This is a genomic window from Paraburkholderia sp. PREW-6R (genome assembly GCF_039621805.1).
GTDB lineage: Bacteria > Pseudomonadota > Gammaproteobacteria > Burkholderiales > Burkholderiaceae > Paraburkholderia.
On record NZ_CP155073.1, the window covers coordinates 3388359 to 3446029 of the forward strand.

The 57671-nt window shown below is 62.0% G+C and carries 47 protein-coding genes (2 of these 47 cut by a window edge); 16 read left to right on the forward strand and 31 right to left on the reverse strand.

Annotated features, from left to right (window positions below; all coding sequences use genetic code 11):
- The 12 genes from AAGS40_RS15020 to AAGS40_RS15075 form a co-directional block, all read left to right on the forward strand.
- A protein-coding gene (locus tag AAGS40_RS15020; RefSeq protein ID WP_345812300.1) for a DsbA family protein crosses the window boundary here: on the forward strand, positions 1 to 27 show its 3' end. The gene continues 675 nt to the left of window position 1, outside the view; only the last 27 of its 702 coding nucleotides appear in the window; its start codon lies beyond the left edge, outside the window; its stop codon occupies positions 25 to 27.
- 15 nt (positions 28 to 42) lie between these two features.
- Positions 43 to 402, forward strand: a complete 360-nt coding sequence (locus AAGS40_RS15025) for a hypothetical protein (protein ID WP_345812301.1) — start codon at positions 43 to 45, stop codon at positions 400 to 402.
- A gap of 20 nt (positions 403 to 422) precedes the next feature.
- Complete coding sequence (locus AAGS40_RS15030) at positions 423 to 947, forward strand: hypothetical protein (RefSeq protein ID WP_345812302.1); 525 nt, start codon at positions 423 to 425, stop codon at positions 945 to 947.
- Positions 944 to 1372 carry a hypothetical protein gene (locus AAGS40_RS15035; RefSeq protein ID WP_345812303.1) on the forward strand — a complete coding sequence of 143 codons (429 nt, stop codon included), beginning with the start codon at positions 944 to 946 and terminating at the stop codon, positions 1370 to 1372. The genes AAGS40_RS15030 and AAGS40_RS15035 overlap by 4 nt, the downstream gene beginning before the upstream one ends.
- A gap of 8 nt (positions 1373 to 1380) precedes the next feature.
- Positions 1381 to 2253 (forward strand): beta-hydroxyacyl-ACP dehydratase, encoded by an 873-nt coding sequence (locus AAGS40_RS15040; protein ID WP_345812304.1) that lies wholly within the window; start codon positions 1381 to 1383, stop codon positions 2251 to 2253.
- Between the two features lie 54 nt (positions 2254 to 2307).
- Positions 2308 to 3351, forward strand: a complete 1044-nt coding sequence (locus AAGS40_RS15045; protein ID WP_345812305.1) for a 3-oxoacyl-[acyl-carrier-protein] synthase III C-terminal domain-containing protein — start codon at positions 2308 to 2310, stop codon at positions 3349 to 3351.
- Positions 3352 to 3359: 8 nt separating this feature from the next.
- Positions 3360 to 3854 (forward strand): hypothetical protein, encoded by a 495-nt coding sequence (locus AAGS40_RS15050; RefSeq protein WP_345812307.1) that lies wholly within the window; start codon positions 3360 to 3362, stop codon positions 3852 to 3854.
- 6 nt (positions 3855 to 3860) lie between these two features.
- Positions 3861 to 4796 carry an ACP S-malonyltransferase gene (gene fabD / locus AAGS40_RS15055; RefSeq protein WP_345812309.1) on the forward strand — a complete coding sequence of 312 codons (936 nt, stop codon included), beginning with the start codon at positions 3861 to 3863 and terminating at the stop codon, positions 4794 to 4796.
- On the forward strand, positions 4793 to 5965 hold the full coding sequence (locus AAGS40_RS15060) for an efflux RND transporter periplasmic adaptor subunit (protein ID WP_345812310.1): 1173 nt from the start codon (positions 4793 to 4795) through the stop codon (positions 5963 to 5965). Before fabD ends, AAGS40_RS15060 begins: the two co-directional genes overlap by 4 nt.
- Positions 5962 to 9096 carry an efflux RND transporter permease subunit gene (locus AAGS40_RS15065; protein ID WP_345812311.1) on the forward strand — a complete coding sequence of 1045 codons (3135 nt, stop codon included), beginning with the start codon at positions 5962 to 5964 and terminating at the stop codon, positions 9094 to 9096. The genes AAGS40_RS15060 and AAGS40_RS15065 overlap by 4 nt, the downstream gene beginning before the upstream one ends.
- A gap of 11 nt (positions 9097 to 9107) precedes the next feature.
- Entirely contained in the window at positions 9108 to 10598 is a 1491-nt protein-coding gene (locus tag AAGS40_RS15070; protein WP_345814428.1) for an efflux transporter outer membrane subunit, read from the forward strand.
- Positions 10599 to 10708: 110 nt separating this feature from the next.
- Entirely contained in the window at positions 10709 to 12532 is a 1824-nt protein-coding gene (locus tag AAGS40_RS15075) for an NAD(P)/FAD-dependent oxidoreductase (protein ID WP_345812312.1), read from the forward strand.
- A gap of 138 nt (positions 12533 to 12670) precedes the next feature.
- Here AAGS40_RS15075 and AAGS40_RS15080 read toward each other — a convergent pair whose 3' ends face one another.
- From AAGS40_RS15080 to hemE, 4 genes are all read right to left on the reverse strand, one after another.
- Complete coding sequence (locus tag AAGS40_RS15080; protein ID WP_345812313.1) at positions 12671 to 13819, reverse strand: branched-chain amino acid ABC transporter substrate-binding protein; 1149 nt, start codon at positions 13817 to 13819, stop codon at positions 12671 to 12673.
- An 88-nt stretch (positions 13820 to 13907) separates the two neighbouring features.
- Positions 13908 to 17837, reverse strand: a complete 3930-nt coding sequence (gene putA, locus AAGS40_RS15085; protein WP_345812314.1) for a trifunctional transcriptional regulator/proline dehydrogenase/L-glutamate gamma-semialdehyde dehydrogenase — start codon at positions 17835 to 17837, stop codon at positions 13908 to 13910.
- A gap of 598 nt (positions 17838 to 18435) precedes the next feature.
- Positions 18436 to 20682 (reverse strand): primosomal protein N', encoded by a 2247-nt coding sequence (locus AAGS40_RS15090; RefSeq protein ID WP_345812315.1) that lies wholly within the window; start codon positions 20680 to 20682, stop codon positions 18436 to 18438.
- Positions 20683 to 21146: 464 nt separating this feature from the next.
- Positions 21147 to 22247: a uroporphyrinogen decarboxylase gene (gene hemE / locus AAGS40_RS15095; protein WP_345812316.1), complete on the reverse strand. Its 1101-nt coding sequence runs from the start codon at positions 22245 to 22247 to the stop codon at positions 21147 to 21149.
- A 228-nt stretch (positions 22248 to 22475) separates the two neighbouring features.
- Between hemE and AAGS40_RS15100 the strand changes: the two genes are divergently transcribed.
- Positions 22476 to 23273 carry a transporter substrate-binding domain-containing protein gene (locus tag AAGS40_RS15100; protein WP_345812317.1) on the forward strand — a complete coding sequence of 266 codons (798 nt, stop codon included), beginning with the start codon at positions 22476 to 22478 and terminating at the stop codon, positions 23271 to 23273.
- Positions 23274 to 24144: 871 nt separating this feature from the next.
- On the opposite strand, the gene AAGS40_RS15105 is transcribed toward AAGS40_RS15100, so the two are convergent.
- From AAGS40_RS15105 to AAGS40_RS15230, 26 genes are all read right to left on the reverse strand, one after another.
- Positions 24145 to 25875, reverse strand: a complete 1731-nt coding sequence (locus tag AAGS40_RS15105) for an AMP-binding protein (protein WP_345812318.1) — start codon at positions 25873 to 25875, stop codon at positions 24145 to 24147.
- 239 nt (positions 25876 to 26114) lie between these two features.
- Positions 26115 to 26540 (reverse strand): F0F1 ATP synthase subunit epsilon, encoded by a 426-nt coding sequence (locus AAGS40_RS15110; protein WP_345812320.1) that lies wholly within the window; start codon positions 26538 to 26540, stop codon positions 26115 to 26117.
- Between the two features lie 204 nt (positions 26541 to 26744).
- On the reverse strand, positions 26745 to 28139 hold the full coding sequence (gene atpD, locus AAGS40_RS15115) for a F0F1 ATP synthase subunit beta (RefSeq protein WP_345812321.1): 1395 nt from the start codon (positions 28137 to 28139) through the stop codon (positions 26745 to 26747).
- A 116-nt stretch (positions 28140 to 28255) separates the two neighbouring features.
- The gene (atpG, locus tag AAGS40_RS15120; RefSeq protein ID WP_345812323.1) at positions 28256 to 29140 is read right to left on the reverse strand and encodes a F0F1 ATP synthase subunit gamma; all 885 of its coding nucleotides are present in this window, start codon (positions 29138 to 29140) and stop codon (positions 28256 to 28258) included.
- Between the two features lie 138 nt (positions 29141 to 29278).
- The gene (gene atpA, locus AAGS40_RS15125; RefSeq protein WP_345812325.1) at positions 29279 to 30820 is read right to left on the reverse strand and encodes a F0F1 ATP synthase subunit alpha; all 1542 of its coding nucleotides are present in this window, start codon (positions 30818 to 30820) and stop codon (positions 29279 to 29281) included.
- Between the two features lie 58 nt (positions 30821 to 30878).
- Positions 30879 to 31418: a F0F1 ATP synthase subunit delta gene (locus AAGS40_RS15130; protein ID WP_345812326.1), complete on the reverse strand. Its 540-nt coding sequence runs from the start codon at positions 31416 to 31418 to the stop codon at positions 30879 to 30881.
- Positions 31419 to 31420: 2 nt separating this feature from the next.
- Positions 31421 to 31891: a F0F1 ATP synthase subunit B gene (locus AAGS40_RS15135; protein ID WP_345812327.1), complete on the reverse strand. Its 471-nt coding sequence runs from the start codon at positions 31889 to 31891 to the stop codon at positions 31421 to 31423.
- Between the two features lie 135 nt (positions 31892 to 32026).
- Positions 32027 to 32296, reverse strand: coding sequence for a F0F1 ATP synthase subunit C (atpE, locus tag AAGS40_RS15140; RefSeq protein ID WP_007180033.1), 270 nt, complete (start codon positions 32294 to 32296; stop codon positions 32027 to 32029).
- A gap of 81 nt (positions 32297 to 32377) precedes the next feature.
- Entirely contained in the window at positions 32378 to 33229 is an 852-nt protein-coding gene (atpB, locus tag AAGS40_RS15145; RefSeq protein ID WP_091797855.1) for a F0F1 ATP synthase subunit A, read from the reverse strand.
- A 165-nt stretch (positions 33230 to 33394) separates the two neighbouring features.
- Positions 33395 to 33937, reverse strand: coding sequence for an ATP synthase subunit I (locus tag AAGS40_RS15150; RefSeq protein WP_345812337.1), 543 nt, complete (start codon positions 33935 to 33937; stop codon positions 33395 to 33397).
- Positions 33938 to 34506: 569 nt separating this feature from the next.
- Positions 34507 to 35394, reverse strand: coding sequence for a ParB/RepB/Spo0J family partition protein (locus AAGS40_RS15155; RefSeq protein WP_345812338.1), 888 nt, complete (start codon positions 35392 to 35394; stop codon positions 34507 to 34509).
- Between the two features lie 18 nt (positions 35395 to 35412).
- Positions 35413 to 36204, reverse strand: coding sequence for a ParA family protein (locus tag AAGS40_RS15160; RefSeq protein ID WP_345812339.1), 792 nt, complete (start codon positions 36202 to 36204; stop codon positions 35413 to 35415).
- Between the two features lie 90 nt (positions 36205 to 36294).
- The gene (rsmG, locus tag AAGS40_RS15165) at positions 36295 to 36978 is read right to left on the reverse strand and encodes a 16S rRNA (guanine(527)-N(7))-methyltransferase RsmG (RefSeq protein WP_345812340.1); all 684 of its coding nucleotides are present in this window, start codon (positions 36976 to 36978) and stop codon (positions 36295 to 36297) included.
- Complete coding sequence (gene mnmG / locus AAGS40_RS15170; protein WP_345812341.1) at positions 36975 to 38939, reverse strand: tRNA uridine-5-carboxymethylaminomethyl(34) synthesis enzyme MnmG; 1965 nt, start codon at positions 38937 to 38939, stop codon at positions 36975 to 36977. The genes rsmG and mnmG overlap by 4 nt, the downstream gene beginning before the upstream one ends.
- Before the next feature lie 175 nt (positions 38940 to 39114).
- Positions 39115 to 39879: an ABC transporter ATP-binding protein gene (locus AAGS40_RS15175; RefSeq protein ID WP_345812342.1), complete on the reverse strand. Its 765-nt coding sequence runs from the start codon at positions 39877 to 39879 to the stop codon at positions 39115 to 39117.
- Positions 39879 to 41663 carry a branched-chain amino acid ABC transporter ATP-binding protein/permease gene (locus AAGS40_RS15180; RefSeq protein WP_345812344.1) on the reverse strand — a complete coding sequence of 595 codons (1785 nt, stop codon included), beginning with the start codon at positions 41661 to 41663 and terminating at the stop codon, positions 39879 to 39881. The genes AAGS40_RS15175 and AAGS40_RS15180 overlap by 1 nt, the downstream gene beginning before the upstream one ends.
- A 4-nt stretch (positions 41664 to 41667) precedes the next feature.
- Entirely contained in the window at positions 41668 to 42723 is a 1056-nt protein-coding gene (locus AAGS40_RS15185; protein WP_345812345.1) for a branched-chain amino acid ABC transporter permease, read from the reverse strand.
- Positions 42724 to 42921: 198 nt separating this feature from the next.
- A complete protein-coding gene (locus tag AAGS40_RS15190) occupies positions 42922 to 44082 on the reverse strand; it encodes an ABC transporter substrate-binding protein (protein ID WP_345812347.1) in 1161 nt (386 codons plus the stop codon).
- 422 nt (positions 44083 to 44504) lie between these two features.
- Positions 44505 to 45671: an ABC transporter substrate-binding protein gene (locus tag AAGS40_RS15195; RefSeq protein WP_345812348.1), complete on the reverse strand. Its 1167-nt coding sequence runs from the start codon at positions 45669 to 45671 to the stop codon at positions 44505 to 44507.
- A gap of 541 nt (positions 45672 to 46212) precedes the next feature.
- The gene (locus AAGS40_RS15200; RefSeq protein WP_345814430.1) at positions 46213 to 47184 is read right to left on the reverse strand and encodes a branched-chain amino acid ABC transporter permease; all 972 of its coding nucleotides are present in this window, start codon (positions 47182 to 47184) and stop codon (positions 46213 to 46215) included.
- Positions 47184 to 48068 (reverse strand): branched-chain amino acid ABC transporter permease, encoded by an 885-nt coding sequence (locus AAGS40_RS15205; protein WP_345812350.1) that lies wholly within the window; start codon positions 48066 to 48068, stop codon positions 47184 to 47186. Before AAGS40_RS15205 ends, AAGS40_RS15200 begins: the two co-directional genes overlap by 1 nt.
- Before the next feature lie 242 nt (positions 48069 to 48310).
- A complete protein-coding gene (locus AAGS40_RS15210; protein ID WP_345812351.1) occupies positions 48311 to 49525 on the reverse strand; it encodes an ABC transporter substrate-binding protein in 1215 nt (404 codons plus the stop codon).
- A 75-nt stretch (positions 49526 to 49600) separates the two neighbouring features.
- The gene (locus tag AAGS40_RS15215) at positions 49601 to 50359 is read right to left on the reverse strand and encodes an ABC transporter ATP-binding protein (protein ID WP_345812353.1); all 759 of its coding nucleotides are present in this window, start codon (positions 50357 to 50359) and stop codon (positions 49601 to 49603) included.
- Positions 50359 to 51135, reverse strand: coding sequence for an ABC transporter ATP-binding protein (locus AAGS40_RS15220; protein ID WP_345812355.1), 777 nt, complete (start codon positions 51133 to 51135; stop codon positions 50359 to 50361). The genes AAGS40_RS15215 and AAGS40_RS15220 overlap by 1 nt, the downstream gene beginning before the upstream one ends.
- A gap of 258 nt (positions 51136 to 51393) precedes the next feature.
- Positions 51394 to 53109, reverse strand: a complete 1716-nt coding sequence (locus AAGS40_RS15225; protein ID WP_345812357.1) for a GMC family oxidoreductase N-terminal domain-containing protein — start codon at positions 53107 to 53109, stop codon at positions 51394 to 51396.
- A 159-nt stretch (positions 53110 to 53268) separates the two neighbouring features.
- Positions 53269 to 54807 carry a CoA-acylating methylmalonate-semialdehyde dehydrogenase gene (locus tag AAGS40_RS15230; protein WP_345814432.1) on the reverse strand — a complete coding sequence of 513 codons (1539 nt, stop codon included), beginning with the start codon at positions 54805 to 54807 and terminating at the stop codon, positions 53269 to 53271.
- A 132-nt stretch (positions 54808 to 54939) separates the two neighbouring features.
- Here AAGS40_RS15230 and AAGS40_RS15235 point away from each other — a divergent pair, with 132 nt between their 5' ends.
- Both AAGS40_RS15235 and AAGS40_RS15240 read left to right on the forward strand, forming a co-directional pair.
- Positions 54940 to 55839 (forward strand): LysR family transcriptional regulator, encoded by a 900-nt coding sequence (locus tag AAGS40_RS15235; protein ID WP_345812359.1) that lies wholly within the window; start codon positions 54940 to 54942, stop codon positions 55837 to 55839.
- Positions 55840 to 56091: 252 nt separating this feature from the next.
- On the forward strand, positions 56092 to 56628 hold the full coding sequence (locus AAGS40_RS15240) for a class IV adenylate cyclase (protein WP_345812361.1): 537 nt from the start codon (positions 56092 to 56094) through the stop codon (positions 56626 to 56628).
- A gap of 44 nt (positions 56629 to 56672) precedes the next feature.
- Here the strand turns inward: AAGS40_RS15240 and AAGS40_RS15245 are convergent, their stop codons facing one another.
- Positions 56673 to 57164, reverse strand: a complete 492-nt coding sequence (locus tag AAGS40_RS15245; protein ID WP_345812362.1) for an Lrp/AsnC family transcriptional regulator — start codon at positions 57162 to 57164, stop codon at positions 56673 to 56675.
- Between the two features lie 146 nt (positions 57165 to 57310).
- Between AAGS40_RS15245 and phhA the strand changes: the two genes are divergently transcribed.
- Positions 57311 to 57671, forward strand: partial view of a phenylalanine 4-monooxygenase gene (phhA, locus tag AAGS40_RS15250; RefSeq protein WP_345812363.1) — the beginning only. The gene runs 539 nt beyond the window's last position; only the first 361 of its 900 coding nucleotides appear in the window; its start codon is at positions 57311 to 57313; its stop codon lies beyond the right edge, outside the window.

Here is a 57671-nt window from a genome sequence, read left to right on the forward strand (position 1 = left end):
TTCGATCACGCGGGCGGTTGCGGCTAACTGGAGCAAAGACGCATGACAAACCTAGCACTCTGTCGTCCTCCCACCGTATTGCTGGTGGAGACGCATTCGCCATCGGACTCGCTCGACAGCGACGACTTCCTCGACGTTGCCCGCACCCTGCTTCGTCGCGGCACCGCCGTCCACCTGCATCTGATGCAGAACGGCGTGCTCTGGATGCAGCGTCGCACGACCAGCCTCACCCGAATCAAGGCCATGTACGCATCGCAGTTCGACATTACTTGCGACGATGTTTCGCTGGACCTGCGCGGCATACCGCGTTCGGCTGCGGCGTCGCACGTCAGCACGATCGGTGTGGACGGGTTGATCGAGCTGATGGTCGATCCGTCCGTCAAGACGATCTGGCATTCGTAAATCACAAGGTCACGTCAAGAATGAATGTTCCGCAGCTTTCCGTCAGTTCGGATAACGAATCACTGGCTCAGTCGGGGCAGCGCGTCGCCGCGCCGAACACGCCGACCCCACCGACCACGAAGCCAAGCCTTTTCTTCGGCATGATGGGCACCCCGTTTCAGAGCGAGACGGTGACCTCGTTGTTTCGCATGGTCGACTCGGCGCTGTCCCGCGGGCATCGCGTCACCGTCTGGAATTGCGGCTATGCCACCGGGTTGTCGCAAGCATCGCTCGTCCGGCCGCCCGATTCGTTTGCAAGCGCCGACGCCGATACGCACTCGGTCACAGGCGACACCGCCCACCACCCGACCACGGCTGAAATGATTCAGGCATTGATGCGCCGCTATGGTCCGACCGGCCGCTTCGACTGGCTCGTGTGCCGATATTGCATGGAAGAGCGCGGCGCGACACAGCAGATTCCCGAAGCCAAGGTGAAGATTCCATTCACATTCCAGCATTACCTGAGCGAGGCCGACGTCTCGCTCGTGCTCGGAGTGAAATCGTGAACGCGCCGACCTCTGTGCGCACACGCACCACGAAACGCCGTTCGAAAAGCTCGCTCGCAATCGTCGAGCGCGCGTTTCGCGGCAGCCTGGAGGAGCAGTACGGCCACATTGTCTGGCTAAGCCGCGTCATGCACGGCATGGGCGCGGCCACTGCTCTGCTTCTCAAGGGCGACACCGTGGCATTCGCCCGCGCAGGCCAGCCGCGCGTTGCGCTCACCCTCGGCGACTTGCGGATCGACTCTCTCTCCCACTACGAAACCACGATAAACGACCTGCTGCGCGACGGCGTCAGCGTGTACGCGTGGCAAGCCGATTGTCTACGACGGGGTCTCGCGCCGACAGCGTTGATCCCCGGTGTGGAACGCATCGGCGACGACGCGCTGTCCACGCTGATCCAGCAGTTCGATTGCGTGTGGTACTGGTGAAACACTCAATGACAATGACTCAGAACAACAAACGGTTAGCGCTCTTTCGAACGGACCCGCTGGAGCAGGCGCACGCCATTTTCGCGGTCAGCGGCACGGACATCTTCGCGCTTGGCCACTATCCCGGCAATCCGATCTATCCCGGCGTACTGGTCGCCGAACGGCTGGCCGCTCTGGCGCGCGTGCATGCGCAGACGGTGCTGGGGCAATCGGCGACCGCCGTGTCGATCAGGCGAATCCAGTACCTGGATGCGATCGTCGCAGGCGATGTGGTGGAACTGACCGCGTCGGTGAAGAAGCACACGCGTGACGAAGTCGAACTGGCGACCGTCGCCCGCGTGGGCGAAACGGTGACGACCCGCGCCACGGTCGTCTGCCGCGCCGGACCGCTGCCTTCGTGCGACGGTCTCCTGTCGTTGCGTGAGTCGCACCAGCAGGGGCGGAGCATCACGCACCGCGACCTGCCGTCTGTCCTGCCGCATCGCTACCCGTTCCTTCTTCTCGACACGATCGACGATTACGTGGTCGGCAAAACGCTGCGAGCCCGCAAGATCGTCAACCGCGCGTCGCCACTCTTTGCCGGGCAGCAACCCGCCTCCTATCCGCACGGGCTCGTCATCGAGTCGATCGGACAGGCGGGCATTGCTCTCTACTTTCTTTCGCGCGACGACTCGCGGCCGGTCGACATCGTGCTCGGTTCTTTCGGCGACGCGCAGTTTCTCGCCGACGTCCCGTTCGATTCCGTGCTGACTGTCGAAGCGCGAATCGAGCGTCAACTGGAGAACGGCGTAGTGCTGAGCGGATCCGCGCGGGTCGGCGGGCAAACCGTGGTGAGTGTCGGCACCCTCATCGCGATGATCGCGCCGCCGCCAGCAGGCTAGCGCGCGGCATTGGCCGGTTGCGGCCCAATCTTTCTTTCCAACGAGGATCTAGCCATGCGCATTGAAGGCATTTCGTTTATTCCGGCGTCGCGCGAAATGCGCAATCAGGACGTGCTGGAAGAGATTCGCAAACATAGCAGGAGTCGCTTCGATGGCGACCTGCACAAAGCGCTCGAATACATCAATTCGATGATGGAGGGCACGAAGCTCGAGCGGCGCTTCTGGTTCGCCGACGACGAGCGGCCGCTCGACCTGATGGTCGAAGCCTGCCACCGTGCGATGGCCGACGCCGGCTGCGCCGCCTCCGATGTCGATCTGCTGATCTATGCGGGCAACTGCAGAGGCTTCATCGAGCCGGGCGACGCGTACTTCGTGGCGCAGGCCCTGGGCATGGACTCGGTCGATTGCTTCGACGTAGTCGACGCCTGCATGGCCTGGACGCGCAGTTGCGACATCGCGCAAAGCCACTTCGCCGCTGGGCGCTATCGCCGGGTGCTGGTCGTGAACGCGGAGTCGTACTACGTGCCAGGCGGTGTGTCTTACCCAAGCAATTTCCAGTTGAACAGCCTGCGCGATATCGCGTCCTGCTTCTCTGCGTATTGCGGCGGCGACTGTGCGTCGGCGACCGTGCTCGGAGCCGGTGGCGAGCCGTGGGAATTCAACTTCTCCTCGATGAAGAGCGGCGTGGATCTGTGCACCATTCCGCTTGGCGGATACGAGGGACGCTCACCACCCAGCAAGCGTATCGGGCTCAATGGACTCGGCGCCTTCACGTCGTTCGGCTCGCAGGTGTTCAACGCCGCGGCGAGCTATATGGTCGACAGCCTGAAGAAACTGCAACCTCACCGTGACGCGATCAAGCTGGTGTTTCCTCACTCAGGCGGCTCGGTCGACGAGTACCGCAAGTGGGCTGACGAAGCCGGCTTTGGCGATGCCGTGCGGTTCATCTATCCGATGTACGGCAACGTGGGCTCGGCCTCGATTCCCGCGGCGATTGCATTGCATGCGCTCAGCGGCGATATTTCGCGCGGCGATCAGATCGGATTCTGGGTCGGCAGCTCGGGGATGTCGTTCGTCTCCGCCACGCTGCGCTTCTGAGGCCCGACATGCTCACTCCACTGCTGATCTTCGCCGCGCTCATCGACGTGGCGATCGCGCTGCTGCACGTCTACGTCATCGTCAAAGGCCCGTTCGCCTACCGCCGGTTCGGGGCCGGCGAAAAAATCGCGACGATGGCCGAGCAGGGCTCGCCCTTTCCCGCGCTGCTGACCTCCGGAATCACCCTTGCCTTCGTGGTGTTTGCCGCTTATTACCTCGCTGCGGCCGGATGGCTGCCGGTGCCGCCGTATCTTCTCGCCGGCCTCGCGGTCATCGCTCTGGTCTTCGTTACACGCGCCGTCCTGATCGTGCCGGCCGCCCTCGCAGGACGCAAGCTCACCGCGTTCGACCGCCACACAGCGGCGATCGCGATCGCGATTGGACTGATTCACGGCGCGGCGGCACTCCTCTATGCAAGCCACGTCTGCGGCGGAGCGCCCGCGAGCGCGAGCGCCGCCTGTCAGTACATGGCCCGGGCAACACCGCCTGCCACCGCCCCCTGAGACATCATGCAAAAGAAGATTGCCTATCTCTTTCCCGGTCAAGGCTCCCAGGCCGTCGGCATGCTCGACAGCTGGACCGGCGACCATGACGTGCGCTCCACGATCTCCGATGCCTCCCATGTGCTCGATCGCGATTTGTGGACGCTGATGCATAGCGGCCCCGCCTCTGAACTCAACCGTACCGACAATACGCAACCCGTGCTCGTTGCAGCTTCAGTTGCGCTGCTGCGAGCGTGGCAGGCTCGCGGCGGGCCGTCGCCTGCCCTGGCGGCGGGCCACAGCGTCGGCGAATATACGGCGCTGGTCGCATCCGGCGCGCTGTCGATGCACGACGCGCTGCGCGTGGTGTGTGCTCGCGGAAACGCGATGAGTACCGCCGTGCCGCCCGGAACCGGCGGCATGGCGGCCGTGATCGGTCTCGACGACGAAACCGTGAAGCGGCTTTGCGCGTCGTGCGCCGAACACGACGTGCTGGCGCCAGCCAACTTCAATGCGCCAGGCCAGGTTGTCGTCGCCGGTCATGTGGCGGCGTTGGAGCGGCTCGCGCAAAGCGCCCGCGAAGCCGGCGCGAAGATCGTGCTGACCCTCCCTGTGAGCGGACCGTTTCATTCCACGCTGATGCATCCCGCCACCAAGGCGTTAGGCGGCGCACTCGATACAGCGCAAATCCACGAACCGGCGTTCGCGGTAGTGCAGAACAGCGATCTGCAGCAGGCGCACGCCGCCGGCATTCGTGACGCGCTCGTCGCCCAACTCGTCCAACCTGTCAGGTGGACCGACACGATCCGCCTGTTCGAACAGGCGGGTGTCACCCATGTCGTGGAGATGGGCCCGGGAGAAGTCCTCACCAATCTGAGCGCGAGAATCGCCCCTGGCATCCGCTGTCTGCCAACTGCAACGCCCTCGCTGATGGAGGCCGCGATCGAGGCGGTGAGCTCATGATGCGACACGTGGATTGGCTACCGGGTTTCGCGCGGCCAGGCAGCGCCGTCACAAGCCGGCTCGCGGCGGCACTCACGCTGACCGGCCTCGGCCTGAGCCTGCTCGCCGCATGCACCGGCAAGGACCCCGCGACGCCTGCCGTGCAGTCGGTCGTCGCCATTACCGTCCACGCCAGCACGCCGGCTCAGCAGTTCCAGTTTCCCGCCAGCATCGACGCGCGCAATTCCACTGCCTTGTCGTTCCGCATCGGCGGGACGATCGTCGAGCGGCGCGTCGGCCTTGGCGCGCGGGTGCGGCCTGGCGACGTGCTGGCGCGCCTCGACGCGTCCGACCTCGAAACACAAGCGGTGACCGCTCGTGCGCAACTCGTTGCCGCCCGCGCGCACGTCGGCACCATCACGCAACAACTCGAGCGCGACCGCTCGCAGGTGCGCAATCAGCTGATTTCACAGGCTCAGTTCGAACAGACCAGCGACGCCTACTCGGCCGCCTACGCGCAGCTCGAACAGGCCCGGACCCAGCTGACACTGGCCGAACATCAAATCCGTTACGCAACCCTCGTCGCCGACCATGCTGGCGTGATCAGCGCCGAGTTCGCCGGGACCGGCCAGAATGTGACGGCCGGCCAGCCTGTCTACAACCTCGTCTGGGCAGGCGGCATGGACGCCATCTGCGACGTGCCGGAAACGGTTGTCGCCGGATTGCACGCCGGCGACCCTGCCACGATTTCGGTCCTCGCGCTGCCTGACCAGCCGCTGCGTGCGCGCGTGCGTGAGTTCGCGCCGGCGGCCGATCCACAAACGCGCACCTATCGCGTCAAACTCGGCATCGACGACCCACCCGCGGCACTGCTCGCCGGCATGACGGCCAGTGTCGCGCTGGCGTCACCGGATAACGACGCGCCACGCACAACCGCTGCCATCTACCGACTGCCGGCCACCGCCCTGTTCCACGACGGACCGAGCGCCGCACTCTGGATCGTCACCCCTGCCAACCATGTTCTGGAACTGCGGCGCGTGCAGATCGGGCGCTTCGACACCCATACCATCGACGTCACCTCGGGATTGAACGAGGGCGAGACAGTCGTCGTGCAAGGCGTGCACACCGTCACGGAAGGACAACCGGTTCGCATCCTCGCGCCACTGCATGAGGAGCCCGCGCAACCATGACCACGCCAATCCACGAAGGCCGCGCGAACCTGTCGGCGTGGGCCTTGCGACATCGCGCGCTCGTCGTTTTCATCACGGCGCTAACCACCCTCATGGGCATTCTGGCCTACACCCGGCTCGCGCAGTCCGAAGATCCGCCGTTCACGCTGCGGGTCATGGTGATCCAGACGCGCTGGCCCGGCGCAACGGCCCGTCAGATGCAGGAAGAAGTCACTGACCGGATCAGCCGGAAACTTGAGGAACTGCCGTCCACCGATTATCTGAACAGCTATTCCCGTCCCGGCGAATCGACCATCTTCTTTGCGATGAAGGACTCGTTGCCCGCTACGGAGATCCAGCCTACCTGGTATCAGGTGCGCAAAAAAGTCGGCGACCTTTCACCCACGCTGCCCATGGGTGTTCAGGGCCCGTACTTCAACGACGAATTCGGCGACGTCTACACGCACCTGTATGTGCTAAGCGGCGACGGCTTTTCACCGGCCCAGTTGCACGACTATGCGGACACACTGCGCACGGCTTTGCTGCGCGTGCCTGGCGTGGCGAAAGTCGACTACTTCGGCGACCCCGACGAGCATTTTTACATCGATATTCCGAACGCGAAGCTGGCGGCTCTCGGCGTGTCGCCACAACGGATCGCGGACGCTATCCGCGCGCAGAACGCTATTGCGTATGCGGGGATGATCAACACCTCCGGCGACCGCGTGCAGGTGCGCACAAGCGGGCAATTCCGCACGGAGGCGCAGCTCGCCGGCATGCTGTTGCGTATCGACGGCCACACCTTCCGGCTTGGCGACATCGCCACGATCACGCGCGGCGACGACGACCCGCCTCTCACGCAGATGCGTTTCGAAGGACAAGCGGTACTCGGCATCGGTATCACGATGAAGCCCGACGGCGATGTGCTGCGTCTTGGGCACGCGCTCGATGCCGAAACGCGCCGTTTGCAAAGCGGCTTGCCCGCCGGGCTGAAGCTCGTGCAGGTCGCGAACATGTCGCACGCGGTCGCCGATTCGGTCGACGACTTTCTCGAAGCCGTCGCCGAGGCCATCGCGATCGTGCTGGCCGTCAGTCTGTTGTCGCTCGGCGTGCGCGCGGGTCTGATCGTCGCGATCTCGGTGCCGGTGGTCCTCGCCGTCACGGCGACGTGCATGCAACTGTTCGATATCGGCCTGAACAAGGTGTCGCTCGGCACGCTGGTGCTGTCGCTTGGGCTGCTGGTCGACGACGCCATCATCGCCGTCGAGACGATGATCGTGAAGCTCTCGCAGGGCTGGGACCGCGCGCGCGCCGCTGCTTTTGCCTATACGAGCACGGCTTTTCCGATGCTGACCGGCACGCTGGTCACAGTGGCGGGCTTCCTGCCTATCGTGCTCGCGAGGTCGAGCACCGGCGAATACACGCGCGCGATCTTTCAGGTTTCCAGCATCGCGCTGCTGGCATCGTGGCTTGCCGCCGTCGCGCTAATTCCGTTGCTTGGCTACTGGCTGCTGCCGGAGCATCGCCCCGCGGCCACCCATCCATCCCGAGCGACACCCGTGTCCGCGCATGAGCACGCTCTCTACGGCACGTTGTTCTATCGCCGGTTGCAGGGCTGGATCGGCTGGTGCGTCGCGCGGCGCTGGATCGTACTCACCGCCACGGCGCTGCTGTTCATCGTGTCGCTGGCCGGTTTCGCGCTCGTGCCGCAACAATTTTTCCCCAGCTCGGACCGTCCTGAACTTCTGGTGGATGTGCGGCTCCCGGAGAGCGCATCGTTCGAAGCGACGTTGTCCGAAGCGAAGCGTTTCGAGCACGCACTCAACGGGCTTCCCGGAATCGATCATTCGATCAGCTTCGTCGGCACCGGCGCGCCGCGCTTTTATCTGCCGTTGAACCAGCAGTTGCCGCAACCGAATGTTGCGCAGTTCGTCGTCACGGCCAAGTCGGCGCAAGAGCGGGAAAAGCTGGCGACGAAACTGGAGCGCCTTCTGGCCGAACGTTTTCCAGCGCTGCGGACACGGCTCACGCGTCTGGAGAGCGGACCGCCGGTTGGCTACGCAGTGCAATTCCGCGTGATGGGGCCCGACCTTGCCACCGTGCGCAGGATTGCGCGGAAAGTGGACGCCGTCATGCGCGCGTCGCCCGCCACGCGCGACGTCCATCTGAACTCGGACGGTCCGTCGGAACGCTCCGTGAGTGTCGAGATCAACGAGACGAAAGCGCGCGAGCTGGAGATCACCTCCGAGGACGTGTCCAATCTGCTCGCCATGACGCTGTCCGGCTACCCCGTCACCCAGTACCGCGAGCGCGACCGGCTGATCGGCGTCGAACTCCGGGCGCCGCGCAGCGAGCGCAGCAGCCCGGGCGCTCTCGCGTCACTGTCCGTTCCCACGCCGCACGGTGCGGTCACGCTCGGCACGCTCGCGCAGATTCGCTATGGGCTCGAAGACAGCGTGATCTGGGAGCGCAACGGTCAACCGGCCGTGACCGTGCAGTCGGATGTGCGAGGGAAGGCGCAAGGGATCGATGTCGGTCAGGCAATCGACCGGCAACTCGACGCGCTACGCTCGCAATTGCCGGACGGCTATCGCATCGAGATGGGCGGCCCCGCTGAGGAAAGCGCGAGGGCGCAAGCCTCCATTGCCGCACAGATGCCGGTCATGCTGATCGTCGTCCTGACCTTGCTGATGATCCAGCTGCAAAGCTTTTCCCGCGTGATGATGGTCCTGACGACCGCCCCGCTCGGCCTGATCGGCGTGGTCGCGGCGTTGCTGCTGTTCGGCAAGCCGTTCGGCTTCGCCGCGATGCTCGGGGTGATCGCCATGTTCGGCATCATCATGCGCAACTCGGTGATTCTCGTGGACCAGATCGAAAAGGACATTGCCTCGGGACAGCCGCGCGGTGATGCGATCGTCGACGCGACGGTGCGCCGCTTCCGGCCGATCATGCTCACCGCCGCCGCGGCCGTGCTCGCGCTGGTGCCGCTGCTCAGTTCGAACTTCTTCGGCGCGATGGCCACGGCGCTGATGGGCGGCATCACCTGCGCCACGCTGCTCACCGTGGTCTATGTGCCTGCGCTCTATGCGGCTGCGTTTCGCGTGCGCCCGAACGAGTGCGGCGTCGATGCACGGCCTGAAGCGGAGGGCGCATGAAGACCTTCGCTATGTGCCGCGCTTCGCGGACCGTTGTGCGCATCGCCGCGCTGATCGGCCTGTCGGCCTGCTCGTTCGCTCCGTCGGCCGTCCCGCCCGCGGTGCCCGAACCGCCCCGCTACGGCGCCGACATCACGCCTGAGCGAACTGTCGCGGCGCAAGGCGCGGCGCAGCACTTTATCCGGCAAGCGCAGCCCGTGCCCGCGTGGTGGCGGCTGTATCAGAACGGGACGCTCGACGCGTTAATCGACGAAGGTTTGCGCAACAGCCCGACACTGGAAGCCGCCGACCGCAGACTCGCCGCCGCGCGAGACCAGTTGCGCGCGAGTGTCGGCAGCGCGTGGCTGCCTTCGCTCGACATGGTCGGCGCGGCGTCGCGAGCGGCGATACCGGGCATCGTCGAGGGTGGCCCGGACGCTTACCGGTATGACGTCTTTGCCGGCCGTCTGGAAGCCAGCTACAACTTCGATCTGTTCGGCGCGACGCGTTATGCCAATGCCGCACTTGCCGCACGGGTCGATCTGCAAGCGTTCCAGTTCGACGCCGCGCGGCGTGCGCTCGCGGCGAATATCGTGACGACGGTCATCGCAGCGGCGGCTCTGCGCGAACAGATCGGCGCAACTGAACGGCTGGTGGCCCTTGCCGACGAACTTGCGTCCGAAGCGCAGCAACGAGAACAGGCCGGCGCGCTGTCGCTCGCGGACGTGATCACCGCGCGCCAGAACGCCTCCACGCTCGCGGCCAGCCTGCCCGCGCTGCGCCAGCAGCATGCCACCGCGCAGCATGCGCTCGCCGCGTTGCTCGGGCGCACGCCGGACCATGCGCCGCCGGACATCGGCCTGGCAGATTTGCACCTGCCGGAGCAAATTCCGGTGGTCATCCCATCGAGCCTGCTGAAGTCGCGCCCCGACATTCAAGCCGCCGAAGCCGCACTCAAAGCGGCTGCGTCTGACGTTGGGGCCGCGACGGCCCGGTTCTTTCCCGACATCTCGCTGAGTGCAGCGTTCGGACGCGGCGGGTTGAGCGTGCTGCCCGCGCTGTCCGGAGCGGGGGCGATCTGGAGCGCGAGCGCCTGGGTCTCGCAGCCGCTCTTTCACGGCGGAGCGCTGGTGGCGCAGCGCAAAAGCGCACTGCACACGTACGAGGCCGCCGCGGCTGACTATCGCGGCACGGTCCTGTCGGCGTTCGCCGATGTGTCGGACGCGCTTGCCGCACTCGTCCACGACGCGCAGGCGCTCGATGCCGCGCACGCCGCCGCGAGCGATGCCCAAGCGCTGGCGGAACTGACCCACGCACGTTTGAGTGCAGGCGCGGTGCCGGCGTCGGCCGCCCTTCTGGGCGAACAGCGCTGGATGACAGCGAAGCTCGACGAGATCCGCTATGTCAGCGCGCGGTTAACCGATACGGCGGCCCTCTTCCAGGCAATGGGCAGCCCGGCCGACATCGACGCGCCGCCCCTTGCGCCTGCCGCGCAGGCGAGCGTTGTCAATGCGTCACCTTGACGGCGCGCACGCTGCGCGCTAGCCACCTCACCCTCTTTCACATGCGATGCCGGGTGTCGACAAGGCATCGCCCCTTCTGGTCGTCTCACGCAACCCCAATGAATGAAAATATGAGCAGTTCTGCCGACATCGATCTCGACGGTCTTCGAATCAAATATCTTGCTGAACGCGAAAAGCGCCTTCGGCCCGACGGCAATGCGCAATACCGCCTGCTTTCGCCGCGCGATCATGCACTCGCAGACCCGTACCGAAAGGCACTGCGCGAGCGCGGCGCCGTTACCGATCCCACCGAGGTCGCTGTGATTGGCGGCGGTCTGGCCGGCATCCTGATGGCGGTCAAACTTCGTGACGCGGGCTTCGAACACATCCGGATCGTCGAATCAGGCGGCGATTTCGGCGGCACGTGGTACTGGAATCGCTACCCGGGCGCGCAGTGCGACATTGATTCCTATCTCTATCTGCCATTGCTTGAAGAAACCGGCTACATGCCGACCGAGAGGTACGCACGAAGCTCCGAAATCCGCGCCCACCTTCAACGTATTGCCCGGCATTACAACCTGTATCGCGACGTGCTGTTCGAGACGGACGTGAAGTCGCTCGACTGGGACGAGACAAGCGGGCACTGGCACATCACCTCCGCTCAAGGCGACGCTTTCGACGCCCGCTACGTGTTCGTGAGCAACGGCCCATTTTCCAGTCCGAAGCTGCCGGGTGTCGCCGGCCTGGAAAACTTCGGCGGTCACGTCTTCCATACCAGCCGGTGGGACTACGCCTATACCGGCGGCGACGAGGCCGGCAATCTCACCGGCCTGTCGGGCAAGCGCGTTGGCATCATCGGAACGGGCTGTTCGGCGGTTCAATGCATCCCGCACCTCGCCGACAGCGCAGAGCATCTCCATGTATTCCAGCGCACGCCCGCCGCGGTCGACGTGCGGAATAACCAGCCGACGGACAAAGCCTGGTTCGATGCGCTTCCGCATGGCTGGCAACGCGAGCGCATGAGCAATTTCGTGCGGAACGTGCACAGCTTCGACGTGCGAGAAGATCTCGTGAACGACGGCTGGACGCGCTTCGGTCGGGAAGTTGCGCGCCTCGCAGCCGACATGGCTCGGCAGCACCCCGGCGTTGCACCGACGCCGGAAGCCTTCCAGCATCTGATCGACCTCGCCGACGCCATCACGATGGAAGACATCCGCGCACGCGTGGACCGGGAAGTCACCGATCCTGCGATCGCAAAAAAACTCAAGCCGTGGTACGGACACTGGTGCAAGCGCCCGGCTTTCCATGATGAATATCTGAAGACGTTCAACCGGCCGAATGTCACGCTCGTGGATACGGATGGACATGGCGTTGAGCGCGTGACTGCGCAGGGTGTCGTCGCGGGCGGGCAGTTGTACAAGCTGGATTGCCTGATACTGGCGACCGGGTTCGAGACCGGCACGAATTATGTGAAGCGCCTCGGTTTTGAGATCCACGGGACGGGCGGTGACGCACTGAGCGGGAAATGGGGCAACGGCCTGAGGACGTTTCACGGCATGCACGTTCACGGCTATCCGAACCTGTTCTTCACCGGCACGACGCAAACTGCAATTACGTACAACTACACCAACATGCTGCTCGAGCAGACCGCGCATCTCGCCCACATCCTCGCGCATAGCCATGAAACTGGCGCGACGCGTATCGAAGCGGATGCCGAAGCCGAACAGCAATGGTGCGAAGAGATCCGCAGAATGGCGCCCATGCTCACGTCCTATTTCACCTACTGCACGCCGAGCTACTTCTCGAACGAGGGCAACCCCGCCGATGCGGCGGGCATTCTGAGCGGCGCATACGGCGCCGACCCGCAGCTCTTCTGGCAAACATTGCGCGCCTGGCGCGACGAGAAACTTTATCGCGGGCTCACTTTCAGCAAGCCGAACAGGCCAGTGAGATAGCGGAGACCGGTCGCCCGGAGCGACGTTGATGTTATCCCGAGGCAAAAAAATGCCGTTCAGCCCTAGCTGAACGGCATGACCGCAGAGCGGTTTGGATCTACGCGCGAACCGCGCAATCGTCAGGTGAACCGCGCAGGCTTACTTGCCACCCACGCTCTGCAGCGTCGTCCACTTGCCGTCGACGACCTTGTACAACGTGATGCCGCCGTTCTTCAGATCACCCTTGCTGTCATAAGCGAGCGTCGAGGACGTCACCGCGGGCATCGACGTCTTGGCCAGCACCGGCAGGTACTTGGCCGGATCGGTCGAGTTCGCCTTCTTCATTGCTTCGAACATGGCCATGGCGCCGTCGTACGCGTACGGCGAGTACGTCTGCACGTCTTCGTTGAAACGCTTCTTGTACTTCGCGACGTAGTCCTTGCCGCCCGGCATTTCCTCCAGCGGCAGGCCGGCGAGCGATGCCACCGTGCCGTTCGCCGAGTCACCGGCGATCTGGATGAACGTCGGCGTGTGGACCATTTCGCCGCCCATCAGCGGCGCCTTGATGCCCAGCGCCTTCATCTGCTTGACCATCGGCGCCGCTTGCGAATCCGCGCCGCCGTAATAGATCAGGTCCGGGTTGACCGACTTCAGCTTGGTCAGGATCGACTTGAAGTCCACTGCCTTGTCGTTCGTGTATTCGCGATCGACGATCTGGCCGCCCGCTGCCTTCGCCGCCTTCTCGAACTGATCCGCGAGACCCTGGCCGTAAGCCGTGCGGTCGTCGACGATCACAATCTTCTTCACGCCCAGCGTCTTCACCGCGAACGTGCCGGCGACCGAACCTTGCTGCGTGTCGGACGTCATCATGCGGAACGTGGTCTTGAAGCCTTGCTGCGTGTATTCAGGCGCCGTCGCCATTGCGATTTCGGGGATGCCCGCGTTCGCGTAAATGCGCGATGCCGGAATCGTGGTGCCCGAATTGAAGTGGCCGAGCATACCCTTGATACCGTCGTCCACCAGTTTCTGCGCGACGGTCGTGCCCGTGCGCGGGTCGGCCTGGTCGTCGGCGGAATCCAGCACGAAGCGAACCGGCTTGCCGCCGATCACCGGCTTGGTCGCGTTCATGTCTTCCACGGCCAGCGTGATGCCGTTCTGGAAGTCTTTGCCGTAGTGCGCCTGCGCGCCCGTCATCGGACCGGCGAAACCGATCTTCACGTCTTCCGTCGATTGAGCGTTAGCCGTCCCCGCCAGCGACATTGCCGCAACCAGCGCTGCGCCTGCCAGCTTTGTCATCTTGTGTTGCATAGCTTCTCCTTGGTACCAGGTGTGATTGGAGCGGTTTTTTGGGGTCGCCATACCGCTTCCATTTTTTGAAAAGATCAATGAGGTTCGCTCAACCGATCGTCATCAAATTCGCATTGCCGCCCGCTGCTGCCGTATTCACGCTCACCGAGCGTTCGGTCAGCAGACGCTCGAGCGCATAGTCTTCGTCACCGCTTTCCAGCGCACCCGCCGCGACGCCTTGCACCGAGACGATCGGGCCGGCTCGCTTCGCGACTTCCTTCACCAGCGTCAGCAGTTCGTCGCTGTCGCCTTCGAACAGCACCGCGTCGAACGGCGTGTCGGCATTCTTCTTCACGCTCGCATACGACTTGAGCGACGCGGGAAGCTGCGACACCAATTGTTCACCCGCCGCGCCTTCGAACAACGCGCGATTTCCCGTCGCCAGCGCCGCAGCAAACTGCACCCGCGCTCCACTTGCCGTCGACGCGACGCACAACACCGTGCCGCGTGCACCGAGCGTGTAGGTGTTGCGCTCGCCTGTCGGCCCCGACAGCACCGCCGTGGCGCCCGCCGGCATATGCGACAGGTAGCCGTCGCAGCGTGCCGCCAGCACCGGCTGCTGTTCGGCAATCAGCCAGTCGCGATACGCCGTCAACGCAGCGGACGGATTGTCGCTGTTTTCAGCGCCTCGTGGTACCTCGGCGACGAGCGATTGCGCGAGCGACTTCGGCAAGCCAGCCGGCCGCGTGGCCAGCAGACGCTGCAGATACAGCGCGCCGCCCGCTTTCGGGCCCGTGCCCGACAAACCTTCGCCGCCGAACGGCTGCACACCCACCACCGCACCGATCACGTTGCGGTTCACATAAATGTTGCCGACGTGCGCGCGGCTGATCACATGCGCGATGGTTTCATCGATCCGCGTGTGGATGCCGAGCGTCAGGCCGTAGCCGGTCGTGCGGATCTGTTCGAGCAGCTTGTCGAGCTGGCTGCGGCGAAAACGCACCACATGCAGAACCGGGCCGAACACTTCGCGCTTCAGTTCGTCGATGCTGTCCAGCTCGATCAGCGTCGGCGGCACGAAAGTGCCTTGCGCGCAGCTTTCCGGCAGCGGCAGTTGCTCGACCTTGCGGCCTTTCTCACGCATCGCCGCGACGTGCGCGTCGATTCCGCGTTTTGCATCGAGATCGATCACCGGGCCGACGTCGATCGACAGCCGGTCCGGATTGCCGATCGCCAGTTCACGCATTGCGCCGGTCAGCATTTCGAGCGTGCGGTCCGCAACGTCGTCCTGTAGACAAAGAACGCGCAGCGCCGAACACCGTTGACCTGCGGAGTCGAACGACGATTGCAGCACGTCCGCCACCACCTGCTCGGCGAGCGCCGACGAATCGACGATCATCGCGTTCTGGCCGCCCGTTTCGGCGATCAGCGGAATCGGCTTGCCGTCCGGATCGAGGCGTCCCGACAGCGTCTTGTTGATGAGGCGCGCGACTTCGGTCGAGCCGGTGAACATCACCGCACGCGTGCGTGCATCGGCGACGAGCGCCGCCCCGACCGTTTCGCCATTGCCCGGCAGCAGTTGTACCGCGCCGGCCGGCACGCCGGCTTCGCGCAGAATGCGCACGGCTTGCGCGGCGATCAGCGGCGTTTGTTCAGCGGGCTTCGCGAGCACGGTGTTGCCGGCGGCGAGCGCCGCCGCCACCTGCCCCATGAAAATCGCCAGCGGGAAATTCCACGGGCTGATACAGACGACCGGGCCGAGCGGGCGGTGCGTGTCGTTGGAAAACTCTTCGCGGATCTGCGCGGAGTAATAGCGCAGAAAGTCGATCGCCTCGCGGATTTCCGCGACCGCATTCGGCAACGACTTGCCCGCTTCACGCACCACCAGACCCATCAGCGTATGCATCTGCGCTTCGAGCAGGTCGGCGGCGCGCGCGAGACAATCGGCCCGTGCTTCGACCGGCGTGGCCTGCCAGATCGGCGCGGCAGCAACGGCATGCGTAAGCGCGGCGCTGACATGCTCGGGCGTTGCTTCGACCACCGTGCCGACGAGGTCGCGCTGATCGGCGGGATTGCGCACATCGCGCGCGACGCCCACGGCAATTTCGTTGTCCTCGAGCATCGGGGCAGCGCGCCACGGATGGTGCGCGCTCGCCAGCAGTGCCGACGACAGCGACGCCAGGCGATGCTCGTTCGACAGGTCGAGACCCATCGAGTTAAGACGCTCCGCGCCGTACAGATTGCGCGGCAGCGGAATCTTCGCGTGCGGCGCGCCGAGCGGCACGATCTTCGACGCCTCATCGACCGGATCGGCGATCAGGTCCTTGATCGCGACACTTTCATCGGCGATCCGGTTCACGAAGGATGTGTTCGCGCCGTTTTCGAGCAGACGTCGCACGAGATAGGCGAGCAGCGTTTCGTGCGTGCCGACCGGCGCGTACACCCGGCATGGACGGTTCAGCTTGTCGCGGCCCGTGACTTCCTCGTACAGCGGCTCGCCCATGCCGTGCAGACACTGGAACTCGTACTGGCCCGGATAGTAGTTGTTGCCCGCAAGGTGATAGATCGCCGACAGCGTGTGCGCGTTGTGCGTGGCGAATTGCGGATAGACCGCGTCCGGCGCGCCGAGCAGTTTCTTCGCGCAGGCGACGTACGACACATCCGTATAGATCTTGCGCGTATAGACCGGATAGCCTTCCAGACCGTCCACCTGCGCGCGCTTGATTTCGGTATCCCAGTACGCGCCCTTCACGAGGCGGACCATGATGCGGTGACGGCTGCGGCGCGCAAGGTCGATCAGGTAATCGATCACGAACGGGCAGCGCTTCTGGTACGCCTGCACCACGAAGCCGATGCCGTTCCAGCCCTGCAACTGCGGATCGAAGCACAGTGCTTCCAGCAGATCGAGCGAGATTTCGAGACGGTCGGCCTCTTCGGCGTCGATGTTCAGGCCGATGTCATAGCGGCGCGCGAGGATCGCGAGCGAGCGCACGCGCGGCAGCAGCTCGCTCATCGTGCGTTCCTGCTGCGAGCGCGAGTAGCGTGCGTGCAGCGCGGAGAGCTTGATCGAGATGCCCGGCCCTTCGTAGATGCCGCGGCCGCCGGCTGCCTTGCCGATCGCGTGAATCGCCTGTTCGTACGATGCGTAGTAGCGCTGCGCGTCGGCTTCGGTGGTGGCCGCCTCGCCGAGCATGTCGTACGAGTAACGGAAACCGCGTGCTTCGTATTTACGGCTGTTGGCGAGCGCCTCGGAAATGTTCTCCCCGGTGACGAACTGCTCGCCCATCAGGCGCATGGCCATATCCACGCCTTTGCGGATCAGCGGCTCGCCGCCCTTGCCGATCAGGCGCGTCAACGCTGACGAGAGACTCGCTTCGCTGTTGGTCGTTACCAGTTTGCCGGTGATCATCAGGCCCCAGGTGGCGGCGTTGACGAACATCGACGGCGCCTGGCCCATGTGCGATTTCCAGTCGCCCTTGCTGATCTTGTCGCGGATCAGCGCGTCGCGCGTCGCGCGATCGGGAATGCGCAGCAGCGCTTCGGCGAGGCACATCAGCGCGACGCCTTCCTGGCTCGACAGCGAAAACTCGTGAATCAACCCTTCGACGCCACCGCCACGGCTCTTGCCGCGCAGCGTTTCGACCAGCTTGCCGGCCATGGTCTGCACGTCGCCCGCGAGGTTCGCCGGCAAACGTGCCTGGCCGAGCAGGAACGGCACGCACTCCGGCTCGGGACGGCGATATGCGGCAGTGATTGCCGCGCGCAGCACCGACTGCGGCTGCACGTTCTGCGCGAAGTCGAGGAACGGATGCGATGCGCCGTCTTCGTCGTGTTCGACGGCAGCGCCATCGGCCAGATCGGCCGAGCCCATAACGCCGGACAGTTCGGGGGGCAGCTGGCCGTGCTCGATCTTTTCGAGGTAAGCAAAGATCGCCTGTTTAATCAGCCAGTGCGGAGTGCGTTCGAGGCGGGTAGCGGCATCTTTCAGCCGGGAACGCAGGAGGTCGTCGACCTTGACGCCGAGGGTGGTGCTAGCCATGTTTCCTTCTTCGGATACCAGCCGGACGCGCTGGGAAAGACTAAAAGTTTGGCGAATGCTACGCTTCCCAATAAAAAGGTGCAACCGTCCGGAAAGTCTGGTTGCACCCGCGCCAAAGCCTTGTGCGACGGGGCTTTCCGCTCGACGCCGTCCTTTGCGGAATGGCGGGTTGCGATCGGTGTTTTCCCTGGCTCAATTATTTTTCATCGCAGCCCTATTCAGATCTAGTGAACGCGCCGTTATACAGACCACAGCGCGGCGCGGCCTTCCTGGCGCGCATAAAAAGTTACGGGGTCGATCAAATGGAAAAGTGGCTTGTGGTCCTGGGTGTGTGGGCGATGTGCGCAACGTGCGCAGTCCTTTTCATTCGCGGCGCGACGAGTGCGGGCGGCGGTGGCCGCCGGTCGCCGGCTGACGAGCGCCCGCGCGTTGCGTCGCGTGCTTCCGCACGCGAGCCTCAGGCTGCCTTGCACGACTGATCTTCTGGCGAGGGGGCGACCGGGTCGCGCTTTGGCCGGCCCGTTGACCTTGATGCTCAGCGAAGTCGCGCGGTTGGCGCGCAAGGCCAGGCAGGCCTGGCGCGGCTAAACCGCGCGCGTCAGATGTCGAGCGGGTCGACTTCGAGGTTCCAGCGCAGCACGCCTTTCAGGGCCCGCAGCAGCGGTTGCCACGCGCGCAGCGTGGTTTGCAGCGACGCGCGCGACGCGCTTTCGATCAGCAATTGCGCGCGGTGTACGTGCATCACCTTGACGATGGTGAGCGGCACGGCGTCGTAGACCGTCACGCGCTCTGCGGCGGGGATGCTGCTCAGTTCGGCGGCGGCCTGCTGCAGGAACGCGAGTGCGGCTTCGAGCGTGCGGCCTTCCGCGCGCAGCAAAGCCTGATAGACGAACGGCGGCAGATGCGCGTCGCGCCGCTCGGCAAGCGTGGCATTGGCAAAGCCGACATAGTCGTGACGGCCTAGCGCGTGATAGAGCGCGTGCCGCGGATAACGCGTCTGCACGATCACTTCACCCGGCAAGCCGGCGCGGCCGGCACGCCCGCTCACCTGCATCAACTGCGCGAAAAGCCGCTCGCTGGCCCGGAAGTCGTGGGAAAAAAGCGCGGTGTCGGCGTTCAGCACGCCGACCAGTGACACCCGCTGGAAGTCGTGGCCTTTGGCGATCATTTGCGTACCCACGAGGATGTCGACTTCGCCCGCGTGCACGTCGGAGAAGAGCGCCTGCGCGCTGCCCTTGCGCCGGGTGCTGTCGGCGTCGATCCGCAACACACGCGCACCGGGCACCGCGCTCGCCAGCGTTTCCTCGACCCGCTGGGTGCCGCGGCCCATCGGCGCAATATCCACGTTGCCGCACTCCGGGCACGAGCGTGGAATGCGCGACTCCCACCCGCAATGGTGGCAGCGCAGCGCGCGCTCCGGCTTATGCAGCACGACATAGGCGCTGCAACGTGGACAGCCTGCCACCCAGCCGCATGCGTCGCACGCGAGTTGCGGTGCGTAGCCCCGGCGGTTCAGAAAAACGAGGCTTTGCTCGCCGCGTTCGAGCCGGCTCTTCAAGGCGGCAATCAGCGGGCCGGACAAACCTTCCACCGACGCCCGGCCGCGTCGCCGCTCTTCCTCCAGATCGATGAGTTTGACCGTCGGCAGCACCGCGTCGGCAACCGCGCGACGTGACAACGTGAGCCGCTGATAGCGGCCCTGGTCGGCCTGCCACCAGCTTTCCAGCGACGGCGTAGCCGAGCCCAGCACAACCGGCAGATCGAGCTGCTTCGCGCGATAAATTGCAAGGTCACGCGCCGAATAGCGCAGCCCTTCCTGCTGCTTGTAGGCCGGATCGTGCTCCTCGTCGACAACGATGACGGCAAGCGCGGGCAGCGACGCCAGCACCGCCAGCCGGGTGCCGAGCACGATCCGGGCGCGCCCGGAGTGGGCGGCGAACCAGTTGCGGGCGCGTTCGCCTTCGGCCAGTCCGCTGTGCAGCGTGACGATGGACGTACCGTCCAGTGCGGCAAAGCGCGCCCGGAAAGCCGCTTCGAACTGAGGCGTCAAATTGATTTCGGGCACGAGGACGAGCGCCTGCGCATTGGGCTTTTCGGCCAGAATGCCAGCAAGCGCGCGAAGATACACCTCGGTTTTGCCGCTGCCCGTCACGCCGTGCAACAGGAACGGCGCAAAGCCCTTCGCGCCGCGGATTGCTTCGACGGCGGCGGCCTGCTCGTCGGTAAGCGTGGGTAAGGCGGGCGGTGGAGCGTCTGTCGGCGCCGGCGCGCGGAGCGCCTGGGCGGCCTCGATCAAATCCAGTGCCACCCAGCCTTGTGTGCGCCATGCGTCGAGCGTGGCTACGGCTTTTGGATGGAGTGCACGCGCGTCTACGGCCGGCAGAGATTCATTGTCAGCCAGCGCTTGAGCGAGCTTGCGCAGGACGCTGGCGCGCGCCGGCAAAGCATCGGGCAAAGCGGTGCGTCCTTCGGCAGTCAGCCGGTAGCGCTCTTCCGGCGCAAACAGGCGAGACCAGCGCGAAGCATCGCGCAATGCTTGCGGCAGGGCCGGCAGCGCGACTTCGCCGAGACCGCGCTGGTAGTAATCGGCGGCGAATGCTGCCAACTTGAGCCAGTCTGCGGAAAGCGGCGGGCACGCTGTGCAGACGCTGGCAACTGTTTTGAGACGCTCGTCCGGCACGTCACTGTAAGCGGTCACTTCGCACACCAGGCCGACGACATGCCGCTTGCCGAATGGCACGCTCACCAACGCGCCGGGGGTCGCGGCTTCTGGCGCCGTGCAACGATAATCGAACAAGGTCGGCAACGGATGATCGAGCGCGACACGAACGAACGAATGGGTCACGCGGCGCGGCGCTCTGCGCAGGTCCAGACCGCGCGACGTTGCGCGGCGGGGAAAGGGCTGGTGGCGGTAGCGTGCCCGAACTTAATGTAAAACTTCAAATTCGGCGCTAAGTTTTGGATTCCGCTGAACAATTGCAATTGGCCCGTTCGCCTGTGGATAACTTTGTTGAGAACTTCGCCCCGACGGGCCGGAAGCCGCGCCGCGACGGCCTTCTGTGGGGTGTCGCACATTTCGTCCGATGCCCGTCAAAGCCTTGCCAGACAAGGCTTAGATCAGATGCGCCCAAGCTGTGCAAGGGTCAGGGCACGACTAAAAGTTCTACCGCGCCGCAACGTGATGAATGTGCATAAGTCAAGTCTTGACAATTTAGCGATCGGCTTCTGACGGCCCCTCAGGCGCAAAAAATCCCCTAGATCGAGAGCCCAGTTTGCTGCGCCGCAGCTAAAACGGTAACGATTACAGCCTCATGCCAGTGCATGCGCGCCACTTCGGATGGCACGGCTGTGACGATGGACTTCATCGACAAGCTCGGCGACATTTTCCGGCGGCGTGAACTGGGAGATTCCGTGCCCGAGATTGAAGACGTGACCTGGGTGATTGCCGAAACTATCCAGCACCGCGCGTGCTTCCATACGGATCGCGGCCGGTGGTGCGAACAGGATCGACGGATCGATATTGCCCTGGAGCGCCACTTTCTCGCCCACTGTTTCACGCGCTTTGTGCAGATTCACGGTCCAGTCGAGGCCGACGGCATCCACGCCGATGTCGGCAATTTCATCCAGCCACAAACCGCCGCCCTTCGTGAACGTAATAACCGGGACTTTTTCGCCGTCATGCTCGCGCTTGAGTTGGCTCACGACCTGCTGGATGTAGTGCAAAGAAAACCGTTGATACGCACCGTCTGCAAGCGCCCCACCCCACGTGTCGAAAATCATCACCGCCTGCGCGCCGGCTTCGATTTGCGCATTGAGGTACGCGGCGACGGCCTCGGCATTGACATGGAGGATCTTGTGCATCAGGTCCGGGCGCGCGTACAGCATCGACTTGACGGTGCGGAAGTCCGCCGAGCCGCCGCCTTCGACCATGTAGCACGCCAATGTCCACGGGCTGCCGGAGAAGCCGATCAGCGGCACGCGCTGGTGGCCATGAGCGTCGGTAAGCGCGCGGCGGATTTCCCGAACGGCGTCTGTCACGTAACGCAACGTGGCGTCGATGTCCGGCACGGTGAGTCGCGCCACGTCGTCCTCCGTGCGCACGGGCCGGGAGAATTTCGGCCCCTCGCCCGCGACGAATTCGAGGCCAAGGCCCATTGCGTCGGGAACCGTGAGAATGTCGGAGAACAGAATAGCGGCGTCGAGCGGGTAGCGCTCGAGCGGCTGCAATGTCACTTCGGTCGCAAACGCAGGGTTTTTCGCCAGCCCGAGAAAACTGCCCGCGCGGCTGCGCGTGGCGTTGTACTCCGGCAGATAGCGGCCGGCCTGACGCATCAGCCAGATCGGCGTGTAGTCGGTCGGCTGGCGCAGCAGCGCGCGCAGGAAAGTGTCGTTCAGGAGTTTGTGGGCCACGTTGCTTGCGACTGAGGGCAAAGCAGCATTTTACCGGAGGCCGCCCGTTCGATCCTGCTTGATGCGGGCAATAACTGCAATGACAGCGCACCGCGTCGCCAGAATGGGGCGCCGCTTCCGCGTGCCTGAACCCGGCATGCCCTGGCTATACGGCCAATGTTCAAGCGCGCAATGGCGGGCTATGATCGATCGCCTTTACCAAACACTTACGGAAAACAGGGAGACTCGATGAAAAAGGTTGCACTTGTCCTGCTCGGCGCTTTGGCCGGTTTATTGTGGAATGCCAGCGCAACGGTTGCGCAGACCAGCCCAGGCTCCCCTGCGCCTTCGCGGCTCGACGAGATCGTCGCACGCGGCACGCTGCGCGCATGCACCACGGGTGACTACAAACCCTATTCGTTTTATAAGGCGGACGGCCAGTTCGAGGGCATCGATATCGACATGACGGAATCGCTGGCGAAGTCGCTCGGCGTGAAGGTGGAGTACGTCAAGACCTCGTGGTCGAATCTGATGAACGACTTCGTCGCGAAGTGCGACATCGGCATGGGCGGCGTGTCGCCGACGCTGGAGCGCCAGAAGCGTGCGTTCTTTACGCAGGCCTATATGGTCGACGGTAAGACGCCGATTGTCCGATGCGATGACGTCAACAAGTATCAGACCGTCGCGCAGATCGACCAGCCGAGCACCCGGGTGATCGTCAATCCAGGCGGCACTAACGAGCGCTTTGCAAAACAGTACTTCCCGCACGCGAACCTGACCGTGTATCCCGACAACGTGACGATTTTCAAGCAGATCCTTGCCGGCAAAGCCGACGTCATGGTCACGGACGCATCCGAGACCCTGCTGCAGCAGAAACTGAATCCGGGCCTGTGCTCCGTCCATCCGGACAAACCGTTTCAATATGGCGAAAAGGCATGGCTGCTGCCACGCGGCGATATCGTCTTCCAGGAATATGTGGATCAGTGGCTGCACCTCGCGCGAGCGACTGGCGAGTATCAGGCTATCTCGGATAAATGGCTGAAGTGATGGTTTGAATGTCTGGGACGATGGCGCGGCGTGGCTCGCTTGCATGCTTTTGGCAGTCGTGCGCCTAAAGGAACGTGTAACGGCAAACCGTCTCCGTGGCTCCCGGTCGTGACGTCCGGCGACTGCGCTCGCGAATGAACCGGCCCCTTTTCCGCAGGCCTTCGACTGTTTCTGTTGCGATGCAGCGCGTACTCTTGCAAAGACAAACTTTGGAGTTGCTGCATGACGTGGGGACGACGGTGCGCGCCTTTCGTCAGAAAAACGATGAGTCCACAACAAGTTCATGCGGAATTTACTTCATGGATTGCATTGCAATATGCACCACGAATGGCATTAATCGGCCGTACGAAATTGCGGGTATGTCATGGGTAAAACCTACGCTTTAAACGGGCAGTTTTAGCAAAATGTCCCGCAAACCCTTATCTGTCGGGCGTTACAACCTGAAACACTTTGTTACCGCGCTCCCCGGGTAATTCGCACACAATGCCCTCAACGGTTTCAACACGGATGTGGCTGTGTGCGTGGTGTGAGCGGATACGATGCACTTGCCGATCGGCGCATGCCGAAGCCCTGTGAAGGGGCATCCCTGCTGGGGCCGTAAATGACACAGGGTTGTCGTTCCAGTCGGTTCCTACTTTGGTCTCCTCGCGCTAACCCCGTAGCGTGTGGTTTTTAGCGGGCTCCAGGCCCGCTTTTTTTTCGTCTTGCCAAACGTTTGCGAGCCGTCTGCGACGCTTTCCGCGTCGCTGTCCGGCAGGTGTGCATTAGTTTGCTGCTCTGACCTGATCTCTCTCTCGTTGCAGACGCCGCAACCGACAACCAGCCGGGGTCTATCGCAGCTGCGCGCCGGGTTTCCTTTGACGCGCGCCGCTCACGCAGTCTTGTCTTCCTTCAGATCCAGTTCCCGGATCATCCGATCACGCATGATGAATTTCTGGACTTTGCCCGTCACGGTCATCGGCAGTTCGTCCACGAAGCGAATGTGTCTGGGTATCTTGTAGTGTGCAATCTGACCGTCACAGAACTGACGAATGTCGTCGACTGTGGCCTGCTCACCCGGGCGCAGCACGATCCACGCACACACTTCCTCGCCGTACTTCGAATCCGGCACGCCGAATACCTGCACACTCTGGATCTTCGGGTGGCGAAACAGGAACTCCTCGATTTCACGCGGGTAGATATTTTCGCCGCCGCGAATCAGCATGTCCTTCAGTCGGCCGACAATGTTGCAGTAGCCTTCGCCGTCGAGCGTAGCCAGATCGCCGGTATGCATCCAGCCGTCGACGACGCTTTCACGCGTCTTCGCCTCATCGCCCCAATAGCCCTGCATCACCGAATAGCCGCGCGTACAGAGCTCGCCGGTCTCGCCAACCGGCACAATCTCGCCTAGCGGATCGATGATCTTGACCTCCAGGTGGGGCTGGATGCGGCCGACGGTCGTGGTGCGCTTGTCGAGCGGGTCCGTGGTCGAGCTCTGGAACGACACGGGGCTCGTCTCCGTCATGCCGTAGGCGATGGTGATTTCCGCCAGGTGCATCTGCGAGACAACCTTTTTCATGGTTTCGATCGGACAAGGCGAGCCAGCCATGATGCCGGTGCGTAGCCGCGACAGGTCGTAAGTGGCGAAGCTCGGGTGATCCAGCTCGGCGATGAACATGGTCGGGACCCCATGCAACGCGGTGCACTTTTCCTCCGCGACTGCCGCGAGGGTCGCCGCGGGATCAAACCCTTCGCCCGGAAACACCATGTTCGCGCCCACCGACACGCACGCCAGCACGGCCAGCACCATACCGAAACAGTGGTACAGCGGCACGGGTATGCACAGCGCGTCCTGCTCGGTCAGACGCATCGCCATCGCAATGAAGCGGGCGTTGTTGACCACGTTGCTATGCGTGAGCGTCGCGCCTTTAGGGTTGCCCGTCGTGCCGCTCGTGAACTGGATATTGATCGGCTCGTGGCACGTGAGCGTCGCGCCGATCGCATCGAGTCTCTCGGTGTCGAGCGACGCCCGCCCTTGCTCGATCAGGTCGGAGAAACTGAGCATGCCGGGCGTTTCGGTATCGCACATGCGAATCACATAGCGCAGTTCGGGCAGACGCGCCGCGCGCAGTTCGCCCGGTGCCTGCGTGGCGAGTTCGGGCGCAAGCGTCTGGAGCATGTCGAGGTACATCGACGTCTTGAAGCGTTCCGCCGCAATGACCGCTTTGCAGCCGACCTTGTTTAACGCGTATTCCAGTTCGGCGATCCGATAGGCCGGGTTGATGTTGACGAGAATCGCGCCGATGCGAGCAGTTGCGAACTGCGTCAAGAGCCATTCGACCCGATTGGGCGACCAGATGCCGACACGATCCCCCTTCTCGATGCCCAAAGCGAGAAGACCGGATGCCAGCACGTCGACTTCATCGGCAAATTCGCGCCACGTCCAGCGAATGCGCTGCTCGCGGAACACGACGGCAGGACGGTCTGGAAAGCGCGCGACAGTATCAAGGAGGAACTGGCCCACCGTTGCTTCGCTGAGCGGAATGTCGGTCGTCCCGCGGACATACGAGAGTCCGTTCTCAGGTTCGATGAGTGCACCTTCGCCTGACGCGTACGTTGCCATGGTGTTGTCTCCGTGGGCGGATGCTCGCCCTATTGAAATGAATCTGAAACCAATTGTGCCATTCGCACGAGGCCGCCCGGCATCAAGTCTTACCCGCAGCGCCAAGGCTTGTAGGGTTACAAGCGACGACGTTTGACGTACCTGGCGAGCAGCACAATTTCGCTGACCTTTCCGTAAACGTCAAGCTCGGGGCAAAAAAAAGCAGCCGGTCAGGCTGCTTTTTCTTTGATACGTATCGCCTAGTTCTGCCCGCGCAGTTTGCGTAAACGCTGGATCGCAGCGAGCTGAGCCGTTGCGTAGGCCAGTTCCGCTTGCGCGGTTGCGTACTCCAGGTTCGAACCGGTGTTTTGCAACGCCTCTTCTGCACGCTTTCGTGCATCTTCGGCTTTGGCTTCGTCGAGATCCTTGCCGCGGATGGCGGTGTCGGCGAGAACCGTCACTGCGCCCGGCTGAATTTCGAGGATGCCGCCGGCGACGAACACGAACTCTTCGTCGCCGTTTTCAGCTTCAATGCGCACCGCACCCGGACGAATCCGCGTGATGAGCGGCGTGTGGCCCGGCAGAATGCCGAGTTCGCCCGCTTCGCCCGGCAGTGCGACGAACTTCGCCTGGCCCGAGAAGATCTGCTCTTCCGCGCTGACGACGTCTACTTTGATGGTTGCCATATCGACTCCTGTGTCGACCAGGGTTGGCGCTTCTGCGCGTACCCCGGTCCCATGCAAAGCGCGACGAGTGATTGCGTTGCCCGCCAACACTCGTGCCATGCAAGGCGTGGTTGAGTGTACCCAGAGGCGCCGTTCGCGCGATCCAGACCATTGACGGTATCCGGCTCGCGCGGATCTGCTGCGCCCGCTTCAATACCTCAACCTTTACTGGATCTTCTTGGCCTTTTCGAAGGCTTCGTCGATCGTGCCGACCATGTAGAACGCTTGTTCCGGCAGGTGGTCGCATTCGCCGTCAACGATCATCTTGAAGCCACGGATCGTTTCCTTCAGCGGCACATACTTGCCCGGCGAGCCCGTGAACACTTCAGCGACGTGGAACGGTTGCGACAGGAAACGCTGGATCTTACGAGCGCGCGCCACGGCGAGCTTGTCTTCCGGCGCCAGCTCGTCCATACCCAGAATCGCGATAATGTCGCGCAGTTCCTTGTAGCGCTGCAGCGTTTGCTGCACGCCGCGCGTGATCGAGTAGTGCTCTTCGCCGATCACGTTCGGGTCGATCTGACGCGAGGTCGAATCGAGCGGGTCCACTGCCGGGTAGATGCCCAGCGAAGCGATGTCACGCGACAACACGACGGTTGCGTCCAGGTGGCCGAAAGTCGTGGCCGGCGACGGGTCGGTCAAGTCGTCCGCAGGGACGTACACGGCCTGAACCGACGTGATCGAACCGGTCTTGGTCGACGTAATGCGCTCTTGCAGCTTACCCATTTCTTCAGCCAGCGTCGGCTGATAGCCCACTGCCGACGGCATACGGCCGAGCAGTGCCGACACTTCAGTACCGGCCAGCGTGAAACGGTAGATGTTGTCGACGAAGAACAGCACGTCCAGGCCTTCGTCGCGGAAGTACTCAGCCATGGTCAGGCCGGTCAGCGCGACGCGCAGACGGTTGCCCGGCGGCTCGTTCATCTGGCCGTACACCAGCGCGACCTTGTCCAGAACGTTCGAGTCCTTCATTTCGTGATAGAAGTCGTTCCCTTCGCGGGTACGCTCGCCAACACCAGCGAACACGGAGTAACCACCGTGTTCCTTCGCGATGTTGTTGATCAGTTCCATCATGTTCACGGTCTTGCCCACGCCGGCGCCACCGAACAGACCCACCTTGCCGCCCTTCGCGAACGGGCAGATCAGGTCGATAACCTTGATGCCGGTTTCGAGCAGTTCCGTCGACGGCGACAGTTCGTCGAACGCCGGAGCCTTCTGGTGAATGCCGCGAACCACGTCCGTATTGATCGGGCCGGCTTCGTCGATCGGGCGACCGAGCACGTCCATGATCCGGCCGAGGGTCGGCTTGCCAACCGGCACGCTGATCGGCTTGCCCGTGTTTTTCACGAGCGTGCCGCGGCGCAGCCCGTCCGATGCACCCAGACAGATGGTGCGGACGACGCCGTCGCCCAGCTGTTGCTGGACTTCGAGGGTCAGTTCCGAACCGTCGAGAATGAGCGCGTCGTAAATCTTCGGCATCTGGTCGCGCGGAAATTCCACGTCGATCACCGCGCCGATGCACTGTACGATCTTGCCTTCTACCAAAGCAGTAGTACTCATCGCTTTTCCTTTAGATACTCAATTCTTCACTCGCGCAAGGGCGCAGTTTGGTGGGGGCGCCTAGCCGGAGTGCGCCACACAGGGCGCACACGAAGCAGCGTGTCCGAACTTCAAGCTCAGACGGCCGCCGCGCCACCGACGATTTCCGACAGTTCTTTCGTGATCGCGGCCTGACGGCTCTTGTTGTACACAAGCTGCAGTTCGTTGATGACCGTCTTCGCGTTGTCCGAAGCGGCCTTCATGGCGACCATGCGGGCCGACTGCTCCGACGCCATGTTTTCCGCGACGGCCTGATAGACCAGCGCTTCGACATAACGCACCAGCAGTTCGTCCACCACCGCCTGCGCATCCGGCTCGTAGATGTAGTCCCACTGCGTAGTCGGCGTCGTGCCGTCGTCTTCCTTACGCTCGAACTGGTCTGCCGACAACGGCAGCAGTTGCTCGATCACCGGCTCCTGCTTCATCGTATTGACGAAGCGCGTGTACGCCAGATACACCGCCGAAACCTTGCCTTCCGAGTACAGGTCGAGTTGCACCTTCACCGCGCCGATCAGCTTTTCCAGATGCGGCGTGTCGCCCAGATGCACGACGTTCGACACAATCCTCGCACGCAGACGGTTCAGGAAACCCAGACCCTTGGTGCCGATCGCCGTTGCTTCGACCGTTTTGCCCTGTGTTTCCAGTTCCTTGAACTTCTGCAGCGACGCGCGCAGCACGTTGGTATTCATGCCGCCGCACAGACCCTTATCGGTCGTCACGAGGATGAAACCCGCCGTTTTTGCGCCTTCGTTCGACACCATGAACGGGTGACGATACTCAGGGTTCGCACGGCTCATGTGTGCAGCGATGTCGCGGACCTTGTCGGCATACGGGCGAGCAGCGCGCATGCGCTCCTGAGCGCGGCGCATCTTCGATGCAGCCACCATCTCCATCGCTTTCGTGATCTTGCGCGTGTTCTGCACGCTCTTGATCTTGCCGCGAATTTCCTTCATTCCAGCCATTGCTTGCTCCTTGTCGGCCCGGGTCAGCGCCTTGGGCGCTCACCCGGTCCCATGCAAAGCGATTGAAACAGCGCGGTCCGGTTGCCTTCGGCCCGCGCCGCTTCAAAATCTCTTTATGCCTTGCGGGTCACTCGCGGATCAAAATGCGCCGGACTTCTTGAAGTCTTTGAGAGCCGTGTGCAGCAGGCCTTCGTCGTCCTTCGAGAGTTCCTTGGTGTCTTCAACGCGCTTGATCAGATCAGCGTGCTTCGCCTTCAGGTAGTCGCGCAGGCCCTTTTCGAACGGCAGCACTTGCGCGACTTCCAGATCGTCGAGGTAGCCGTTGTTCGCGGAAAACAGTGCGACGGCCAGTTCCCACACCTGCAGCGGCTGATACTGCGGCTGCTTCAGCAGTTCGGTCACGCGACGGCCGCGTTCCAGCTGCTTGCGGGTTGCTTCGTCGAGGTCCGACGCGAACTGCGCGAACGCAGCCAGCTCACGGTACTGCGCGAGGTCGGTACGGATACCGCCCGACAGCTTCTTCACGACTTTGGTCTGAGCCGCACCACCGACACGCGACACCGACACGCCGGCGTTGATTGCCGGGCGGATACCTGCGTTGAAGAGGTCGGTTTCCAGGAAGATCTGGCCGTCGGTAATCGAGATCACGTTCGTCGGAACGAATGCGGTCACGTCGCCGGCTTGCGTTTCGATAACCGGCAGCGCCGTCAGCGAACCGCTCTTACCTTTGACTTCACCATTCGTGAACTTCTCGACATACTCTTCCGACACGCGAGCAGCGCGTTCGAGCAGACGCGAGTGCAGATAGAACACGTCGCCCGGATATGCTTCACGGCCCGGCGGGCGGCGCAGCAACAGCGAAATCTGACGGTACGCCCAAGCCTGCTTGGTCAAGTCGTCATAAACGATCAGCGCGTCCTGGCCGCGATCGCGGAAGTATTCGCCCATCGTGCAACCGGCGTACGGTGCGAGGTACTGCATTGCAGCCGATTCCGAAGCCGAAGCAGCCACGACGATCGTGTATTCCAGCGCGCCGGTTTCTTCCAGCTTGCGGACCACGTTCATGATCGACGAAGCCTTCTGGCCAATCGCGACGTAGATACAGAAGAGGTTCTTGCCCTTCTGGTTGATGATCGTGTCCACAGCAACCGCGGTCTTGCCGCATTGACGGTCGCCAATGATCAGCTCGCGCTGGCCACGGCCAACCGGCACCATTGCGTCGATCGACTTCAAACCGGTCTGAACCGGCTCGGACACCGACTTACGCCAGATCACGCCCGGCGCGATTTTTTCGATTGCGTCGGTTGCTTTTGCGTTGATCGGGCCCTTGCCGTCGATCGGGTTACCGAGTGCGTCGACCACGCGGCCGAGCAGTTCCGGGCCCACCGGCACTTCGAGAATACGGCCCGTCGTCTTGACGATGTCGCCTTCCGAAATGTGTTCGTACTCACCCAGAATCACGGCACCGACCGAGTCGCGCTCGAGGTTCAGTGCGAGACCATAAGTGTTGCCCGGGAATTCGAGCATTTCGCCTTGCATCACTTCCGACAGGCCGTGAATACGCACGATACCGTCGGTCACGGAGATCACCGTGCCCTGATTGCGAACGTCTGCGCTCGCTTCAAGGCCCTGGATCCGGCTCTTGATCAGCTCGCTGATCTCAGAGGGATTGAGTTGCATTATTCGCTCCTGATAGTCAATTCTGTTGCGTGCCAGCCGCTTCGGCGCAATAAGCGCTTCAGGCCGTCAGAGCCGTTTGCATGCTGGCAAGCCGCGCGCGGACCGAGGTATCGAGCACTTCATCGCCGACCGTCACCCGCACGCCGCCGATCAGCGACGAGTCGGTCTGGACGGTCGGTTTCAGCTTGCGTTTGAACTTGCGTTCGAGACTTGCGACAAGGTCGTTCAACTGCTCGCCTTCGAGCGGGAATGCGCTGACGATCAGCACATCGGCCGCCCCTTCGCGGGCGTTCTTCAACTCTTCGAACTGCGCGGCGATTTCCGGCAGCAATTCCAGGCGATGGTTGTCCACCAGCATCTGCACGAGGTTTTTCGCCTGCGCATTGTCCTTGAGCGGCGACTTGACCGCGGCCAGCAGCAGTTCGCTGACCTGGGCACGGCTCACTTTCGGGCTCGAGGCGATCGACAGCACTTCGGGCAGACGCGCAACCTGTGCCAGCTCCTGCACGAGCGTGGACCAGGCGGCGATGTCACCAGCTTCGGCCACGCCAAACAGCGCTTCTGCGTACGGACGGGCGATGGTTGCAAGTTCGGCCATGATCAGAGCTCGGCTTTCAGTTGATTCAGCAGGTCAGCATGCGCCGCCTGGTCGACTTCGCGCTTCAGGATCTGTTCAGCGCCCTTCACGGCGAGTGCAGCGACTTCGCCGCGCAGCATTTCGCGCGCCTTCACAACTTGCTGCTCCGCATCGGCTTTCGCTTGCGCGATGATGCGAGCGGCTTCGGCTTGCGCTTGCGCCTTGATTTCGTCAGCCACGGCGACCGCGCGTTTTTCCGCGTCGGCGATACGTTGCTGGCCGTCATTGCGAGCCTGGGCCAATTCCTGGTCGACGCGCTTGTGAGCGGCTTCGAGTTCGGCCTTGCCCTTTTCCGCAGCCGACAAACCGTCAGCGATCTTCTTCGAGCGCTCGTCGAGGGCGTTGATCAGCGGCGGCCACACGAACTTCATCGTGAACCACGCGAGGATCAGGAACACGACCATTTGCGCAAACAGGGTTGCGTTGAGATTCACGGTGTTTCCTTAAACGTTGCTAGTTCGGAAAGTGAAACGGCAAGGCGCTCATCGATTCTGTATTCGATCAGCGCCTCAGTGCCCGTTCCGCCCTGCGCCTTCAGTTATAGCTCAGGCGCACACTTCCGAGGAACCTCAGCCTGCCAGCTTCGACAGCAGCGGGTTCGCAAACGCAAACAGCATTGCCACACCGACGCCAATCAGGAACGCCGCATCGATCAGACCAGCCAGCAGGAACATCTTGGTTTGCAGCGGGTTCATCAGTTCCGGCTGACGAGCACATGCTTCGATGTACTTGCCGCCCATCAGGCCGATACCGATACAGGCGCCGATTGCACCCAGGCCGATGATGATGCCGATACCGATGGCGGTCAGACCCTGGATGTTGGCGATGAAAGCTTGCATGATCACTCCTTTGTGAAAAGTCTTTTAGAACTGGTTGGAACTGGGGATTTAAAACTGCGATTCTTTGACCGACAGCGCAGGTTAGTGCGTGTCGTGTGCCTGGCCGATGTACACCAGCGTCAGCATCATGAAAATGAACGCCTGCAGCAGAACGATCAGGATGTGGAAGATTGCCCACACGCTGCCGGCGATCACGTGGCCGATGAAGCCAAGCACCGTCGTGTCCGCGCCGAAGCTCCAGATGCTGCCGAGCAGGGCAATCAGCAGGAACAACAGTTCGCCCGCGTACATGTTGCCGAACAGCCGCATGCCGAGCGAGACCGTCTTCGCGACGAACTCGATGATGTTCAGTGCAAGGTTCGGGATCCACAGAAGCGGATGCGCGCCGAACGGGGCCGACAGCAGTTCGTGCACGAAGCCGCCTGCGCCCTTGATCTTGAAGTTGTAGTAAATCATCAGCGCGAACACACCGAGGGCAATGCCGAGCGTACCGTTCAGATCAGCGGTCGGAACAATGCGGTGGTGCGGGATGACTTCGGACAGACCGAGCCAGCCAATTACGTGGCCGGGCAGGTCGACGGGGATGAAGTCGAGCGAATTCATCAGCGCGACCCAGACGAACACGGTGAGTGCCAGCGGGGCGATGAAAGTACGCGTGCCGTGGATCATCGATTTCGATTGATCCTCGACCATTTCCACCAGCATTTCGATCGCGCACTGGAAACGGCCCGGCACGCCGGACGTTGCCTTGCGGGCAGCGAGATGCAGAATGAAGATGGTGGCCAGACCGCAAACGATCGACCAGAAGAGGGTGTCCAGATTCCACACGTGAATGTCGAAAATCGACGTCTGGTGCGCGGTGGAAAAGTTCTGCAAGTGGTGCGCGATGTACTCGGACGGATCCATCGCGCGCGTGCCTTCGCTAGCTGCCATATCGTTAAAGCCACCCAAATTGTCGAAAATCTTTTTAGGCTGCACCCGCAGCAATTCTCTATTGCGGGAACACGCCGGGTGCGGAGCCTGTCAATCCGCACACCTCGTACCAGCGCTGCGCGCTGGTCTTAAATTTTTTGCTGCTACATTTTTGCCGCTGCTACCTTAGCGCCACGCCAGGGCGATCCAGTATGTTTTGAGCGCGATGAGGTAAGTCACGAGCAGCGGAACCCAGCGTACGTCGTGATACCAGAAGGCGATGGCTACAAACATCGCGATCGTTGTCCCCATCTTGAGCGCTTCGCCGATCATCCAGCTCATTACCGTTTCGGCGCCGCTCAGCGTTCTAAGTCGTGCCGCGAATAACGCGCCCGGCACCCAGCAGATCGCACCTCCCAGGAACGCTGACAGCGCAGCAGCGCCCGGCGGCTTATAGAACAGCCACCACACCAGCGTAGCACCCAGGGACAAAACCATTTGCGCCGCCACGACCTTAAACGGCGTAACGCGCGATGGACGACTCACATTCGGACCAAACAGCTTCTCGGCCTCGGCCCGCGTGAGCGGAACGACATTGTTATCTTGCTGCTCGGCGTCCCACGCTTCGTCAGACAGGGCGCGCTGACCACCAGACGCGTCGGGAATGGTGCCTTCGCGGTGCTCGTCGCGCCCATTTGCCGGCGCTTGATTCGACGCTTTGACCGCCATTGCCGTGTTCCGAATGTCTTGTTCAGTCCGCCAGCTTACGCTGCGCTTACGGGGTTGCCGTGCAATTAAATCCGGGCGATTGTAAGCGATAGTTGCAGGCAATTCAAGACTTTAGGGCCTTCAATAAGGCGTGGGAAAAGCGTGGCGACAACGCGCAAACCGAACTCAAGCGTCCCGAAACACCAGAAATGTAAGGCAGCAGGTTACTGTACAGCGTGCTCGTGCGCTTAAACTATGACGCGCGATGAACTGTACCGTTCAAACGCCTCGGTGCACGTCTCGAAAATGCAACAAGCACACATTTTCATAGCCGCGCAGAGATCTGCTGGGCACGCGGGCACTACGTTGTGTCGTAGCGCGTGCAAGTGTCGGTCGGGCTCGCAGAGTGATTCGGTTCGCCACGACGCTGCACCTCTTCTCCGCCAGTCAAGCTGGTTCAAACTCAGTGATCCTTAATTGTTCGATGAGTATTTAATTAGGAATCCATTCTATATCCATCGCCGAGCTTGCCGCTTGGGAGTCGGGGCGCCCGCTTCGGGCACCCGCAACGTCTTCTTCGGGTACCGCTATCAGGCCGTCGCGTTTCCGCGCAATTTGACGAGAATGCCCTCGAGCGCGTCCAGGTCGCCGAAATCGACCAGCACCTGCCCACGGCCACGTCGGCCGAGTTTGATCTTGACGGTTGCCGCCAGCAGATCCGACAACTCTTCCTCGAGCCGGCGCGTATCGCGACCGCCGTCGGCATTGGCGCGCGACTTCACGGCGGGTGCGGCCTTCGTGGTAGCCGTGACGAGCTTTTCGGTCTCGCGCACAGACATTCGTTTGTTCACCACCTGATTGGCGAGCGTGATCTGTGTCGCGGCGTCGACGGCAAGCAACGCGCGCGCGTGTCCCATGTCGAGATCGCCGGCAAGCAACATTGTCTGCACGGGCGTAGCAAGGTTGAGCAGACGCAGGAGATTCGACACCGCGCTTCGCGAGCGCCCGACCGACTCCGCCGCTTGTTCGTGCGTAAAGTTGAATTCATCGAGCAAGCGCTGAATCCCTTGCGCTTCTTCCAAAGGATTCAAATCTTCGCGCTGAATATTCTCAATCAGCGCCATGGCGGCCGCCGCCTGGTCCGGCACGTCCTTGACGAGCACCGGCACTTCTTCGAGACCCGCCAGACGCGCCGCGCGGAACCGCCGCTCACCGGCAATGATCTCGTATTTATCTGCCGACACCGGGCGCACGAGGATCGGTTGCATCAGTCCCTGCGCGCGGATGCTGGCTGCTAGTTCCTGAAGCGCGCCCTCGTCCATGCGCGTGCGCGGCTGATATTTGCCCGCCTGCATCTTGCTGAGCGGCAGCACGTTCGGCGCGCCTTCGATCGCCACCGCTTCGGCGATATCCGGGCTGCCGCCAAGCAACGCTTCCAGCCCGCGTCCTAATCCCTTCTTTCTTGCTACTGCGTTCATCGTGCTTCCTCGATCCGCTTAGGATGCCTGGGGCGCGTCAGTCAACGCACGCACCCGCTCAATCATTTCCACGCCGAACTGCACATACGCCTGTGCGCCGCGCGACGCCTTGTCGAATACCACGCCCGGTAACCCGTAACTCGGCGCTTCCGCGAGGCGCACGTTACGCGGAATCACCGCATCGAACACCTTGTCGCCGAAATGCTCTTTCAGTTGATCCGATACTTGCTGCTGAAGCGTGATACGCGGGTCGAACATCACGCGCAGCAGGCCGATCACCTTCAGCTCGCGATTCAGGTTTGCATGGACCTGCTTGATCGTGTTGACGAGGTCGGACAGACCTTCCAGGGCAAAGTACTCGCACTGCATGGGTATAACGACACCGTGGGCGGCGCACAGGCCATTCAGCGTCAGCAGCGACAGCGCCGGCGGGCAATCGATCAGCACGAAGTCATACTCGCTTTCTACCGCAGCCAGCGCCACTTTCAGTTGCCGCTCACGATTCTGGATGCTGACCAGTTCCACTTCGGCGCCAGCCAGTTCGCGATTCGCCGGCAGAACGTCGTAGCCGACCGCCTCCGGCCGAATCCGCGCATCGGCTACCGACGCGCCATCCACCAGCACCTCGTAGACGGTGGTTGCGCACGCGGCCTTATCGATGCCGCTGCCCATCGTGGCGTTGCCCTGCGGGTCCAGGTCGATAAGAAGGACCCGCTGTCCCTGCGCTGCCAAGCTCGCGGCCAGATTCACTGCAGTCGTCGTTTTGCCGACGCCGCCCTTCTGGTTCGCAACGCAGAAGATTTTTGCCATCGTTGGTGTGTCCCTTTTGCTGCTAGATAGTGATGAACGGGGGTTTCGCTTCCCGCTGTCTCAGCGTGCCGTGGCTGGCGGACGATGCCGTCACCTGGCTTCGTCGACGAGAACCTTGATCAGGTGGCGCTCTGCTTCCAGCAATGGCACGTCGAGCCGTATTACCTGTTGCACGTGGGCGTAGGCCGGCAGACGCTCGATTTCCCCGTCTGGACGCACGCCTTTCATTGCCCAGATCGCACCCTTGTCCGCAACCAGATGACGGGCCAGTGTAACGAAATCCGTGAGCTCTGCGAATGCGCGGGAAACGATTATGTCGAACCTGGCTGGGACTTCGGCCCCTGCGCGCAGTGTTTCCACACGGCCCGTCACAACGGAGAGGTTGCCTAAGCCGAGCTCGGCTTTGGCTTGCGCCAGGAATGCGGTTTTCTTGTGAACAATGTCATTCACCGTAACGGTCCATTCCGGCAACACGATCCCCAACACGATCCCCGGCAGTCCGCCGCCCGAGCCCACATCGAGAGCCGACGACGGTCCGCGCGTCGCAAGATGCGGGACGATGGACAGCGAATCCAGAATGTGCTGAATGAGCATTTGACGGGGATCGCGAATCGCCGTCAGGTTATAGACCGCATTCCACTTGGACAACAGCGCGACATAGTCCAGAAGCTTGTCGCGCTGCGCCGCGCTTAGATCGAGGCTCAGCTTGCCGATACCCTCTTCGAGCAAAGTCGCCAGTTCGCCTCGATTTGCGCCCTTCTGCGTTACCGTCATTGCGTCACCGGCGTGCCGTCGTTTCCGGGCTTAACCGACTCTCTCGCCTTCCCACGTCGACCCAAGCCACGTTTCAGATGGACCATCAGCAGCGAAATAGCCGCAGGCGTAATCCCCGAGATTCGTGAAGCCTGCCCGATGGTTTCCGGTCGGAACTGGGTCAGCTTCTGGCGCGCCTCGAAAGACAGGCCGCGAACTTCCGCGTAGTCCAATCCTTCGGGAAGACGCGTGTTTTCATGAGCCTCGTTCCGTTCGATTTCGCCTGCCTGACGGTCGATATACCCCTGATACTTGATGCCGATCTCGATCTGTTCCTTGATTTGCGCGACCAACACCTGATCGTCTGCAAGCGGTTCCGGAGCAACGCAACTGCCGCCCCGCAGGCCGCACACGCCGTCATAGCTCACGCCGGGGCGCCGCAGAAGGTCAGCCAGACTGTATTCATGGTCGATCGGCTTGCCAAGCAGCGCTGTCGCCTCATCGGCGGACAAGGTTTTAGGGTTGACCCAAGTTGTGCGAAGGCGCTCTGTTTCACGTGAAACAGCGCCGCGCTTGCGGCTGAATGCATCCCAGCGGGTGTCGTCGACTACGCCAAGTTCGCGCCCCACTTCAGTCAAACGCATATCCGCATTATCTTCCCGCAGACTCAAGCGATATTCTGCGCGGCTTGTGAACATACGATACGGCTCTGAAACGCCACGCGTGACGAGGTCGTCGACCAATACGCCAAGGTAAGCCTGATCGCGGCGTGGACACCAAGCGTCCCTCCCCTGCACGAACAGCCCCGCGTTGATCCCAGCCAGCAGGCCTTGGGCGGCGGCTTCCTCATAACCCGTCGTTCCATTAATCTGGCCCGCGAAAAACAAGCCGTTGATCACCTTCGTCTCAAGCGAAGCCTTCAGGCCACGCGGGTCGAAGTAGTCATACTCGATTGCATAACCCGGCCGAAGAATATGCGCGTGCTCCAGGCCCCGCATCGAGCGGACGAGCTCAAGCTGTACGTCAAACGGCAGACTGGTCGAGATACCGTTCGGATAGAACTCGTTCGTGGTCAGGCCTTCCGGCTCAAGGAATATCTGGTGCGATTCTTTCGAAGCAAAACGGTGGATCTTGTCCTCAATCGATGGGCAATACCGCGGCCCGACTCCCTCAATCACTCCCGTGTACATCGGCGAACGATCCAGTCCGCCGCGAATAATGTCATGCGTGCGCTCATTGGTATGTGTGACCCAGCAAGGCACCTGACGCGGGTGTTGCTCCACTCGCCCGAGAAACGAAAACACGGGCACTGGATCGAGATCGCCAGGCTGCTCTTCCAGTCTTGAAAAGTCGATCGTCCGACCATCGATGCGAGGCGGCGTACCGGTTTTAAGACGGCCCTGTGGCAGCTTCAATTCCTTGAGTCGCGCCGACAGCGACACAGCGGCAGGGTCGCCTGCGCGTCCGCCCGTGTAATTATTCAATCCGACATGGATTTTGCCGTCCAGGAAAGTCCCAGCCGTCAGCACGACGGCGCGCGCGCGGAAACGCACTCCCACCTGCGTCACCGCCCCCACGACGCGGTCGCCCTCCACCATCAGGTCTTCGACTGCCTGCTGAAAGAGCCACAAATTCGGCTGGTTTTCCAGTCGGTGCCGAATCGCCTGCTTGTAAAGCAGCCGATCGGCCTGAGCGCGCGTCGCCCGCACGGCTGGCCCTTTCGACGAATTCAGGATACGGAACTGGATGCCGGCTTCGTCCGTGGCGGCCGCCATAGCGCCGCCGAGAGCATCGACCTCCTTGACCAGATGGCCCTTGCCGATACCGCCGATGGACGGATTGCAGCTCATGTGACCGAGGGTTTCGATGTTATGCGTTAGCAGGAGCGTGGTGTTGCCCATGCGTGCCGAGGCCAACGCGGCTTCAGTACCGGCGTGACCACCACCGACGACAATGACGTCAAATTCTGTTGGGAAGAGCATTGCGGATCTCACGCCAGATCGTCGCGTGAGCCTTCAAAGTAGAAAAGTATGGGCGAATTATAACGGGTTCGGTTTAGACCCGAATTCGGCAGATTCGTGAATCAAAGAAAAAGCGGTGTGTTTCACGTGAAACACACCGCTTCAAAAGGCGACAACAGAATGCCGAAGACGACTGCTACGCCGCTTTCTTTGCCAATCCCAGATAGGTTTCGATCACCCGCGGATTCTGCGCCAATTCGATCGCCGGACCTTCAAGCGCCAGTTCGCCCGTCTCCAGCACGTACCCATAGTCGGAAATCTGCAAGGCTGCGCGCGCATTCTGCTCAATCAGCAGAGTGGCAACGCCGGTCTGACGTAACGCGCTAATAATATGGAAGATCTCTTTCACGATCAACGGAGCAAGGCCGAGGCTGGGCTCATCCAGCATTAGCAGGTCGGGTTTGCCCATGAGCGCCCGACCGACCGCCAGCATCTGCCGCTCGCCGCCAGAGAGCGTTCCAGCCGCCTGCTTGCGGCGCTCCTTCAGCCGGGGGAACAGCTCGAACACATGGTCCAGCTGGTCGAGGAAATTGCGCTCCCCCGCACGTTTGCGCCGATATGCGCCGAGCACCAGATTGTCTTCAACGGTCATGGACGAAAACAATTCACGCTTCTCCGGCACCAGACACATTCCGCGCGCCACCCGCTTTTCGACCGGAACTGCGCCGACTTCTTCACCTCGGTAAGTGATCGCACCCTTTGCATGCCCGGAAGTCGGCAATGCTCCCATGATGGCGTTCAGAAGCGTGGACTTGCCCGCTCCGTTCGGCCCAATCACGGACACGATTTGCCCTGCCCTCACCTGAATGGCAGCGCCATGCAACGCCTCCACCTTTCCATAGCGCACCGAAAGACCGGCGACCTCGAGAATCGGCGCTGCGTCGTTCACTGTGTTGTCCATCATTCCACTCCGCCAAGATACGCTTCGAGCACGGCAGGATCCTGCTGCACTTCCTGAGGCAGCCCTTCTGCGATGCGCGTTCCAAACTCCATCACCACCAGGCGGTCGGTCAGATTCATCACGAAATCCATATCGTGCTCGACGAGCAGAACGCTCATGCCTTCGGCTTTCAAGCGACGGAGCAAGTCAGCGAGTTGCAGTTTCTCCTGATAACGAAGGCCCGCAGCCGGTTCATCCAGCAACAGCAACGTCGGATCGCAGCACAAGGCCCGTGCGATCTCGAGAATCCGCTGCTGACCGAGCGCCAGGCTGCCGGCTTCGTCGTACATGTGCTGCTCGAGCCCGACCCGGCGAATCTGTCGCGCGGCTTCCGCCATCAAACGCGCTTCCTCGGCACCGTTCAAGTGGGCGATGCTGCGCCAGACACCGGCCTGCCCCCGCAGATGCGCACCAATCGCGACGTTTTCGAGGACCGTCATGCCAGGCAGCATCTTCACATGCTGAAAAGTGCGTCCAATACCGCGCTTGACGATTTCGCGCGAGGTCAGCGAGTCGATGCGCTCGCCACGAAACGTGATCTCGCCGCTCGTTGCCTGCAGCACGCCCGTCACCAGATTAAAGGTGGTCGACTTGCCCGCGCCGTTCGGACCGATCAAGCCGATGATCTGCCCTGCCTTCACCTGGAAGCTGACGTCGTTGACCGCCACTAATCCGCCGAACTGCTTGCGCGCCTTGTTTACGGTCAGGAGATCCTCTCCCGCAGCGGGTTTGCTGCGCTGCGGCAGCGGCTCGGCATGATCCGCGAGGTGAGCGCGCGGGCCTTTCGGAAAGAATCGGGCAACGAACGGCCACACGCCTTGTCGCGCGTACTGCAACAACAACACCATCAGAATGCCGAACACGATCACTTCGAAGTTGCCGTTTTCGCCCAGCAGTTTCGGGAGCAGCGTCTGCAGATAATCCTGCAGGATGGTGAGAATTGCCGCACCAAGCACGGCACCCCACACATGCGAGACACCGCCCACCACGGCCATGAACAGAAACTCGATGCCATGATTCAGACCGAACGGCGTCGGATTCACGGCCCGCTGCAGATGCGCATACAGGAACCCGGAAATCGACGCCAATACTGCCGCATAGACGAAGATCACCACCCGCATCCACCCCGTGTTGACGCCCATCGCTTCTGCCATCAGGCCGCCGCCACGCAACGCCCGAATCGCGCGGCCGGGCCGGCTGTTAAGCAGATTTTGAACAGAAATCACCGCGCCAAGCACGACCAGCCAGATCAGGTAATAGATATGGCGGCCGGACTCCAGATTGATACCGAACACGTTCAGGACTGGAATGCCGTTGATCCCGTCGTATTTGCCGAGCATTTCCAGGTTGCCGAACAGGTAGAAGAGCGCGAGGCCCCACGCGATCGTGCCGAGCGGCAGGAAGTGTCCGGACAGACGCATTGTCACGAGACCCAGCATCAATGCGATGAACGCCGTTACGAGGACACCCGCGATTAGCGCGAGCCACGGCGACACTCCGTACTGCGTCGTCAGATAAGCCGTTGCATACGCGCCGATACCGACGAACGCCGCCTGACCGAAACTGGTCATCCCGCCGATACCCGTCAGCAGCACGAGCCCGATTGCGACGATCGAATACAGGCCGATGTAGTTGAGAAGCGTCACCCAATACTCAGGGATGTGAACTGGCTGCGGCAAGACTGGCAGCGCAAACAGCACCACGAGGAACAGCCAGAAGAACTTGTTTTGCATGATCCGTTTCATCGCGTCACTCCTCGTCTTCTTCCGAGTGCGGGCTGGCCAGACTTCGCCACAGCAGCACAGGAATGATGAGCGTGAACACGATGACTTCCTTGTAAGCGCTCGCCCAGAACGACGAATAAGATTCCAGCAAGCCGACCAGGATTGAACCCGCCGCCGCCAGCGGATAGCTGACAAGACCGCCGATAATTGCGCCGACAAAGCCCTTCAGACCGATCAGAAAGCCCGAGTCGTAGTAGATGGTAGTCAGCGGTGCAACGAGAATGCCGCACAGCGCGCCGAGACCGGCGGCAAGTGTGAACGCGAGCCGCCCCGCCTGTGTCGTGCCGATGCCGACGAGCCGCGCGCCCAGCCGGTTGACCGACGTTGCGCGCAACGCTTTACCGGAAATCGAGCGGTCGAAGTACAGATAGAGCGCGCCGATCAGCACGACCGCGGTCCCGACGACCCACAGGCTTTGGCCGGAGATGGACAGGCTGCCGACATTGAACGTCGCGTCCGAGAACGCCGTGGTGCGGGACCCTTCCGCGCCGAACATCACGAGCCCGAGGCCGACCATCGCGAAGTGCACGGCCACCGCCACGATCAGCAACAGCAACGTGGTCGCTTCGGCGATCGGCTCATAGGCCAGCCGATACACGAACGGCCCCATCGGAATCACGATCAACAGCGTCAGCGCGATCTGCGCGAGCATCGGAAGCGGCTGAAGAAAAACGCCGCGCGTCAGTGCGTAGACGGCAACCGGAAACAGCAGGTATTTGCCGGCCAGCAGCGCCAACGTACGCGCCGCATGCCGGCGCCGCTCGGGATGCCGCACCATCGCCGCAACGTCGACGACAAAACATGCCGCGCCCATTGCCATCAGCAGCCAGCAGGTGGCCGGAAATTTTTGTGTCTGCAGTGCGGCGAGCGTCAACGCGCCGTACGAAACGAACTCGCCCTGCGGAATGAAGATCACCCGCGTCACGGAGAACACCAGCACCAGCGCAAGCGCGAGCAGCGCGTAAATCGCGCCAGTGGTGATGCCATCCTGCGCAAGGATCGCCGCAATTGATAGATCCATACTTCCTCGTCCTGAAGCGTCGAATGCGAAACCGGGAAACAGTCATGGCGGCACAGCCTGCGGCCGCCGACCTGCAGCGCCTGAAAAGACGGCCGCCGCGCCGGTACACGGCGTGGCGGCCGTTGCCACTGTCATCGAACAGCGTGGCAATGCGGCATCAAGTGCCGCACGTGGCGCGAGAGGCGCGTATTGTTTTTCTTAGTTGTTCTGCAGCTTCCACTTGCCGTCGACAATCTGCACGATCACGCGTGCGCGTTTGTCGAGGCCGTTGTGGTCGGTCGAGCTCATGTTGAAAATGCCATGCGACGCCGGCAGTTCCTTGATGTTTTCCAACGCGCCGCGCAGCGCCACGCGAAACGCTTCCGTGCCCGGCTGCGCCGTCTTCAAGGCGACCGGAATGGCCACCTGCAGCATCTGGCCTGCGTCCCAGGCGTGACCGCCGAAGGTTGCCACCGAACCCACGCCATACGCCTGCTCATACGCTGCCTTGTAGGCGAGCGACGACTTCTTGACCGGATTCGAATCAGGCAGCTGATCGGCGACGAGGATCGGGCCGGCCGGTAGGAATTCGCCTTCGCAGTCCTTTCCACACACACGCAGGAAGTCGTTATTGGCAACGCCATGCGTCTGATACACCTTGCCCTTGTATCCACGCTCCTTGAGCGTCTTGGCCGGCAGCGCCGACGGCGTGCCCGCTCCCGCAATCAGCACCGCGTCGGGATTCGCCCCTATCGTCTTGAGCACCTGCCCCGTCACCGAGGCGTCGGTACGGTTAAAGCGCTCGTTCGACACGATCTTCAGATGGTGCGCCGCAGCCGCAGTCGTGAAGACGCTGTTCCAGCCGTCGCCGTAGGCATCTGCGAAGCCGATGAAGCCCACGGTTTTCACACCGTGATGTTCCATGTAGTCGGCGATGGCGTCGGCCATCAGGCTATCGTTTTGCGGCGGTTTGAAAGCCCACGCGCGCTTCGCGTCCATCGGCGAGATGATCGCTGCCGACGCCGCCAGCGAAATGACCGGCGTCTTGCCTTCGGCTGCGGGGTCGAGCATGGCGAGCGAATTCGGCGTGACGGTCGAGCCGATGATGGCATCGACGTGGTCCTCGTCGATCAGCTTGCGAGTGTTCTGCACAGCCTTGCCGGTGTCCGACGCGTCATCGAGAATGATGTACTGCACAGTCTTGCCGCCGATCTCTTTAGGCAACAGCGCGATGGTGTTCTTTTCAGGAATCCCGAGCGATGCGGCAGGCCCCGTGGTGGACAGCGTCACGCCGATTTTCACCTGCGCGAAGGCCGCGCCCGCGCCGCACATCAGCGCGATTGCGATGCCCGTGCGTACCCATTGCTTTTTCTTTGTCATTGCCAGTCTCCGAACGCTTTGAAGCGCATATCTGTAATCCGACTCATGGGCCGGGTGTCTGAATCTAGTTATAGGGTTCAGGCGTGCCAAGCATGGTTTTCCCTGCATGACGCGTACGCTTTCACCGCTTTCCCTGGTGCTACTCCCTGCTGCGAAACTTCACGATGCGTTCTCATATACGCTCGCATCGCATGAGTTGCCGCCGCGATCGCTGCTGCGAGTCTGCTCATAAACTACTAACATGTTAGTAGTATTGCGTTCTGCATCATGGACGGTCAATAGACTGTCGCCCCAATGCGGGTTTGTCCTGAAGCGGCCTAACCACAACCGGCCGCGTATTCTCACGTTGCTCAACGCAATAAAAAAGACGCGGCAACTGCACGCGTCTTTTTGTATGGGTTTCCGTATCGTTTCGCCTTCGCTCAGTCGCCGGACAGCTTCCACTTCCCGCCGGCAATCTCAACCATCACGCGCGCCCGCTGGTCGAGTCCAGAGTGGTCATTCGCGCTCATGTTGAAGATGCCGTGTGAAGCAGGCATGTCTTTCGTGCTTTCCAACGCCGCACGCAATGCCTCGCGAAACGCGGGCGTGCCGGGTTGGCCCTTCTTCAGTGCGACCGGAATCGCGTGCTGCAACAGCAGACCGGCGTCCCATGCATGACCACCGAACGTGGACACCGAACCCGCGCCGTATGCCGCCTCATAGGCGCGCTTATACGCGAGGGCAGTCTTTTTCACGGGATTCGAATCAGGCAGTTGGTCCGCGACCAGCAACGGACCCGCGGGCAGATACGTACCTTCGCAATCTTTGCCGCACACGCGCAGGAAATCGTTATTTGCGACGCCGTGCGTCTGATAGTACTTGCCCTTGTAGCCGCGTTCGCGAAGCGTTTTCTGCGGCAACGCGGCGGGCGTGCCGGCGCCGGCAATCAACACCGCGTCCGGATTTTGCGACATCACTTTCAGCACCTGTCCCGTGACCGACGCGTCGTTGCGCGCGAAGCGTTCATTGGCGACGATCCTGATCTTCGCGAGGTCTGCGGCCTTGCCGAATTCCTTGAACCAGTTTTCGCCGTAAGCGTCGGAAAAGCCGATGAATGCCACCGTCTTCACGCCGTGATTCGACATGTGCTGGGCAATCGCAGTGGCCATCAGAATGTCGTTCTGCGGCGTTTTGAAAACCCACGCCCGCTTTGCGTCCATCGGCTCGACAATACTCGCGGCGGCAGCCATTGAGATCATTGGCGTACTGCTTTCTGCGGCGACGTCGATCATGGCAAGCGAGTTCGGCACGACCGTGGAGCCGATCAGCGCGTCGACGTGATCTTCGCTCGTGAGCTTGCGGGCGTTCTTCACGGCCTGGGTGGAATCTGTGGCGTCGTCGAGCACGATGTATTCGATTTTCTGCCCGGCCACCTCTTTAGGCAGCAGCGCAATCGTGTTCTTTTCCGGAATGCCAAGCGACGCGGCAGGGCCGGTCGCCGAGACCGTCACGCCGACTTTCACGTCTGCAAAAACGTGCCCACTCCAAACTGCACAAACTCCGGTAGCGACCCATGCCGCGCTTATCCATCGCAATGCCGACTTCATCCTGCTCCTCTGACTACCCCGTTATCTATTCGACTGAATCCGCAGAATAAATCAGCGGATCAAAACCCGACCCAGCGGTCGGTTAATAGCGAGTGTAGCGGACCAAAGCGCCGTCCCGCAAGCGATTTACAGGATCAAATGTGTGAAAAAAAGGATGATTGTACGAATGGAAATGACCACTCATTTTTGAAAGTCATTCAATTGCGCTTGACGAAAAGCACAAATAAAAAGCGCTGTTGGATATCAATCCAACAGCGCTTTCCGTCTGGGCACTTGGTGCCTCATTGTCTCCTCGTTCTCCACCTGCAAAATTCGTGGTGCATCAGAACTGCATGAAGATTAAACGAGCACCTTAGCCGCTACAACTAGCAATTACCCTAGTGGTGCAGCCCGGCACTGAAACGGGGCACATTTGCGCCACTTCGTCTCGCTGCGGGCACGACTCACACGAACGGCAGAGTATAACGTCATTGTCTTGCGGCCTACGCGACCGATATATCGGAGACCAAACTAATTCACACACTGACGCCGTTGCCCTGCGTCACGCCCTCAAGGGCCGCACCCGCGCGATGATCTCACCCACGATGCCGCGCCGGAATGCCAGCACGCAAGCGATGAAAATCAGCCCCGTTACGATGGTCACCGATTCTCCCAGCGAGCGAAACCACTCGACGCCGGTGGACGTGGCCAGCGCCCCGCCGATATCGCCGAGGCGATCCTCCAAGGCCACGATCAACGCCGCGCCGAGCAACGGTCCAAAAAGTGTACCCATGCCGCCGACAAGCGTCATCAGCACGACGAGCCCGGACATCGTCCAGTAGGCGTCGCTCAGCGTCTCGAAACCTTGCACCAGTACTTTCAGCGAACCGGCCAGCCCTGCGAGTCCAGCCGACAGAATGAACGCGAGCAGCTTGAAGCGATCCGTGTCATAGCCCAGCGAAATCGCGCGCGGCTCGTTCTCCTTGATTGCGACGAGCACCTGACCGAACGGCGAATGCACGATCCGCACGATCAGCAGAAAGGCCAGCACCATCACCGCGAGCACGACGAAGTACAACGCGACATCCGACGACAGATCGAGCACGCCAAAGAGCTTGCCGCGCGGCACGCCTTGCAACCCGTCTTCTCCGTGCGTGAAGGGCGCCTGCAGGAACACGAAGTAGACCATCTGCGCGAGTGCGAGCGTCACCATTGCAAAGTAGATGCCCTGCCGGCGAATCGCGAAGATGCCGACCACGAGACCCAGCAGCGTCGCTGCCGCGGTGCCGGTGAGCACGCCGAGTTCCGGAGCAAAATTGAGCGACTGGATCGCATAGCCGGTGATGTATCCGGCCGTCGCGAGAAACATTGCATGACCGAACGACAATAAACCGGTGTAGCCAATCAGCAGATTGAACGCCGCCGCAAAGAGCGCGAAGCACAACACCTTCATGACGAAGAGCGGGTAAATGCCGAGCACGGGTACCGCGAGCAGCACGATCAGCAGCAGACCGTAAAGGATTTTTCTCTGCATCATTTTTCCTTGCCGAAGAGACCCGCCGGGCGCACCAGCAGCACGAGCGCCATGATCACGAACACCACGGTCGCCGACGCCTCCGGATAGAACACGCGCGTCAGCCCTTCGATCACGCCCAGCAACAGGCCGGTGAGAATCGATCCCATGATCGACCCCATGCCGCCGATCACGACCACCGCGAATACGGTGATAATCATCGGCTGCCCCATCAACGGCGAGACCTGAATCACGGGTGCGGCGAGCACGCCCGCGAAGGCCGCCAGCGCCACGCCAAAGCCATACGTGAGCGTGATCATGAGCGGCACGTTGACGCCGAACGCTTCGACCAGTTTCGGATTCTCGGTGCCGGCGCGCAGATAGGCGCCAAGCCGCGTTTTCTCGATCACGAACCACGTCGCAAAGCACACGACCAGCGAAGCCACCACGACCCACGCGCGATAGTTCGGCAGAAACATGAAGCCGAGGTTGGTCGCGCCGGATAACGCCGACGGCACGTCGTACGGCTGGCCGGAGGAACCATAAACGGAGCGGAACACGCCTTCCACCACCAGCGTGAGACCGAACGTGAGCAGAAGACCGTACAGATGATCCAGCTTGTATAACCAGCGCAGCATCGAGCGTTCGATCAGCACGCCGAACAGGCCGACCACGAGTGGCGCAAGCACCAGCATCACCCAGTACGGCAGGCCGAAGTAAGCAAAGCCCATCCACGCGAGCATCGCACCGAGCATGAACAATGCGCCGTGCGCGAAGTTGATCACGTTGAGCAAGCCGAAGATCACCGCCAGCCCGAGACTCAGAATTGCATAGAACGATCCGTTCACGAGCCCCAGCAAAAGCTGGCTTAGCATCGCCGGTAGCGGAATGCCAAAAATATCCATTGAAGCCTTAGTCCATCGCCAAGGTGAGATCGGTCACGCGCGATCCGGCCGACGTGCGAACGGAACCCATCGCTCCATTCGCACGCGGCATGTGAAGCCGGTTGCCGCCGGCGGGCAGCCGTCCGGGCCTGACAATCCGAGCCTGACTCTCCGGGCCTGACTCTGCGGCCTGAATTCCGGGCCCGACTTTCAACCCCGACCGTCAGCCCCATCGAGCGTGCTTTAGACGCTTTCGTCTGCGCTTATTTCCACAGCGCGCAACGCGTTTCCGCTTTCGTTGTGAACGCCTGCTCGCCGGGGATGGTCGCGGTGATCTTGTAGTAGTCCCACGGCTCTTTGGATTCAGCCGGTGTTTTCACCTGCATCAGATACATGTCGTGGATCATGCTGCCGTCCTGACGGATGTAGCCCTTTGCGTAGAAGTCGTCGATCTTCGTCTTCTTCAGTTGCGCCATGACCTTGTCGGAATCGGTCGAGCCGACTGCCTGCACCGCCTTGAGGTAATTCATGGCCGCCGAGTAGTCCGCGGCCTGCAGGCTTGACGGCATCTTCTTCATCTTGTCGAAATAGCGCTGCGACCACTTGCGTGTGGTCGCGTCCTTGTTCCAGTACCAGCTGTCCGTCAACACCAGACCCTGGGTGGTTTCCAGACCGAGGCTGTGAATATCGTCGATGAACACCAGCAGCGCCGCCAGCTTCATGGTCTTGGTAATGCCGAACTCTTTAGCCGCCTTGATCGAGTTGATCGTGTCGCCGCCCGCGTTCGCGAGTCCCAGCACCTGCGCTTTCGACGACTGCGCCTGCAACAGGAACGACGAAAAATCGGAAGCCGACAGCGGATGGCGCACCGAACCCAGCACTTGGCCGCCGTTCGCCTTCACCACGTCGGCCGTGTTCTTTTCCAGCGCCTTGCCGAACGCGTAGTCGGCGGTCAGGAAGTACCACGTCTTGCCGCCCTGCTTCGTCACGGCCGAGCCGGTGCCTTTGGCGAGCGCAGTGGTGTCGTACGCATAGTGGATCGTGTACGGCGTGCACTGTTCGTTGGTCAGATTGTCGGCGCCCGCGCCGATGCTGATATACACCTTCTTCTTTTCACCGGCGACGGTGTTCATCGAAAGGCCCGTTGCCGAATTCGTTCCGCCGATCAGCATGTCCACGCCGTCGCGGTCGAACCATTCGCGCGCGCGCGAAGCCGCGATGTCCGCCTTGTTCTGGTGATCCGCGTACACCACGGTAATCGGCTTGCCGTTGACCTTGCCGCCGAAATCCGCGACGGCCATGCGGATCGCTTCGAGACCGCCCTGCCCGTCAATGTCGGCATACAGCCCCGACATATCCGTGATGAAACCAATTTTCACCGCGTCATCCGCTGCCTGCGCGCTGCCCATCGTGACAGCGCCGCCAGCGGCGACTGCAAAACAAAGTGCGGCAATGCGCGCGAGTGAGTTCTTTTTCATGCATGTCTCCTGGTTTCTTCGCTTGTGGTTATCAGAGGCAATCGGGCGCTGCTCGTACCCTCTCCTGGCGTCTGGCTATACGCCCAACAGATCGTGCAGCACGGGCATCTTGCTTTCGAGTTCACTTGCCCCGAAGTGCTCGACAATCGTGCCGTGCTCCATGACATAAAAGCGATCGGCAAGCGGCGCTGCAAAACGGAAATTCTGTTCGACCATCACCACCGTATAGCCGCGCGACTTCAGCGTCACGATCATGCGCGCAAGCGCCTGCACGATGACCGGCGCCAGTCCTTCCGAAATCTCGTCGAGCAGCAACAGGCTCGCGCCGGTGCGCAGGATGCGCGCAACGGCCAGCATCTGTTGCTCGCCGCCTGAGAGGCGTGTGCCCTGACTCGCGCGACGCTCCTGCAGATTCGGAAACATCGAATAGATTTCTTCCAGCGACATCATGTGCGCCTTGTCGCCGACAGGCGGCGGCAACAGCAGATTCTCCTCGCACGAGAGGCTCGAAAAAATCCCGCGCTCTTCCGGGCAATAGCCGATCCCACAGTGCGCAATGCGATGGGTGGGCAGATGGATGGTTTCGCGTCCGCCAATGCGAATCGAGCCGGTGCGCCGGCCGGTCAGTCCCATGATTGCGCGCAGCGTGGTAGTTCGGCCCGCGCCGTTACGGCCAAGCAGCGTGACCACTTCGCCGCGATTCACCGTCAGATCGACGCCGTGCAGAATATGGGACTCTCCGTACCACGCCTTCAGCCCTGCAATGTCGAGCGCCGGTGCATGAGACGCGGTACCGCTCACTTCGAGGTTTTCGCGCTCGGCAAGTGTATTCATCAGTGCGCTCCGGCGAGCGCCGCGTCGGCGCTGCCCATGTAAGCCTGCATCACGAGCGGATTCTTCGACACATCGGCGTAGCTGCCTTCGGCGAGCACCTCGCCGCGTTGCAGCACCGTGATGGTGTCCGAGATGCCGGCGATCACATTCATGTTGTGTTCGACCATCAGGATGGTGCGGCCGCTCGATACCTTCTTGATGAGCGCCGTCACACGGTCGACGTCTTCGTGACCCATGCCTTGCGTCGGCTCGTCGAGCAGCATGAGTTCCGGCTCCATCGCGAGCGTTGTCGCGATTTCCAGCGCGCGCTTGCGGCCGTACGAAAGCTCGACGGTCAATACGTCAGCGAAATCGGTCAAGCCAACCTGAGTGAGCAGATCCATCGCACGGTCGTCGAGCTGACGCAGGCTGCGCTCGCTTTTCCAGAAGTGAAACGCGGTGCCGAGCTGGCGCTGCAAACCGATGCGGACATTCTGCAGCGCTGTCAGATGCGGGAATACCGCGGAAATCTGAAACGACCGGATGATGCCGCGCCGCGCGATTTGCGCCGGGCGTTCGCGCGTAATGTCGACGCCATTGAAAACGATCTGACCTGCACTCGGTTCGAGAAATTTGGTGAGCAGGTTAAAGCAGGTGGTTTTGCCCGCGCCATTGGGGCCGATCAACGCATGGATCGAACCACGGCGCACGCGCAGGTTCACACCGTTCACGGCGATGAAGCCTTTGAACTCGCGGGTAAGGCCGCGCGTTTCGAGAATCGTATCGCCGAGAATCATGTTCCCTTCCATACGGAGTAAGGCGAAGCATTACGATCTTCCGCGCGACCCTCCGCGCGACTTGTTATGGACGGCGGCACCCCGTGCCGCTCGTTGGCGTACTGCACCAATCCGGACGGTAATCCTTGGCACGGCACGCAGCATGGCTGCCATTGTCGCGCCAATGATGCAGCGCAATCATTGGGATTTGCACTTAGTGGATGCCACACATCGCGTGCCGCCGTGTTCTGGAAACACGCCGGCCGCTCACGCGCGCTGTCACACAGTCGACATGGACGACGCTGCGCTCGATTGCGCCGCGAGCGAGCCGCTCGCGCGCGAGCGCCGGTCCGCGCGAATCATCTCGCTCGCGCGCTCCGCGATCATCAGCGTCGGCGAATTCGTGTTGCCCGAGGTGATCGTGGGCATGATGGAGGCGTCGACCACACGCAGTCCGTCGATACCGATCACGCGTAGACGGCTATCGACGACTGCGCCTGGATCGTCGGTCGTGCCCATCCGGCATGTGCCCACCGGATGAAAGATCGTCGTGCCGACCGCGCCCGCCGCCTGCTGCAACTCTTCTTCCGTCTGATACTGGATGCCGGGCAGGATTTCCTGCGGCCGATAGCGCGCAAGTGCCGGCGATGCGGCAATGCGGCGCGTGAGCCGCAGCGCGTTGGCGGCTACGTGCCGGTCATAATCCGTTGACAGATAGTTTGGCGCGATCCACGGGGCGGCCGATGCATCCGCCGATTCGATATGAATGCTGCCGCGCGACGTGGGCCGCAGCTGGCACACCGACGCCGTGAACGCGTTGAAGCGATGCAACGGTTCGCCGAAACGATCGAGCGAAAGCGGCTGAACGTGATATTCGAGATCGGGCCGTGTGAGCGAACGGTCCTCCGGATCGGACTTTGCGAACGCGCCGAGTTGCGACGGCGACATCGACATGGGACCGCTCTGAAAGAGCACGTATTGCAGGCCGATCATCAGCTTGCCCCACCAATGGGCGGAAGCCGTATTGAGCGTGCGCACGCCATCGACTTTATAGGCCATGCGCAATTGCAGATGGTCCTGCAGATTCTCGCCGACGCCACGCAGATCGGCGACAACCGGAATGCCGAGGTTCTGCAGACGCGCGCCGTTGCCAATGCCGGAGAGTTCCAGCAGTTGCGGCGAATTCACGGCGCCGGAACTGAGGATCACTTCGCAGCGCGCCGTTGCCAGATAGTCCGTGCCGTTGCCGCGATACTCGACGCCGACGCAGCGACGGCCTTCGAATACGACGCGCTGCGTGTGCGCTCCCGTGATGACCGTCAGGTTGGGCCGCCGCAGCGCGGGGCGCAAAAATGCTTTTGATGCATTCCAGCGAATGCCGCGTCTCTGATTGACGTCGAAGTAACCCACGCCGCTGTTATCGCCGCGGTTGAAGTCGTCGGTCGCGGGTATGCCGGCTTCCTGCGCCGCGCGCGAGAACTCTTCGAGAATCTTCCACTTGAGCCGCTGTTTTTCGACGCGCCATGGACCGCCTTCACCATGCGATTCACTCGCGCCGGCGTAGTGATCTTCGCTGCGTTTGAACACAGGGAGAACCGAGTTCCACGACCAGGACGCGTCGTTCGTCACACGCGCCCACTCGTCATAATCCTCGCGTTGGCCGCGCATGTAGATCATGCCGTTGATGGACGAGCTGCCGCCGAGCACGCGTCCGCGCGGATAAGAAAGCGCGCGGCCATTGAGCCCCGGCTCCGCCTGCGTTTTGTAGAGCCAGTCCGTGCGCGGGTTGCCGATGCAATACAGGTAGCCGACCGGCACGTGAATCCAGTGGTAATCGTCTTTGCCGCCGGCTTCGAGCAGAAGCACCTTGACGTCTGGATCCTGCGTGAGCCGGTTGGCGAGGACACAGCCGGCCGTGCCCGCGCCGACAACGATGTAGTCGAACTCGCCTTCCAGTTGCCGCCCTGTCGGGGCTACGCTTGCGGTCATGCTCATGATTCCGTCTCCTAAGCTTTTTTTCGCATGGTCGCGCGGCGGATGGCGGCACGATCATGCGACATGCTTTTTATATGATGCTGGCGTCTCAATGAACGCCATGCCTTCGACCCATCGTCAAAGAATTGGGTCGAAGGCAAGCCAGCGGAAGCAGGCAATCTACTTGGCGACCGGCATCGTAAATTCCGCGCCCTTCGCAATGCTGTCTGGCCAGCGCTGCATGATGCTCTTATAACGCGTGTAGAAGCGCACGCCTTCTTCGCCGTACGCATGGTGGTCGCCGAAGAGCGACTTTTTCCAGCCGCCGAACGAATGCCACGCCATCGGCACTGGGATCGGCACATTGATGCCTACCATGCCGATCTGGATCTGCCGCGAGAAAGCGCGCGCGACCCCGCCGTCGGACGTAAACAACGAAACGCCGTTCGCAAACTCATTCGAGTTGATGAGCTCCACGGCAGAAGCGAAGTCCGGCACGCGCACCACGCACAACACGGGGCCGAAAATCTCTTCGCGGTAAATTTTCATGTCGGTCGAAACATCGTCGAAGAGCGTACCGCCGAGGAAGAACCCGTTCTCGTGACCGGGCACCTGGTGACCACGTCCATCGACTACGAGTTTCGCGCCGGCCTCGACGCCCGCCTCGATATAACCCGTTACTTTGTCGCGGTGCGCGCCGGTGACGAGCGGTCCCATCTCCGCGTCCGAGTCCATGCCGTTAAGGATCTTCAGGGTTTCGACACGCGGCTTGAGTCGCTCGATCAACTCGTCGGCGATATGCCCGACCGCCACCGCCACCGAAATCGCCATGCAGCGTTCACCCGCCGAGCCGTAGGCGGCGCCGATCAGCGCGTCGACGGCCTGATCCAGATCGGCGTCCGGCATGACGACGAGGTGATTCTTCGCACCGCCGAGTGCCTGCACGCGCTTGCCGTGCCGCGTGCCTTCCGTGTAAATGTATTCAGCAATCGGCGTAGAGCCGACAAACGACAGCGCGCTTGCGTCCGGATGCGCGAGCAGAGCGTCGACCGCAACCTTGTCGCCGTGCACGACGTTGAATACGCCGTCTGGCAGACCGGCTTCCTTCAACAGTTCCGCGAGACGGTTCGAACAGGACGGATCGCGCTCCGACGGCTTCAGCACGAACGTGTTGCCGCAGGCGATCGCCACCGGGAACATCCAGCACGGCACCATCATCGGGAAATTGAACGGCGTGATGCCCGCGACCACGCCGAGCGGCTGACGCAGATTCCAGTTGTCGATGCCGCCGCCGATCTGGTCGGTGAAATCGGTCTTCAGCAGATTGGGAATGCCGCACGCAAACTCGACGATCTCGATGCCGCGCATCACCTCGCCCTTCGCGTCCGACAACACCTTGCCGTGTTCGCGGGTGATCAGTTCCGCCAGTTCGTCATGGTGACGGTCGAGCAACTCCTTGAACCTGAACAGCACACGCGCCCGCTTGATGGGCGCCGTTTCGCTCCAGGCGGGAAAGGCCGCCCTCGCGGCGGCGACGGCCGCGTCCACCTCGGCAACGCTTGCGAGCGGCACCTTCGCGCTGACGCTGCCGAGCGCGGGATTGAAGACATTGCCGAAACGGCCGCTGGTGCCTTCGACCGGCTTGCCGTTGATAACGTGGGTCAGCGCATGCGCGCCTGTCTCGCTCCGGACGATCTCGTCCTGGTATGTCTCGCTCATCATTGTCCTCTTCGGGGTTGAAGGTATTCCGCCCAGCGGATGGGGCGCGATGTAACAAAGACTACGGCTGTTGTGCAGGACAAATCCAATGAGTTATGTTCAACTGCGCTATAAGCGGCGCTAATATCACCTATGGATCTAACACTGCTCCGGGCTTTTGCCACCGTGGCGCGTGAAGGCAACCTCACGCGTGCTGCGGTGCAACTGCACTTGACTCAACCTGCCGTCAGTCTGCAGATCAAGCATCTGCAGGAAGCGTTGGGCGTCACGCTGTTCACGCGAACGTCGCACGGACTGACCCTGACGCGCGACGGCCAGGCGCTGCTGCCCCACGCGGAGCGCGCGCTGGGCGCGGCAAACGACGTGCAACGCGCAGCGCAATTGCTGCGGCAGGAAGTGCGTGGACGGTTGCGGATCGGCACCATCCTCGATCCGGAATTCTTGCGCCTCGGCGGCTTTCTCAAGCAACTCGTGGAGACGTGGCCGCATGTCGAAACGGCCTTGCGGCATGGCATGTCGGGCTGGGTGCTGGATCAGGTGCGAGCGGGGGAGCTCGACGTCGGCTACTACATTGGCGTGCCCTCAGAAGACGACACGCGCGACGCCGCAGCATTCCATGCGGTGACCCTCACGCATTTCCAGTATCGTGTGCTCGCGCCGGCGGGCTGGAAAGACCGGGTGAAGAACGTGCGCGACTGGCGCTCGCTGGCCGCGCTGCCGTGGATCTGGACACCGCCAGCGTCGGCGCACAACCGGTTGCTGACGCGCTGTTTTGGCGACGCGGGCGTCAAACCCGCGAAGGTGGCCGAAGTCGATCAGGAGCCGTCCATGCTCGATCTGGTCAAATCGGGCGTGGGCCTCACACTTGCGCGCGACGCCACCGCGATTGCCGAGGCGCACGCGCATGCGTTGACGATTGTGGAAGGCATCACCGTACCGACGCAGTTGAGCTTCATTACGCTTGAGCAGCGCACGGAAGAGCCGGCCATCGCCGCGGCGCTGAAGCTGATCGATAACCAGTGGGCAACATAACGCCGACGTTCAGCCGCCGGCATAAGCCAGCAAAGCGATATGAGCAGTGCTCATGACTTGTGTTCAGGCCGCGCCGGGAGCATTTAAACTACATCGTCACGAAGATCTTGTTAGATTGACGTTTCCCGCGCGAGCGGCGCCGCCGCCTCTTCTCCGTTCCCTTTTCTGATCCGTCTGACTCGCCTTCCAGGCGACTTCGCTCGCGCGACGCCCGAAGCTGCCGACCATTCCATCCATCGACAGGAACCTGACATGGCACGCAACATCGAAATCAAAGCCCGCGCCCAGCATTTCGAGCAACTGCGCGAACGCGCAGCCGCGCTCGCGCCGGAAGCACCGCTCATCTTTCGCCAGCAGGACTTTTTCTACGACGTGCCGCGCGGCCGCCTGAAGCTGCGCCAGTTCGACGACGGCACGCCGGCCGAACTGATCTTCTATCAGCGCGACGACCGCGACGGCCCGAAGGCGTCGTATTACACCCGCAGCCCGGTGACCAACCCCGAAGCCATGCACTCACTGCTCGCTACTGCGCTAACCACGCGCGGGATCGTCACGAAAGAGCGGCATGTCTATCTGACCGGACGCACCCGCATCCATCTGGACCGGGTGGACGGCCTGGGCGACTTCGTGGAGCTGGAAGTGCTGCTCGCCCAGGACGACGACGAAGAAGGCGGTCACGCCGAAGCGCACGCGATGTTCGAAAAGCTCGGCGTGGCGGAAGCCGACCTCGTGGCGGTGGCCTACGTCGATCTGCTGAATCTGGAGAGCGACGCCGAGCGGGCGGGCTAACGCCGCGTCGCGTACGGCCGGGCACGGCGCGCGCCACGACACAATCAGACAGGCGCGGCGCCCGGCGACAGATGTCCAAGCGGCAACGGCCCATTGCGCTTGAAGGTTGTCAGCACAATGTTCGAGCGAACGCTATCCACACCCGGCACGCGCATCAGCTTCTTCATCACGAAAGTGGACAGGTAGTTCAGATCGGGCGCGACGATGCGCAGCAAATAATCGGCGTCCCCCACCACGGCGTGGCATTCGAGCACTTCGGGCAGCACGTCGATCTGCTGCTGGAACTGCTCGATGATCGAATCGCCGTGATGCTTCAACTTCAGACTGGTAAAGGCAGTGACGCCAAGGCCCAGCTTCTCCGGCCGCAATACGACGCGATAGCCGTCCACTACTCCTACCTGCTCGAGCCGCTGTAACCGCCTGCCAATCTGGGACGGCGACAGCGGCACCTGCTCCGCAAGCTGCTGGTGCGTCGCCCGGCCGAAACGCTGGAGCACGTCCAGCAGCGCGAGATCGAAGTGATCGAGTTCTAACATGTTGATGATCCGCATCGAAACGTGTTTTGATGCTCGATTATTGCATATGGTCGCGCCGAAACGCCTATTTTGCGCCCATTCCGCACTTATGCCGCTCTACACTTGCTTGTCTTACTGAAACCCGCAAGCTACTGTAGAGCCGACGTATGTCCACCCTCGACACCGCGAACACCGCCAGTCTGAAAGCACAATTCGACACCGGCCTCGAAACACGAGCCGATTTCACGATCGACCAACCCACCGAACGGTATGGCGCGGTCGATCATGCGGTGTGGCGGCAGCTTTACGCGCGTCAGACGGCACTGCTCAAGGGGCGCGTGTGCGATGAGTTTCTGGAAGGCCTTGAACGGATCGGGATGCCGGCAGACCGCGTACCGTCGTTCGACGAAATCAACACGGAACTCACGCCGGCCACGGGCTGGCAAATCGTCGCGGTGCCGGGCCTCGTACCCGATCAGGTCTTTTTCGAGCACCTGGCAAACCGCCGCTTCCCCGTGACCTGGTGGA

What these genes read in the sequence shown, in the direction of transcription:
- AAGS40_RS15175 (WP_345812342.1), bottom strand. Translation starts at nt 39,879, where the DNA reads ATGGACAACACAGTGAACGACGCAGCGCCGATTCTCGAGGTCGCCGGT.
- AAGS40_RS15210 (WP_345812351.1), bottom strand. Translation starts at nt 49,525, where the DNA reads ATGAAAAAGAACTCACTCGCGCGCATTGCCGCACTTTGTTTTGCAGTC.
- AAGS40_RS15195 (WP_345812348.1), bottom strand. Translation starts at nt 45,671, where the DNA reads ATGAAGTCGGCATTGCGATGGATAAGCGCGGCATGGGTCGCTACCGGA.
- atpG (WP_345812323.1), bottom strand. Translation starts at nt 29,140, where the DNA reads ATGGCTGGAATGAAGGAAATTCGCGGCAAGATCAAGAGCGTGCAGAAC.
- AAGS40_RS15040 (WP_345812304.1), top strand. Translation starts at nt 1,381, where the DNA reads ATGACAATGACTCAGAACAACAAACGGTTAGCGCTCTTTCGAACGGAC.
- fabD (WP_345812309.1), top strand. Translation starts at nt 3,861, where the DNA reads ATGCAAAAGAAGATTGCCTATCTCTTTCCCGGTCAAGGCTCCCAGGCC.
- AAGS40_RS15030 (WP_345812302.1), top strand. Translation starts at nt 423, where the DNA reads ATGAATGTTCCGCAGCTTTCCGTCAGTTCGGATAACGAATCACTGGCT.
- AAGS40_RS15190 (WP_345812347.1), bottom strand. Translation starts at nt 44,082, where the DNA reads ATGACAAAGAAAAAGCAATGGGTACGCACGGGCATCGCAATCGCGCTG.
- mnmG (WP_345812341.1), bottom strand. Translation starts at nt 38,939, where the DNA reads ATGCTCTTCCCAACAGAATTTGACGTCATTGTCGTCGGTGGTGGTCAC.
- AAGS40_RS15065 (WP_345812311.1), top strand. Translation starts at nt 5,962, where the DNA reads ATGACCACGCCAATCCACGAAGGCCGCGCGAACCTGTCGGCGTGGGCC.
- AAGS40_RS15200 (WP_345814430.1), bottom strand. Translation starts at nt 47,184, where the DNA reads ATGCAGAGAAAAATCCTTTACGGTCTGCTGCTGATCGTGCTGCTCGCG.
- AAGS40_RS15070 (WP_345814428.1), top strand. Translation starts at nt 9,108, where the DNA reads ATGTGCCGCGCTTCGCGGACCGTTGTGCGCATCGCCGCGCTGATCGGC.
- AAGS40_RS15215 (WP_345812353.1), bottom strand. Translation starts at nt 50,359, where the DNA reads ATGAATACACTTGCCGAGCGCGAAAACCTCGAAGTGAGCGGTACCGCG.
- rsmG (WP_345812340.1), bottom strand. Translation starts at nt 36,978, where the DNA reads ATGACGGTAACGCAGAAGGGCGCAAATCGAGGCGAACTGGCGACTTTG.
- AAGS40_RS15205 (WP_345812350.1), bottom strand. Translation starts at nt 48,068, where the DNA reads ATGGATATTTTTGGCATTCCGCTACCGGCGATGCTAAGCCAGCTTTTG.
- AAGS40_RS15235 (WP_345812359.1), top strand. Translation starts at nt 54,940, where the DNA reads ATGGATCTAACACTGCTCCGGGCTTTTGCCACCGTGGCGCGTGAAGGC.
- AAGS40_RS15110 (WP_345812320.1), bottom strand. Translation starts at nt 26,540, where the DNA reads ATGGCAACCATCAAAGTAGACGTCGTCAGCGCGGAAGAGCAGATCTTC.
- putA (WP_345812314.1), bottom strand. Translation starts at nt 17,837, where the DNA reads ATGGCTAGCACCACCCTCGGCGTCAAGGTCGACGACCTCCTGCGTTCC.
- AAGS40_RS15130 (WP_345812326.1), bottom strand. Translation starts at nt 31,418, where the DNA reads ATGGCCGAACTTGCAACCATCGCCCGTCCGTACGCAGAAGCGCTGTTT.
- AAGS40_RS15160 (WP_345812339.1), bottom strand. Translation starts at nt 36,204, where the DNA reads ATGGCAAAAATCTTCTGCGTTGCGAACCAGAAGGGCGGCGTCGGCAAA.
- atpB (WP_091797855.1), bottom strand. Translation starts at nt 33,229, where the DNA reads ATGGCAGCTAGCGAAGGCACGCGCGCGATGGATCCGTCCGAGTACATC.
- atpD (WP_345812321.1), bottom strand. Translation starts at nt 28,139, where the DNA reads ATGAGTACTACTGCTTTGGTAGAAGGCAAGATCGTACAGTGCATCGGC.
- AAGS40_RS15245 (WP_345812362.1), bottom strand. Translation starts at nt 57,164, where the DNA reads ATGTTAGAACTCGATCACTTCGATCTCGCGCTGCTGGACGTGCTCCAG.
- AAGS40_RS15185 (WP_345812345.1), bottom strand. Translation starts at nt 42,723, where the DNA reads ATGGATCTATCAATTGCGGCGATCCTTGCGCAGGATGGCATCACCACT.
- AAGS40_RS15225 (WP_345812357.1), bottom strand. Translation starts at nt 53,109, where the DNA reads ATGAGCATGACCGCAAGCGTAGCCCCGACAGGGCGGCAACTGGAAGGC.
- AAGS40_RS15075 (WP_345812312.1), top strand. Translation starts at nt 10,709, where the DNA reads ATGAGCAGTTCTGCCGACATCGATCTCGACGGTCTTCGAATCAAATAT.
- AAGS40_RS15105 (WP_345812318.1), bottom strand. Translation starts at nt 25,875, where the DNA reads ATGGCAACGTACGCGTCAGGCGAAGGTGCACTCATCGAACCTGAGAAC.
- AAGS40_RS15045 (WP_345812305.1), top strand. Translation starts at nt 2,308, where the DNA reads ATGCGCATTGAAGGCATTTCGTTTATTCCGGCGTCGCGCGAAATGCGC.
- atpA (WP_345812325.1), bottom strand. Translation starts at nt 30,820, where the DNA reads ATGCAACTCAATCCCTCTGAGATCAGCGAGCTGATCAAGAGCCGGATC.
- AAGS40_RS15080 (WP_345812313.1), bottom strand. Translation starts at nt 13,819, where the DNA reads ATGCAACACAAGATGACAAAGCTGGCAGGCGCAGCGCTGGTTGCGGCA.
- atpE (WP_007180033.1), bottom strand. Translation starts at nt 32,296, where the DNA reads ATGCAAGCTTTCATCGCCAACATCCAGGGTCTGACCGCCATCGGTATC.
- AAGS40_RS15060 (WP_345812310.1), top strand. Translation starts at nt 4,793, where the DNA reads ATGATGCGACACGTGGATTGGCTACCGGGTTTCGCGCGGCCAGGCAGC.
- AAGS40_RS15220 (WP_345812355.1), bottom strand. Translation starts at nt 51,135, where the DNA reads ATGATTCTCGGCGATACGATTCTCGAAACGCGCGGCCTTACCCGCGAG.
- AAGS40_RS15100 (WP_345812317.1), top strand. Translation starts at nt 22,476, where the DNA reads ATGAAAAAGGTTGCACTTGTCCTGCTCGGCGCTTTGGCCGGTTTATTG.
- AAGS40_RS15025 (WP_345812301.1), top strand. Translation starts at nt 43, where the DNA reads ATGACAAACCTAGCACTCTGTCGTCCTCCCACCGTATTGCTGGTGGAG.
- AAGS40_RS15180 (WP_345812344.1), bottom strand. Translation starts at nt 41,663, where the DNA reads ATGAAACGGATCATGCAAAACAAGTTCTTCTGGCTGTTCCTCGTGGTG.
- AAGS40_RS15230 (WP_345814432.1), bottom strand. Translation starts at nt 54,807, where the DNA reads ATGAGCGAGACATACCAGGACGAGATCGTCCGGAGCGAGACAGGCGCG.
- AAGS40_RS15240 (WP_345812361.1), top strand. Translation starts at nt 56,092, where the DNA reads ATGGCACGCAACATCGAAATCAAAGCCCGCGCCCAGCATTTCGAGCAA.
- AAGS40_RS15155 (WP_345812338.1), bottom strand. Translation starts at nt 35,394, where the DNA reads ATGAACGCAGTAGCAAGAAAGAAGGGATTAGGACGCGGGCTGGAAGCG.
- AAGS40_RS15150 (WP_345812337.1), bottom strand. Translation starts at nt 33,937, where the DNA reads ATGGCGGTCAAAGCGTCGAATCAAGCGCCGGCAAATGGGCGCGACGAG.
- AAGS40_RS15050 (WP_345812307.1), top strand. Translation starts at nt 3,360, where the DNA reads ATGCTCACTCCACTGCTGATCTTCGCCGCGCTCATCGACGTGGCGATC.